This is a genomic window from Pseudomonas paraeruginosa (genome assembly GCF_003025345.2).
GTDB lineage: Bacteria > Pseudomonadota > Gammaproteobacteria > Pseudomonadales > Pseudomonadaceae > Pseudomonas > Pseudomonas paraeruginosa.
In genome coordinates this window covers 4,545,144-4,601,287 of sequence record NZ_CP020560.1, presented here as the reverse complement: position 1 = coordinate 4,601,287, position 56,144 = coordinate 4,545,144, and the positions used below count along the sequence as shown (strand labels likewise).

The window sequence follows — 56,144 nt, the reverse complement described above, 5'->3', positions numbered from 1 at the left end:
AACGACTACACCAAGTTCGTCGCCGGCACCACCGGCAAGAACGTGCACTGGGCCGGTAGCGACTCCAAGCTGAACCCCACCAGCGAAACCAGCCCCTACCTGGCCGCCCATGGCACTGCCTGGGGTCCGCTGATCCAGGTTCCCTCGGTCGCCACCTCGGTCGCCATTCCGTTCAACAAGGCAGGCAGCAACGCCGTCAACTTCGCCGACGTGAACACCCTCTGCGGCGTGTTCTCCGGCCGCCTGACCAACTGGAGCCAGATCCCCGGCTCGGGCCGCACTGGCGCCATCACCGTGGTCTACCGTTCGGAAAGCAGCGGCACCACCGAGCTGTTCACCCGCTTCCTCAACGCTTCCTGCTCCAGCGCTACCGAGGGCGGTACCTTCGCCATCACCACCAGCTTCGGCAGCAGCTTCTCCGGCGGCCTGCCGTCCGGCGCCGTCTCGGCCCAGGGCAGCCAGGCCGTGATGAACGCGCTCAACGCCGCCGAGGGCCGCATCACCTACATGAGCCCGGACTTCGCCGCGCCGACCCTGGCCGGTCTCGACGATGCCACCAAGGTCGCCCAGATTCGCGGCGTATCGCCGGCTCCGGCCAACGTCTCGGCCGCCATCGGCGCCGTCACCCCGCCGACCACCGCCCAACGCTCCAATCCGAACAACTGGGTGCCGGTCTTCGCCGCCACCGCCAGCGCGACCGATCCGAGCGTACGTCCGTACCCCACCACCGGCTACCCGATCCTCGGCTTCACCAACCTGATCTTCAGCCAGTGCTACGCGGACGCCACCCAGACCCAGCAGGTGCGCGACTTCTTCACCCGTCACTACGGCGCCAGCGTCAACAACGACGCCGCGATCACCAACCATCGCTTCGTACCGCTGCCGGCTTCCTGGAAGCTCGCGGTGCGCCAGTCGTTCCTGACTTCCACCAACAACCTGTACATCGGCCACGCCAACGTCTGCAACGGCATCGGCCGTCCGCTCTGAGACGTTCCCGCCTAAAGGCGATACCCGGGACCGGTGGTGCGCAAGCACTGCCGGTTTCTTTTTCCGGCGCATAACCGCTTCCCATGAACTTTCCGTGACAAGACTTCGGCCCACCCCGTCGCCGGCCGTCTTCCCATCAGGAGTGCGCGTTGGCGAACCGGCGCGTCGAGTTGAACAGGCCCAAGGAATCCCGCGTCATGCCGTCTCGCCCGTCCGCCCCTTCGTCATCCGTCGTTTCGCTCGATAGCGGCCTGCCGCGGCTGAAACCGCTGGCACAGGTCATCGCCCTGCTCATGGTTGCCGGTGGCGCCCAGGCTTCCCAGCCGTTCAGCGCGGCCTGGTTCGCCGCCAAGGGCGCCCAGCAGAGCGCTGGAGTCGCGCGTCCGGGCGCGCCGCTACCGGGCATGACGCCACCGCCGCTGGCCCAGCAGCAGAAGGTCAACCAGCAGTTGCAGCGTTCGTTGCAGAACCTCAACAACACCGTGGCGGCGATCGCCGCGCAGCAGGCCGCCCAGGCGGCGGGACGCCAGGCCGCGCTGGCGGCGCCGACGAATATCCCGGACGGCCTGGGCGAGGGCGGCCTGAAGGTGGACGCATCCCTGCCGTTCGAACAGGCCTGGCAGAACGCCAAGGCGCCGGTGCAGTCGCAAGATGGCGGGCGTACCACGGTGACGGTGGAGCAGACCGCCGATCGCGCGATCCTCAACTGGGAAACCTTCAACATCGGCCGGCAGACCACCCTGCGTTTCGACCAGCAGAGCAACTGGGCGGTGCTCAACCGGGTCAACGACCCGAGCGCCCGGCCGAGCCAGATCCAGGGCCGGATCGAGGCGGGCGGCACGGTGATGGTGGCCAACCGCAACGGTGTGGTGTTCAGCGGCAGCAGCCAGGTCAATGTCCGCAACCTGGTGGCCGCGGCGGCCAATATCAGCGACAGCCAGTTCCGCGAGCGCGGGCTGTACTTCGATGCCAACGGCAGTCAGCCGAGCTTCACCGACGCCGCCGGAGCGGTGCGGGTGGAGCGGGGGGCCTTGCTGCAGAGCGCCGATCCGGCCAGTTCCACCGCGGCAGGCGGCTACGTGCTGCTGCTCGGCAGCGAGGTGGAGAACGCCGGGCAGATCGTCACGCCCAAGGGCCAGGCGACCCTGGCGGCGGGCGATAGCTTCTACATTCGCCGCGGAGTCGGCACCGACGGCAACCTGCGCTCCACCACCCGCGGCAACGAAGTGGCCACCGCGCTGGTCGCCGGCAGCAGCGCCGGGCGGGTGGTCAACCAGGGCTTGGTCCAGGCCTCCACCGGCGACATCACTCTGACCGGCCGCCAGGTACGGCAGGAGGGGGTCGTCCTGTCCAGCAGTTCCACCGATGTGCGCGGTACCATCCACCTGCTCAATTCGGCCAGCGATACCAGGGGCAGCGTGGTCCTGGGCGAGGGCAGCAGCACCGCGGTGCTGGTCGACGCCAGTGGCGCCGGTGCGCTCGACAGCCAGCGCGATGCCGCCCAGCAGGCGCTGGACGGTGCCTCGCCGACCAACAACGTCACCGGTCGTTTCGACAACCTCAGCCGGGTCACCGATCGCAGCGAGCAGTCACGGATCGAGATCGTCAGCGGTGGCAACGTGGATTTCCAGAGGGGCTCGCTGACCCTGGCCAGTGGCGGCCAGGTGGCGGTCAGCGCCGCGGGCCGGAGCCTGCTGCGCGACGGCGCGCAGGTGGATGTCGCCGGCGCCGTCGGGGTGAAGGTGGCAATGGAAAGCAACAACATCCGGATCAACGTCCAGGGCAACGAACAGCGCGACGCACCGGTCAACCGCGAAGGCGGCGGGCTGGCCAGCAACGATGTCTGGGTCGACGCCCGCGAACTGGTGCTGGTCCCGGCCGGTAGCAACGGCTATGCCTCCGATCGCTGGTATACCGCCGGCGGCCTGCTGGAGCTGGGCGGCTATCTCGGTACGCGCAACCACTCGGCGGGCGAATGGATGGCCCAGGGCGGCACCCTCACCTTCACCGGCGGCGAGCTGGTCAGCCAGCCCGGCTCGGTGGCCAACCTCTCCGGCGGCACCCTCGACGTACAGGGCGGCCTCATCCGGCAAACCTGGCTGAAGGGCAGCGACGGGCGCCTTTACGAAATTTCCCGCGCCCCCGGCGACCTGCTCTACGAGGGTATCTATCGTGGCTTCGAGGACAGCAGCCCGCGCTGGGGACAGACGCGCTATTTCTACAATCCGCTGATCGCCCCGCAGAGCCGCTACGAGAACGGCTACATGGTCGGACGCGACGCCGGCCGCATGGTGGTCGGCACCGCTTCGGCGGTGCTCGAGGGCGACCTGCTCGGCAAGGTGTTCCAGGGCGAGCGCCAGGCGCGCGCGCCGCAGCCGGGGGCGGATGGCTATCGGCAGGCGCAGAACGCGGTGGCGCGTGGCGCCGAGCTGATCGTGGGTAGCTATACACCACGTTACGAAAGTGCCAGCGGCAACGTGTCGTACAACCTCGCGCCGACTCTGCAACGGGTGCGCCTGGCCGATGGCGGCGCACCCTCGGCGACGAGTCTCGGCCTGTACGCCGCGCTGGCCGACGAGCAGCGCGGCACGCTCCAACTCGACAGCGAACGCCTGTCCGGTTTCGAACTGGGGGCGGTACGGGTGGCTGCGAGCGAGCGGATCGAGGTGGGCGATGCCCTGCAAGTCGGCAACGGTGGCGAGATCACGCTCTACGCTCCCGAGGTAGAGGTGAACGCCGACCTTGTCGCGCGCGCTGGCAGCCTGCGCCTGGGCAACGTCCTGGAACAGGTGGAGATGGTGCGTGGCGAGCGCCTCGATACCTATCTCGGCCCCGCCGTCGGCCAGCGTGCCGGCGTGACCCTGGGCGATGGCGTCAGGCTGGATGCGCGTGGCCTCTGGAGCAACCTGTTGCGCGGTGGCGTGGAAGCCGAGCGAGCCTACCTCGATGGCGGAAGGGTTTCCCTGCGTAGCAGCGGTGACCTGTCGTTGGGTGTGGACAGCCGCATCGACGTGTCCTCCGGCGCCGCGCTTCTCGCCGACGGCAAGCAGGTGGGCGGCAAGGGTGGCGACCTGACGCTGTCGGCCAACACCGGCGCGGCGGCGACCGACGGCCGCCTGCAACTGGGCGGCGAACTGGCCGGCCATGGTGTCGCCGGCGCCGGCACCCTGAGCATCCAGGCGCCGCGGGTGAGCATCGGCGCGACGGCGCGGGACGACACCCTGGCGCTTGCCAGCGGGTTCTTCGACAGGGGGTTCGACAGCTATCGGGTGATCGGCGAGCAAGGCCTGGAGGTGACGGAAGGCACGCAGGTGCAGGTGCGGCGCCCGCTGTACCGTTTCCGCGACGACGCCGTGGCCATCGCCAGCGGCGCCGACCCGCTGCGCGCGCTGGAACCCTGGCTGGCGCCACTGTACGAGGAGCGGCCGGCCAGCGGCGAGCTGCTCCAGCGTCCCGGCGCCAGCCTGTTCCTGCAGGCCGGCACTCGCCAGACCGGTGCCGGGCAGGTAGCCGCCAGCGTCCTCGACATCGCCCGCGGCAGCCTGCTCGAGGTCGACCCCGGCCAGCGCATCGAGCTGCGCGGTGTCGGCCAGTTGAACATCGAAGGTCGCTTGAACGCTTGGGGCGGTTCGATCGAGCTGGGTAGCGTGGCGCTGCCCGCTCCGCAACGCGATCCGCTCGAGAGCGTCGGCCACCAGCGGGCCATCCGCGTCGGCGAGCAGGGCGTGCTCGATGTCGCCGCGCGCGCCGCGACCGCGCTGGATTTCCAGGGACGGCGCTACGGCCGGGTGGCCGAGGGCGGCAGCATCGTCATCGGCGGCACGGTCGAGCAGGCCGGCGGCAAGGCCGCCGCCGCCGAACTGTTCATCGATCTGCGTCCGGGAAGCCTGCTGGATGCGTCCGGCACCGAGGCATTGCTGGACATCCCGGGGGTCGGCCAGACCCGGGTCGCCAGCGCTGGCGGCAGTATCTCCCTGGCCTCGGCCAATGGCCTGTACCTGGACGGCGACCTGCGAGCCTTCTCCGGTGGAGAGGGTGCCGCCGCCGGCAGCCTGTCGGTGGCGCTGGCCACGCCGAACTACCTGACCAGCCTGGCGACCGACCAGGTGCTGCGCCCGCGCGAGCTGATCGTCGCCCAGCAGCGCGATACCGCCGGGGAAGAGCGCGGCTACGCTTATGGCCATGGCCGCCTGGCGGCGAGCCAGGTGCAGGACGGCGGGTTCGGCGAGCTGACCTTGTTCAGTGACGGGCTGCTGAGCTTCGCCGGCGATCTGGAGCTGTCCCTGGCGCAACGCCTGAGCCTCTACAGCGGGGCGCTGGGTCTCGGCGAAGGAGCCGCCGCCGACAGCCGGGTGAGATTGACGGCGCCGTCATTGCTGCTGGCGGGAGCGTTCGTCAACGAAGCGGCGGAGAACAATGAAACCCAGCCGCTGTCGACCAGCCTGGCCCAGGTCTCCAGGCAGCCCAGCGAGGCGCGCTTCGAGGCCAGCGCGCAGGTGCTGGATATCCGCGACAGCCTGGTGTTCGGTTCGCGCGGCGGTTTCCGCGACGCCACCGGCGGGACGCGCGTGGTCGACCGGCGCGGTTTCGACCGGGTCGAGCTTTCCAGCACAGGCGACATGCGCTTGCTGGCGGGGAACGCCGAACCCATGGAACGTATCAACACCCAGCTGCTCAGCGCTGGCGATGTGCTGATTCGCGCCGCCCAGCTCTATCCGGGCAGCGGTGCAGGCGCGCGCATTCTCGCCGGCTACGGCTATCAGGCCGATGGCGCCGCCCCGGCATTCGACCCGACGCGCAGCCTGCGCATCGAGCGCAGCGGTGCGACGACGCCGGAGCAGCCGCTTGCGGTTTTCGGCAGCCTGTCGCTGGGGGCGGCCAGTGTCATCCAGGGCGGTGTCGTGCGCGCGCCACTGGGCTACCTGGAAATCGGCCAGAGCAATGGCGGTGCCGGCACGACCAACAGGGTCGAGTTGTTGCCCGGAAGCCTGACCTCGGTCAGCGGCGCCGGTCTGGCGCTGCCCTACGGCGGTACGGTAGACGGGCAGGCCTGGCGCTACGCCGGCAAGGAAGTCGTTCTGACCGGCGTGGGCGGTAGCTCCAACGACAGGGGGGTGTTGAAAACCGGCCTCGACCTGGGCGGCCTCTCCGTGCAGGTGGCGCCCGGCGCGACGCTGGATCTTTCCGGCGGCGGCGAACTGCTCGGCGCCGGCTTCGTCTCCGGGCGCGGCGGTTCCACCGACGCGCGCTACAACCCGCTGGTACGCATCGACGAGGATGGCCGCTTCAGCCTGCCGGGGTTGGCCGACAATCCGATCTACGCCATCGTGCCCGGTGTCCAGCGCATCGCGCCGGTCGCCGCCGAACGTGGTGCCGTCGATCCGCTGGTCGGCCAGCAGATCAGCATCGGCGGCGGCGTGCCCGGCCTGCCGGCGGGAACCTATACGCTGCTGCCGTCGACCTATGCCCTGCTGCCCGGGGCGTATCGGGTCGAACTCAATGGCCAGGCCGGGCTGGGCCGCGCGTTGCCGACCCAGCTCATGCGCAGCGGCTCCTGGTCGCTGGCCGGGCAGTTGTCCCTGGCCGGGACCGGGGTACGCGACCAGTTGTACCGTCAGGTGCTGCTGACCCCGGCGGACGTGGTGCGACGCCATTCGCAGTACAACGAGACGAGCTACAGCGACTTCGCTCGGGCCGATGCCGCCCGCCGTGGTATCCCGCGGCCGATGCTGCCGGAAGATGCGCGCAGCCTGCGCCTCGACCTGCTCGCCGGGGGCGGCGCCGACGCGCTGGCGTTCGACGGCCGTGGGCTGTTCCAGGCCGCCCGCGGCGGCTATGGCGGTAGCCTGGTGGTATCGGGTAACAACCAGCGGATCGAGATCGTCGGCGGCGGCGCGCAGGCCAGCGAGGGTTTCCAGGGCGTGACGCTGCGGGCCGACGATCTCAACGCCGTCGGTGCCGCCCGCCTGGTGATCGGCTCGACGCCAACGGTTCTCTACGGGCAGGGCGGCAACTACGTCAGCTTCGATATCACCGATAGCGCACGAAGTATTGTCCTGCGCAATGGCGCCGAACTGGCCGCGCCCGAGGTGTTCCTCCTGGCCGACCGGCCGGGGGAGGCGATCAGCCTCGAGCAAGGCGCCGCCATCGTCACCCTGGGACGAGGGGCAGCGGCCTACGATGCGCGGGATGGTTTCCTGTATGCGCCGGGGGGACGTTCCATGCTCGCCCTCTCCAACGGCGTACTGAATGTATTGCCGCCGGAGGCTGGAACGCCGGATCGCGGCCCCGGCGACATCCTGCTCGGTGTTTCCGCTGCCGGCGGAGCGGCTGGCGAAACCCGGTTGTATTCCGAGGGCAGTCTGGTCGCGGCCACCGACAAGCGCTTCGTGCTCGACAGCAGCGTGCGCTACGGTACGCGTAACCTGACCCTGGCGGCGGGCGCCTTCAATGTCGGCGAGCAGGCGCTGCTGGCCGGCCTGGCGCAACGTGGCGTGCTGCCGACGGGGTTGGCGCTCGACCAGCGCCTGCTCGATCGCCTGCTGCAGGGCGATGCGTCGGAGGGGGCGCCACCCTTGGAAACCCTGGTGCTGAACGCCCGCGACGCGTTCAACTTCTATGGTGATGTCAGCCTCGACTCCTACGATCCGGCGACCGGCCGTTCCCGCCTGTCGCGCCTGGTACTGGGCACTCCGGCGATCTATGGCTATGGCGATAGCGACAGCGTCGCCTCGATCCGGACCTCCAACCTGATCTGGAACGGCGCGCAGACCCCGCCCGCCGGGGTCATCGCCGGTGGCGCCGGCAGCGGCCAGGGTACGCTGGACATCCGCAGCGAGCGTCTGGAATTCGGCTACGGCCCCTTCAGCCAGCCCAGCGCCATCGACAGCTACCGGCGCCTGGCGCTGGGCTTCGCCACGGTCAACCTGGCGGCCAGCGAGCGGATCACCGCCAACCACAAGGGCAGCCTCGCGGTCTACCAGAGCCAGGGCGAGTACCAGGCCGGCAGCGGCTATGCATACAGCGGCGGCGACCTCAACCTGATCACGCCCCTGCTCACCGGCGAGGCCGGCTCGCGCAACAGCCTGCTGGCCGGCGGCTCGTTGCGGGTCAGCGCGGGGCCGGGCAACGTGACGTCCGCTCCGCTCGAACTGGCCAATGGCGCCCTGGGCGCCGAGCTGGCCCTGGAAGGCGGGAGCCTGCTGCTGGACACTCGCGTCGGCCTGCCCAGCGGCAAGTTGAGCCTGACCGCGCGGGAGGACCTGGAACTGGGCGCCGGCGCGCAGCTCGACCTGGCGGGGCGGGCGGTCCGTTTCGATGACGTGACCCGCTACAGCTGGGGCGGTGAAGTCAACCTGCTGAGCCGTGGCGGCGATATCCGCCAGGCTGGCGCTTCGCGCATCGACCTGTCGGCGAGCAACAACCGGGCTGGCAGCCTGACGGCGGTGGCGCTGGGCAGCGAGGCTGGAGTGGTCGACCTGCAGGGGCAACTCCTGGCGGCGAGCAGCGGCGAATACGACGCCGGTGGCACCCTGGTGCCATACGCAGCCGGCAGCGTCGAGATTCGCGCCCAGCAACTGGGTGGGGAGGGTACGCCAGACAGCCGGTTCGCCGACCTCAACCAGAGGCTGAATGCCGGCCAGGTATTCGGTGCGCGCAGTTTCCAGATCAAGCAGGGCGACCTGACCATCGGCAGCGAGGTGAAGGCCGCGGCGATCGAGGTGTCGCTGGACGGTGGCCATCTGAGCGTGAACGGTGCCCTCGATGCCAGCGGCGAGCAGGTCGGTAGTATCCGCCTGGCCGGCAAGCAGGGCCTGAGCATCGGCGCTGAGGCGCTGCTCGACGCCCATGGGCGCCGGCTGCGGGTGGACAGCTACGGCAAGATCATCGATTCGCCGAACCGCGCGGTGATCGAGCTGAATGCCGGAGACGGATTGCTCAGCCTCGGCGCCGGCGCCCGTATCGACCTGCGCCATGGCACCGCAGCGGCACCGGGCGGCGCGGCCGGGCAGAACGACGGCGTCGCCCGCGGCAGCCTCGACCTGTACGCGCCACGCCTGGGCGGGGCGACGGCGGGCGACATCGCGGTCGACGCCAGCGGCCCGTTGCAGATACTCGGCGCCCGCACCATCACCCTCAACGCCGTGCAACGCTACGACGATGCGCCGAGCGCCGCGCAGCCCGCGAGCAACGGCCGAGCGTACCAGGAGATCACCCAGGCCTATCTGGATGGCAAGCACCAGCAGAACGAGCTGTTCATGCAAGCCGCCCTTGCCAATGCCGCCCTGCTCGACGGCAAGCTGGCCGGCCTGAACGATGCCGCCTACGCCGACGCGTTCCACCTCCGCCCCGGACTGGAGATCGTCAGCGCCACGGCCGACGGCGACCTGGTGGTACAGGGCGATCTGGACCTCTCGGGCTATCGCTACGCCAGCCTCAACCCGCATACGGCAAAGACCATGGTCTACGGTTCCGGAGAGGCCGGTTCGCTGGCACTCCGCGCCGGCGGCGACCTGAACATCTATGGCAGCGTCACCGACGGTTTCGCCCCTCCGCCGGAAACCGACGACGACCAGGGCTGGCGGCTGCTTTCCGGCCAGGACCGCCTGGGCGGCGACCGGGTGGTGCCGACGGCCGGCGTGCGCCTGGACGACGACAGCTTCTTCCCGGCGGGCAAGACGCTCAACTTCGAACTGCCGATCAAGGCCATGACCCTGGCCGCCGGTACCCGACTGCCAGTCGAGGCGGTGCTCAGCCAGCCGCTGTGGCTGCCGGCGGGGACCGTGCTCGAAGGGGCGATCCTGGATGCTGCCGGCAATTTGCTGCAGCCGGCCGGCAGCCTGCTTGGCGAGGCCCTGGAGCTGCCCGCCGGCACCCGCCTCGGCGCGGGCAGCCGCCTGCCGCTGGCGACGCCAGTGATGGCCATGAGCTGGCCTGGCGGCGTGCCGTTGCCCGGCCGCGCCACGCTGGCCAACGGCGAGGCCGATGGCGTGCGCCTGGCAGGCGGACTGGAATTGCGCGCCGGGGCCTTCCTCCCGGCCGGCAGCGACATCCGCCTGCCCGATGGCGCCGCCTCGGTGGATGTGCGCCCGGTCGGCGCGGTTTCGCGCAACTGGGCCATTGCGCCGATGCTGACGGCCGGTTCGCAGTCCTGGAATTTGCGCCTGGTGGCTGGCGCCGACCTGCAGGCGGCCGATCCGCGGCTGACCGATCCGCTTTCCCACGGGCAGATGCGCCTCGCCGATACGCACTATGGCATGCGGCGCATACCGGCGACGGGCGGCGGACTGGTATGGACCCAGGAGGGAGTCGATGGCTGGGGCGATCCCAGCATCAAGCCCGGCGACCCGCTGGACCCGGAAGCGCTGGGCTATCCGACGCTCTGCGATGATTTCCCGAGCTGGTGCGCGGCGAGTTCCGGCGGCATGGTATGGACCGAGGAAGGTGTGGCCGGCTGGGGCGATCCCGGCATCAAGCCGGGTGATCCGCTGGACCCGGAGGCGCTGGGCTACCCGACCCTCTGTGACGATTTCCCCACCTGGTGCGCGGCGTCCGGAGACGATTACGCCCTGGAAGCCGAACCCTACGCTTCGCGCTTCAGCGTGTTGCGCACCGGTACCGGCGATCTCGAACTGTTCTCCGCTGGCAACCTGCGCATGGACTCGCCGTTCGGGGTCTATACCGCAGGTACCGCGAGCCTCGTCGATGCCAGGTACAACCTCCCGCGCGCCAGGGATGGCGGCAGCGTTCTGCTCGATCCGGCGCTGGGCGGCTACGAGCAATGGGTGGATGGCGGCGAACAGAGCCTTTACAGCGCCTGGTATCCGACCCAGGGGGGTAACCTGACACTGGTGGTCGGCGGCGATCTGAGTGGCGACATACTGGGACGGCTGTCCGGTGCCGTGTCCAACACCGGCCAGGATTCGGCCGCTGTCGGCAACTGGCTCTGGCGCCAGGGCAGCGCGTCGACCGCCGGTACGACCGATGCCACCGCCTGGTGGGTCAACTTCGGTACCTATGCGCGCCGGCCCGGCAGTGAGGGGGCTGCCGCCGCCACCCAGCAGGTAGGCTTCACCGGCATCGGCACCCTTGGCGGTGGCGACCTGAGCCTGAGGGTCGCGGGCGATGCGGGTATCATCGAGACCCGTACGTCCAGCGTCGCGCAGGTGAGGTCGCAGCGCAGCCAGGGACTGGTGCTGGCGGTGGGCGGCAGTGGCCGGGTCGGCGAGGATGGCCGGTTGAGCCTGAGCGGCGGCGGCGACATGGACGTGCGCATCGGCGGTACGCTCAATCCGTTGACCCCTTTCGACCAGGGCAGTTCGCTGTACGGCGCGGTGATCAATCTGCGGGGCAATGCCCAGGTACGGGCGACGAGCCTGGGCGGTATCGACCTGCTCTATGGCCGTACGGATTCCCTGCAGGTTCCGGGCGAACGGCGGGCCTACGATCCTTTCGTCGCGACCCTCGGCCTGGCCAACGGCGGGCCGACGCTGGTTCCGGGCGACGCCACCTTCAGCCTGAACAGCCTGGGTGACCTGGTCCTGCAGGGGGTGGTCGATCCCGGCCGGGCTCCATTGATGAACGGCACGCCCTATACCAGCGGCGGCGTCGATGGCTACGGGCTGAGCGGTTTCTCGCTGTGGAGCGAACGCACGGCGATCGACCTGGCCTCGGCGGGAGGCAACCTGACCCCGGTTTCCCTGGGCAGGCCGGAGCAGGTCACCGACTCGGCGCTGGTCTACCCCGCCAAGCTATCCGCGGTGGCGCTTGCCGGCAGCCTCTACTACGGCAATGCGACACGGCGCGACAATACACGCAGCGACATGACCGCACTGGTCCTGGCGCCGTCGAGCCAGGGCCGTCTCGACCTGCTGGCAGGCGACTCCATCTATGCTGGCGGCTACAGCATCAGCCGCTCCGGCGCCAGTGCCGCCAGCCTGGCCACGCCGTCGAACCCGAGCTACCAGGGCTACACCGGGGGGGCGCGGCAGGCCGACAACCTTGCCAGCGACGGCAGCCGCGCGAGTTTCGAACTGTTCCCGCTGTTCGCTTTCGGCGCCAACAGCGTTTCCGGCGAATGGGGAGCGGCGCAGGAACCGTCGCGCTTCCATGCGCTCAGCGGAGACCTGGTCGGCGTCGACAGTGGACGGCTGCTGCGTTACACCGATCCGGGGGATGCGCGTTTCGGCCAGTTGCGGTACGAGGGCTACGGCGCGGTACGCATGCTCGCCGGCCGTGACATCGTCAGCAGCGGAACCGGACTGGGAATCGAGCGACGGTTCGCGAGCACGCTGGAGAACTACGCCAGCAGCGGCAATCTGTTCGTCAATACCCTGGCTAGCGACGTGTCGCTGGTGCAGGCGGGGCGCGACATCCTCTACGGCAACTTCAACGTCGCCGGGCCGGGCAGCCTGGAAATCAGCGCCGGGCGCAACCTGCTGATGGAAGACGAGGTGGCGGTCACCAGCCTGGGACCGGTCGCGCCGGGCGACGCTCGTTCCGGCGCCAGCGTCGTCCTGCAGGCGGGCGCCAGCCAGGCGGACTATTCCGGTTTCCTCCGGCGTTACCTGGAACCCGATAACCTTGCATTGGCGGCTGTGTCTCTGGCGGAACAGCCCGGCAAGGTAGTGCGGACCTACGAGAACGAGTTGGTCGAGTGGCTCGCCGGCCGCTATGGCTTCAGCGGCGACGTCCTCCAGGCGCGGGACTTCCTCGCCGGCCTGCCGGCGGAGCAGCAACGGATCTTCGCCCGCGAGCTGTACTTCGCCGAACTCAAGGCCGCTGGTCGTGAGTACAACGAGGCCGGTGGAGTGCGCCAGGGCAGCTACCTGCGCGGCCGCAACGCGATCGCCACGCTATTCCCCGGGCGCGACCCGGCGGGCAACCCGATCCGTTACGACGGCGATATCGTCATGTACGGTGGTGCCGGGGTGCACACCAACTTCGGTGGCGACATCCAGTTGCTCACTCCCGGTGGACAACAGGTGTTCGGCATCGAGGGCGAGGCGCCGCCGTCGAGCGCCGGCGTGGTGACCCAGGGCATGGGGAACATCCGCTCCTATGCCCAGGGCAGCATCCTCCTCGGCCAGAGCCGGGTGATGACCACGTTCGGCGGGGATATCCAGATCTGGTCGGCCGAGGGAGACATCAACGCCGGGCGTGGCAGCAAGACCACCGTGGTGTACACCCCGCCGCGGCGCGTCTACGACGCCTGGGGCAATGTCAGCCTGTCGCCGCAGGTGCCCAGCACCGGCGCCGGCATCGCCACCCTCAACCCGATTCCCGAGGTGGCGCCGGGCGACATCGACCTGATCGCGCCGCTCGGCACCATCGACGCCGGCGAGGCCGGCATCCGGGTTTCCGGCAACGTCAACGTGGCGGCGCTGCAGGTGATCAACGCGGCGAACATCCAGACCCAGGGCCAGTCCAGCGGCATCCCGGTGGTGGCCTCGGTGAACACCGGCGCGTTGACTTCCGCCAGCGCCGCGGCCAGTTCGGCGAGCCAGGCGGCGGAAGATGTCAGCCGCCAGCAGCAGGCCACCGCGCGGCAGCGCATGCCCTCGGTGATCACGGTGCAGGTGCTGGGCTTCGGCAACGAGCGACTGGAGCCTTCGCGCGACGGCGCCAGCCGCGCGCCGGGCTACGACCCGGACAGCGCCGTGCAGGTGCTTGGCGCCGGCGCGCTCAGCGAGCAGGCACGTCGCCAACTGACCGACGAGGAGCGCGGCAACCTGGCCTTGTAGGGCCGGGAAGGACCACCGAAGCCCTCCCCGCGGAGGGCTTCTTTTTTCGCAGGAACCGCCGCTGGGCGTGATCCTCGGGAGAACGTCCGTTCGTCCCCGCCGGTGGCTGGCGAACCAGGGGGCGCATGAAGTTTTCATGACAAAAGTTCGGTGGTGCGGCGGCCTTTCCGTCAATCAGGTGTGCATGACGAAAACGGAATTCCTCGATGACGACCAGGGATGGATACGAAGGGAAGCGAGCTGTTCCGGGTTACGCGAACCGGTTGCTGAAAAAGGGCGCGCCATTGACAACGACAAACCCTGCTCTGAAACAAGAGAAACAGTATCCGCTAACGGCCGTCGGCGGTTCTACGGCGATGGCGAAGGACGGTGAATGTTGATGGAAAGTTATTCGAAGGTCGGTATGCAGGAGCTTGACCAGCGTTTGTCGAAGATCGTCGAGGCTGCGCGCAAGAAACCGGTGTCGGTTTATCGTTATGGAGCGCCGTGGGTCTGGATAGTGTCTCAGGAAGATTGGCAGGGCGCGCTCAAGGAAGTTTCAAGTTATATACCGCCCGGACATTCCCTGGCATTGCTGAAACCGCAAATAGAAAGTCTCCTTGGCGAAGAGGCGAAAGTCCTCTCGGGAATCGCCCGCGAGAACGCCATGCAGTTGGCGCCTGAGCCGTTGATCCAGGCTCTGTTGCTGCAACTGTTGTACGCGATTCCCAGTGAACAGCAATTGTACGAACAACTCAATTACAACCTGCTGTACCGCTGGTTCGTCGGCCTCGAGATGAAGCAGAAGATCTGGAGTTTCCCGGTTTTCGTCAGCGATATAACCGTTCTGCTGAATAGCGCGGAGGCGGTGAAGATAATAGGCCGGATTATCGCCGAAGTAATTTCCGGAGACCTCATGCAGATGCCGGAGTTCTCCCTGAATTTCGCCTTGTTGCATACCTGGCAGGCGCGTCATGGCGGAGTGCGACAGCGGAATATCTAGCGCGCTGGTGAAAATAGAAAAGAACGAAATTTCATAAGGGCGGAGCACTGTTTTTCACAGGTTGTTCATGCGCCGTCGCTAGTTTGTTGCCTTTCATAGAACTGTTCGATGAACGGACTTGTTGAAGAGAACAATAAGTCCCGATGGAACTTCGGGGGACCGTGTGAAGCGTTCGCTGTTCAATTGTGCGCACCCGTTTCGCCAGCGCTGGTCGATCGGTTGCCTGGCTGTCGCATTGTCGTGCGCTTCGCTGGCCGACGAGGCGCCTCCCGCCGCGGCGGGAGGCGAGCCCCAGCGCCTGGTGGACATCAACGAGTACGTGGTGCGCGGCAACACCGTGCTGGACAACCGCGCCATCGAGGCGGCGGTGTATCCCTTCCTCGGGCCGCAGCGCAGCCTGGGCGACATCGAGGGTGCGCGCGATGCGCTGCAGGCCGCCTACCAGGAGAAGGGCTACCAGTCGGTGCATGTCGAGTTGCCGGAGCAGCAGGTGAACGGCGGGGTGGTCTACCTGCAGGTCACCGAGACCACCGTCGGTCGTGTCCGGGTGGTCGGCGCCAAGCACTATTCGCCGGTGGAGCTGCGCGAAGAAGTGCCGGCCCTGGAGGAGGGCAAGGTGCCCGATTTCGCCCAGGTCCAGCGTGAGCTGGCGCAGGTCAATCGCACCCCCGGCCGCCAGGTGCTGCCGATGGTGCGCGAGGGCCAGCGGCCCGGGACCATGGATGTCGACCTGCAGGTCGAGGACAAGAATCCCTGGCACGCCAGCATCGGCCTGAACAACGACTACAGCGCCGATACCCGCCACCTGCGCTCGGTGGTTTCGCTGGGCTACGACAACCTGTGGCAGCTCGGCCACGCGGTCTCGCTGACCTACTTCACGGCGCCGCAGGATCAGGACAACGCCAAGGTCTGGTCCGGCTCCTATACCGCGCCGCTGAGCCAGCGCTGGAGCGTGCAGCTGTCCGGCTACCAGTCCGACAGCGACGTGGCCACGGTGGGCAGCATGAACGTGGTCGGCCAGGGCCACTCCTACGGCGTGGCGGCGATCTACAGCCTGCCGGTCACCGGCCTCTGGTCGCACTCGTTCTCCTTCGGCGTCGACTTCAAGGACTTCGAGGAACAGACCCGGATCGGCGGCAACAACGACAGGGTGCCGATCAAGTACGCCCCGCTGACCCTCGGCTACAACGGTTTCCGCTACACCGAACGTTCCCAGCTGGCCCTTGGCCTGAGCCTGGTGGCCGGTACCGGCAGTCTCCTCGGCTACGGCGACGACGACGAGGAATTCGACCGCAAGCGTTATCGCGCCAAGTCCGGCTTCGGCGTGCTCAAGGGCGATCTCAACCACACCCTGACCTTCGGCGGCGACTGGCAGGTGGCGACCAAGGCGGCCTTCCAGCTCGCCTCCGGGCCGCTGATTTCCAACGAACAGTTCGCCGCCGGCGGTGCCACCAGCGTGCGTGGCTACCTGGCGGCGGAGAACACCGCCGACGACGGCTACCTGCTCTCCCAGGAATGGCGTACGCCGTCCCTCGGACGCTTCCTCGGCAAGCGCGCCGGCGGCTACGTCAACGACTGGCGCTTCTACGTGTTCGCCGAGGGCGCGCAACTGCGCCTGCAGGATGCGCTGCCCGAGCAGGACGACGACTTCAGCCTGGCCAGCGTCGGCATCGGCACCCGCGCGCAACTCGCCGACTGGCTGTCCGGCAGCCTCGACTGGGCCTTCCCGTTGCTGGAAGGGACGAACACCGACAAACACGACTCGCGCCTGCATTTCAGCGTGCAGGCGAGTTTCTGACCCCGACCCCGGAGTACCCACCCATGTATCGCTTATTGCTGACATCGCTGATCTGCCTGGGCCTGCTGGCCCCGGCCAGCGCCAGTGCCTGGTGGCAGGACGACTGGCAGTACCGCAAGCAGGTATCGGTCGATACCACCCCGCAAGGCGCGGCGATCAACGACAGTCTCGGTCGCCTGCCGCTGCTGGTGCGCCTGCATACCGGCAACTTCACCTTCGACGGGGTCAACGAGAACGGCTCGGACATCCGCTTCGTCGCCGCCGACGACAAGACCGTGCTGCACCACCAGGTGGAGAGCTTCGACCCGCTGATGGGCATGGCGCTGATCTGGGTCGACGTGCCGCGGGTGGAGGGGGGCCAGCGCCAGGATATCTGGATGTACTACGGCAACGCCAAGGCCCCGGAAAGCGGCAACGGCGCCGCGGTGTTCGACCCGGACTACACCCTGGTCTACCACTTCGACGGCGCGCCGGGCACTCCGCCACGCGACGCCACCGCCTATGCCAACAACGCGCAGAGCGCCGCCGGCAGCCCGGTGGAAGGCGTCATCGGTCGCTCCGCACAGCTGGTAGGCCAGCCGCTGCTGCTGCCGCCCAGCCCGTCGCTGGCGGTGAGCGCCGGCGGCAGCTTCAGCTTCAGCGGCTGGGTGCGTCCCGACCAACTGGCCGGCGAGCAGGTCCTGCTGGCGCGCCGCGAGGGCGGCCACTCGCTGCTGCTGGGCCTGGCCCAGGGCGCGCCCTTCGTCGAGCTGGACGGCCAGCGCAGCGCCGCCGGCCAGGCCTTGGTCCAGGGCCAGTGGCAGCACCTGGCGCTGGTCGCCGACGGCAGCCGCCTGGCGCTGTATCTCGGCGGCCGCGAAGTCGCCAGCCTGGCGGCGGCGCTGCCGGCGTTCAGCGGCGCCATCGCCATCGGCGCGGAGCCCGCGCCAGCCACTGCGGCGGTCGCCGGCGAGGGCGAGGCGGCGCCGACCCTGCAACCCTTCCAGGGCGCGATCGACGAGCTGCGCCTGTCGAAGATCGCCCGTCCGGCGGCATTGCTCCTCGCCGACGCCACCGCCCAGGGCGCCGAGTCGCGCCTGGTAGCCTACGGGGTCGACGAGAAGCAGTCCGGCTTCGGCTTCGGCAAGCTTGGCTTCCTGCTCAACGCGGTGCCGCTGGACGCCTGGGTGATCATCGCGATCCTGGCGCTGATGATGGTCCAGTCGTGGGTGATCATGTACCGCAAGAACCAGAACGTCGGCCGCGTCAGTCGCGCCAACGGGCTGTTCCGCGAGCGCTTCGCCGAGGTCGGCACACGCCTGGAACTGCTCGCCGACGACCGCGAGCTGGCCGCCCGCCTGCAACACTCCTCGCTGTGGCGCCTGTACCAGGTGGCGGTGAAGGAGATCCGCACGCGCCGCGAGCAGGGTGCCGACACTTCTTCCGTTTCCGCGGCCACCATCGAGGCGATCCGCGCCTCCATGGACGGCGTGCGCACCAAGGAGAACCAGCAGCTCGGCGCGCGCCTGTCGAGCCTGTCCAACGCCATCGCCGGCGGCCCCTACATCGGCCTGCTCGGCACCGTGCTGGGGATCATGGTGGTGTTCCTCGGCACCGCCATGGCCGGCGACGTCAACATCAACGCCATCGCCCCGGGCATGGCCGCCGCCCTGCTGGCCACGGCCATGGGCCTGTTCGTCGCGATCCCCGCGCTGTTCGGCTACAACCGCCTGGTCACGCGGAACAAGGAAGTCAGCGCGGACATGCGGGTGTTCGTCGACGAATTCGTCACCCGCCTCGCCGAGGTGCATGGCGAAAGCCAGCTCAGCGAAGTGGCCCATCGTCGCAACGGCCAGCCGTTGCCGGCCTGAGGAGAACGCCATGGCTTCCGTGAACAGCAGCCACGACGATGACGACGACGGTGCCGTCGACAGCATCAACATCACCCCGCTGGTGGATGTGCTGATGGTGGTGCTGGTGATGTTCATCCTCACCGCCACCGCCCAGGTCGCCGGGATCCAGATCAACCTGCCGAAGGCCAGTGCCACCGTGGCGCTGTCGCAGCCCAAGACCAAGGCGATCTCGGTGAACGACGCCGGCCAGGTGTTCCTCGACGCCTACCCGGTGACCCTGCCCGAGCTGGAAGACCGCCTGCGCACGGAGAAGGCCCTCAACCCCGACTTCCCGGTAGTGGTCCGCGGCGACGCCACGGTGCAGTACCAGAAGGTCATCGAGGTCCTCGACCTGCTGCGCCGCCTGGAGCTGTCCCAGGTCGGCCTGGTCACCGGCAAACCGACCTGAGGCCCGGGATGAACATGTCCGCCGATCCCAAGCACACCCCCGAGCCGAAGAACGCCGCGCCGCTGTCCACCGACGGCCGCCCGGCGAACCCGACCCTGCGCTACCTCAAGTGGGGCATCGGCGCGCTGCTGCTCGCCGGCCTCGCCTGGCTGGTCTGGGAGTGGGCCAACGACATGAGCGGCGTGCGCCGCGAGGCGCCCAAGGTGCCGGCGATCATCCCGCTGCCGCCACCGCCTCCGCCGCCGCCGGAAAAACCGCCGGAGCCGGAACAGCCAGTGGAGGAGGAAAAGATCGTCGAGCCGGAGCCGCAGCCAGAGCTGGAGGAAGTCAAGCCGCAGGAGGAAGCGCCGCCGTCGCCGGCCGACGACCTGGCCGATCCGATGCAGATGGACGGCGATGCCCAGTCCGGTTCCGACGCTTTCAACATCGGCGCCGGCAAGGGCGGCGGGATGGCCGGTTCCGGCGGCGGTCGCGCCGGCAACGCCAGCTACAGCCAGTACCTGGCCTACGCCTTCCAGCGCCTGCTGCGGGACAACCCCGAGCTGCGCAACCTGGCGTTCCGCCTGCAGGCGGAGGTCTGGCTGAGTTCCTCGGGGGACATCACCCGGGTCGAGCTGACCCGCTCCAGCGGCGACCCCGAGACCGACCAGAAGGTGCTCGCCGCCCTGCGCGGCGCCGGCCGCCTGCAGGAGCGCCCGCCGGCCTCGCTGACCCTGCCGGTGCGCATCGCCCTGCAGGGCAAGCGGCCGGGATGAGAAGACGCCAACCCAGAACGATTTCCGGCAGGCGACTGCCTTGAAGGACCTTAGGAGCCGTACACAGATGAACGCGAAAATGAACCGACCGGCGCTGGCGATGGGCGTCATGCTCGCCGCGCTGGCCGGCCAGGCGCAGGCCCAGCCGCCGGCGCCCTCGGAGAATGCCACGATCAACCTGATCCGCCTGCTGGTGCAGCAGGGCGTGCTGAAGAAGGACCAGGCCGATGCGCTGGTCAGGCAGGCCGAGGCCGAGGCGCTGCAGGCCCAGCAGGCGCGCCAGGCCGTGGCGCCCGCGGCGGCCGTCGCCGCGGTCCCCGGGGAGGTCCGCGTGCCCTATATCCCGCAGGTGGTGCGCGACCAGATCCGCGACGAGGTGAAGGCCGAGGTGATGACCCAGGCCAAGGCGGAGAACTGGGCGCAGCCCAACGCCTTCCCGGACTGGGCCTCGCGCATCAGTTTCGACGGCGACGTGCGCCTGCGCTACGAGTCGCGCTCCTTCGGCAACGGCAACAGCAACCAGATCACCGACTTCGCCGAACTCAACGACGACGGCCCGTACGACGTCAACCCGAACACCAGCTCCGGCCTGCCGCCGTTGCTCAACACCCGCGAGGACCGCGACAGCCTGCTGCGCCTGCGCGCGCGTTTCGGCCTCAAGGCGGCGCTGTCGGAAAGCTGGAGCGCCGGGATCCGCATCGGTACCGGTTCGGACAACAACCCGGTATCGACCACCCAGACCCTCGGCGGCGGTTTCGGCAAGAAGGACCTCTGGCTCGACCAGGGCTACCTGACCTGGAAGCCCAGCGAGCGCCTGAGCCTGACCGGCGGACGGATCGCCAACCCGTTCCTGTCCACCGACCTGCTGTATTCCAGCGACCTCAACTTCGACGGCGTGGCGGCGATCTTCAACCAGCCGCTGGGCCGCGATGTCTCGCTGTTCGGCACGGTCGGTGCGTTCCCCGTGGAATACAGCTCGGACACCGCCTCGTCGAACGGCTTCGACAAGGAAGACAGCGACAACAAATGGCTCTACGGCGCGCAACTGGGCGCCACCTGGAAGATCAACCCGCGGCACAGCCTTACCGGCGCGCTGGCCTACTACCGCTTCGACGACATCGAAGGGCAACGCTCCAGCCCCTGCCGGCCCTGGGCCGGGCAGCCGGAGTGCGATACCGACGGCAGCCGTCCGACCTTCATGCAGAAGGGCAACACGGTGTTCCTCCTGCGCGACATCGTGCCCAACCCGGCCGATCCGGCGAACACGCCGAACCCGCAGTACGTCGGCCTCGCCTCGGAGTTCAACCTGCTCGACCTGAACCTGGGCTGGGACGCCGAGCTGCCCAACGATTTCAAGCTGCGGGTGGCCGGCAACTACGTGCACAACCTGGGTTACGACGAGGGCGACATGCGCAAGCGCGCCGGCGGTGTGGCGCAGATCGCCAACAATCTCGGCTCCGATGGCGACATCAAGAGCGGGGCGAATGCCTGGATGCTCCAGTTCACCCTGGGCAACGCCCTGGATATGCGCGAGGCCGGCGACTGGCAGGTGTTCGCCGCCTACAAGTACATCCAGCCGGACGCCCTGCCGGATGGCTTCAACGACTCCACCTTCCATCTCGGCGGGACCAACGCCAAGGGCTACATCCTCGGCGCCAGCTACGGCTTCGACAAGCGCGTCTACGGTACCGCGCGCTGGCTCAGTTCCGACGAAGTCTACGGCGCACCGTTCTCCATCGACGTCCTGCAGCTCGAGGTCAATACGCGCTTCTGAGCGCTCCCCGAGGCAGGCCATGAAGAGGCAGACCATGAACATGCGACCTTTCTCATTGCCGATCTGGGCCCAGGCGTTGCTCGCCGGGGCCGCCTTCGCCGCCTACGCCAGCCAGGCGGCCTATGCCGACAGCCTGGAGGAACGCCTGCGCGCCCAGTTGCGCAGCACCACCCAGCAGCTGCAGGCGCTGCAGACCGAGCAGGCCCAGGCCGCCGCGGCCAAGGCTGCGCTGGAAGGCCAGCGCGACGCGGCGCTGGCCCAGGTCAGGCAACTGACCGCCGAGCTGACCCGGGCCAAGGGCCAGGCCGAGCAACTCTCGGCCCAGCAACAGGGCTTGCACGACCGGGCGCGGCAGATGGTCGAGGCGAGCAATGAGCAACTGGGCAAGTACAAGCAGGCCTACGACGAGTTGCTGGTCATGGCGCGAGCCAAGGAGGCCGAGCGGCAGAAGCTCGATGTGGCGTTCCGCGAGCATGACCGGCAGTTGCAGCAATGCACCGCGAAGAACCGGGAAATGTATGGCGTGGCCAAGGAGATCCTTGGCGCCTACGAGAACGTCAGCGTCGCCGAGGTGATGAAGATCCGCCAGCCGTTCGCCAGCGGTGCGCGGGTGAAATTCGAAGAGATGGCGCAGAAGCTCGGCGACGACCTCTACAAGACCCAGGTCGACGACCGCCAGGCGGCGCTGGCCCAGTGAACCTCCAGAGCAATCAAGGAATCCGTACATGAGCGATATCACCCTGATCGAACACCTTTCCATCGACAGCCTGACCGAAGCCCTGCAGGACGCCGGCTACCGGGTCAATCGCAGCGAACAGAACGGCGTGGTGCAACTGCTCAGCGCCAGCCAGGGGATCGGCTACGCGGTGCGCTTCGGCAATCCGGCGTCGGTGCCGGCGAGCTACCTCGACTTCACCTTCAGTTGCGCCCTGCGCGTGCAGGGCGAGTTGCCGGCCGGGCTGACCGAGCGCTGGAACCTCAGCCGGCGCTTCGGCCGCCTGTCGCAACAGGGCGAGTTCCTGGTGATGGAGATGGACGTGATCGTCGCCGGCGGCGTCAGCCCGGCCAACCTGCGCAGCCATGTCGAGCTGTGGGACCGCCTGCTGCAGGAGTTCCTCGCCTACCTGCGCGACTACAGCCGCCTGGCCGCCGAGCAACAGGGCGTGGCGCAGGAAGCCGCGCGGTCCGTCGATGGCGAGGCCTGAACCTATGCGGCCGGTTTACCGTTGCGGCGGCCTGGCGCTCGCGCTCGTCATCCTCGCCGGTTGCGGCCAGGACGGGAACGGCGGCGCGGGCCAGGCCCAGGCCGCGCTTGCCAAGCCACCTGCCAGCGGCGCCGCGGAGCCCGCGGTGGCGCGCCTCGGAGCCTTGCAGGTGGCGCCGGACGAACTGAAGGCTCTGCTGGCCGAGGTACCGGCGCAAACCCGTGCGCAACTGGGCGAGAACCGTGAGGCTCTGGAGCGCTGGATGCGTGCGCGGCTCGCCGAGAAGGCGCTCTACGAGCAGGCCAGCGCCCAGGATTGGCAACAGCGACCGGAAGTGAAGACGCTGATCGACGCGGCCACGCGGCAGATCGTCCTGCGCACCTACCTGGAGTCGGTGAGCACGGTGCCCGAGGATTATCCCAGCGATGCCGATCTGCACGACGCCTACGAGGCGAACAAGGCGCAACTGGGGGTGCCGGCGCTGTACCGGGTCAGCCAGATCTTCATCGCCACCGCCACCGCTGGAGGCCCGGCCGAGGCGCGCAAGCGCGCCCAGGAACTCTACCGGCAGGCCGCCGCCGGCGATTTCGCCGAGCTGGCGCGAAAGTATTCCGACGACCCGCAGACCGCGCGCAACGGCGGCGACATCGGTGGACTGCTGGCGCAGGCGCAGCTGCTGCCGGCGATCCGCCCGGCGCTGGAACGGCTCAAGGTGGGCGAAGTATCCGAACCGATCCAGGGCGGCAACGGCTTTCACCTGGTCAAGCTGACCGAGCGTCGCGACCCCCGCCTCGCCAGCCTCGACGAGGTCCGCGAACGCCTGCGCGCCAGCCTGCGCGCGCAACGCCAGGAGCAGATCGCCAAAGCCTACCTGGACGGTCTGGTGAACAACGCCACCCTGAGCATCGATGGCGCGCTGCTTGGCAAGACCCTGGCCGAGCTGCGTTGATGGAGCGCGCGCCGGAGACCGGTCGAGCGCCGCGCGGTAGTCGCTGGCGACACCTGCGTAGTTGGTTGTTCGGCGAACCCGAGCGGGTTCGCGACGAGCGCCAGCGGCTATGGATCGCCTATGCCGCCTGGCTCGGCGAGCAGGTACAGCAGCGTCTCGGCGAGGACGCCGAGGTCGCGCCACGGCTGCAAGCCTACCTGGAGTCGCGGCGCGCGGCGGGGCAATTGCCGAATACCGACATCGACCTGCAAGTCTGGCTCGACGCCAGCGGCTGGATCGTCGGCCTGGCCTGCCTGCGCGCCGATGCCGAACCGATCGACGCCGAACTGCGGCGGGCCCTGATGGATCGCTCGTTGCGTCTGCCGCCGCCGGACCACATGCCGCAGCCGATCGAGCTGCGGATCCGCCTCATGCCTGGACGCTAGCGAGGAAGCATGGCCCTATCGGAGTCCGCCGGGCAGCGCCCGGTACTGCTCAGGCCCGCGCAGGGACGCGACGACCGTGCCTACTGGCACGACTTGTTCGGCTCCCTGGAAGTGGTGCATTTCTTCCTGGTCACCGCCCGCTGCGGCTGCTTCATGCAGGCCGCGCGCAGCCTCGACGTCAAGCCGACGCTGTTGCGCAAGACCCTGGCCCGGCTCGAGGAGCGTCTCGGCCTGCACCTGTTCGTGCACGAGGGCAACGCCCTGTCGCTGACCCGCGAGGGCCGCCTGCTCCAGGCTGCGGGACAGCGCCTGGTCGAGGACAGCCACAGCCATGCCGATCTTCACCGGCAACAGCCGCTGGTGCGCCTGGCGGTGGCCGAGAGCGTGCTGCACGACGTGCTCAGCCGCGAGCTGTGGGGCTACCTGCGCAAGAACGCCAACCTGCGCGTGGCGCTGGCCGAATTGCGCGAAGGCTGGCCGGGCAACGCCGGCCCGGCGGAGATCGCCATCTGGATCGCCGATCCGGACCAGCCGCATCCGATACTGGAAGGCCATGACGCGGCGCCGGCGCGTATCGCCGAGCTGGAGTACCAGCCGCACATCGGCAAGCGCTATTCGCGCGAGCGCACGCGGCCGGCCAGCGAAGACGAGCTGGACGACTACCTGCTGGCGCAGCTCCACGGCCACGCCGCCAGCGCCGCCCTGGCACCCTGGAACCGGCGGGTGGCGGCACGGCAGTCGGGAGTGATCGAGGTACAGAGCCACGATCTGTTGCTACAGGCGATCCTCTGGGGCGCCTGCATCGGCCTGCTGCCGCACTACGCCGGGCGCCTGGAACGCAACCTGGCGGCGTTGCCGCAGGTGTTCGACCAGCCGATGCGGCGCGAGGTCTGGTTGAGCGTGCAGTCGGAGGCGGCGAACCGCACCGAGGTCCGTGCCTTGCTCGATCTGATCGAGCATGCCTTCGACGACCGGCGCGACTGGTTCGGACGCTGACATTGCGGGCTTGACGGCCGCCGCCATAGCCGACACCGTTTCGCCACGGAACGGCTGACGGAAGACACGCGATGACGGAGCGGCATTGGCAGGGCGAGGTCTGGCTGGCGCGGGACCATGCGTTGTTCGCCGGGATCAACGGCGACACCCGCGAGCACGCGCACTATGCCCACCAGTTGCTGCTGGCGCAGACGCCGCTGCGGGTGCGCCTCGCCGGCCAGGTACTGGAGGCCCGGCGCTTGCTGGTGCCCTCGCTGCAAGCCCATCGCGTCGAAGCGTCGCAGTCGTTGCTGGCGCTGTACGTCGAGCCGCTGGCATTCGACAGCGAAGTCCTGGGTCAGCTTCTCGAAGACGCTCCCGGCGAGCCCGAGGCGTTGCTGGGGCGGCTTGCGCGGCTGCCTCGTCGACGACTCGACCGCCGCGTCGAAAAGGCCCTGGAGGCGCTCGACGAGCAACTCGTGGCGCGGGTCGAGGCGGAAAGACTGGCGCGCTGCGCCAGTCTTTCGCTGAGCCAGCTGGAGCGGCTGTTCGCCGTCCAGGTCGGCCTGTCGGTGCGCCGCCTGGTGCTCTGGCGGCGCCTGTACCTGGCCTTCGCCCTGGCCCTGCAGGGGCGCAGCCTGACCGAGGCGGCCCATCACGCCGGCTTCGCCGATGCCGCGCATCTGTCGCGCAGCGTACGCAGCCTGCTCGGCATCCGCGCCGGCCTGTCGCTGCCGCACCTACGCCTGGCCGGTTGAACGCCCCAGTCCTTCCGGCGGCTGCGGGACGCACCTGCTGCGCGGCAGGTCGCGGAATGGCGCGAGCAACTGGCCGGTGTAGTCGCGGGGATAGTCGGGCTGGTCGCCGATGCCCATGTCGGCGCTGTCCAGGCGGTAGCCGGGACGATGGAGTGCGGTGCCGAGCAGGCGGTCCCAGACGCTGAAGAACAGCGCGAAGTTGACGTCGCCGGCGCGCCCGTAGCGGATGTGGTGCAGGCGATGCAGCGGTGCCCAGGCGAACACATGGCGCAACCCGCCGATGCGCATGTCGACGTTGCTGTGTTGCAGCAGCAACTGGATGCCGATGGCGAAGGCGAGCAGCGCGACGACCGTCTGCGGCACGCCGAGCAGCAACAGCGGCAGGGTGCCGCCGAGCGCTTCCAGGCCCAGGTGCAGGGGATGCTTCATCAGCCCGTTGAAACCGTACAGGCGCTGCACGCTATGGTGCACCGCGTGCAGCCGCCAAAGCAGCGCCGAACGGTGGCTGGCGTAGTGCACCAGGGTGATGCCGAGATCGGCGAGGACGATAGCCAGGAGCAGTTGCAGCCACAGCGGCCAGGCCTGCGGCCATACCGGCCAGAAGCCCAGGACTCCGGCCAGCAGCGGCAGGGCGAGGATGCCGAGTGCGTTCAGGCTTTCGTTGACCAATGCGTGCAGGACATCGCGCAGGCGGTCGGCGTGCGGCCGGTTCCAGCGTGGCTGGTAGGGCAGTCGTCGTTCGGCGAGAAAGGACAGGCCGAGCGCCCCCAGGAACAGGGCGACCAGCCAGGCGTGGGAAGCCTGGCGATAGCCGACCTGCCAGACCGCCAGGCCGATGAAGCCGGACCAGAAGAGGGGAGCGTAGGCGTAGCGCAGGAAGAACTGCATGGTGAGACCTCCGGATGAATGAGGTCCCCAGCGTCGCTCGCGGCAGGCCGGCGGCGCTTGAACGAACCGCGCAAGTTCTCAGTCGCGCACCACCAGCGCCTCGCTTCGCATGTTTCCGCGACCCGGCCAGGTCTCGCGGGCCAGCCAGGCCCCGCCGAGACAGACCAGGTTGGCCAGCAGCAGGTAGCCCACCGGCGACAGCGGATTGCCGGTGACGCCGATCAGCCAGGTCACCACGATCTGCGCGGTGCCGCCGAAGGCGGCGACGCCGATCGCGTAGACCAGGGAAAAACCGGTGGAGCGCAGCGCCCGCGGGAAGCTTTCCACCAGCAGTACGATCAGTGCCGCGCCGCTCATGCCATGCAGGGCCGAGAGCAGGGCGAGGACGGCGAGGAAGGTCGACGCCTCGGGATGGCGGGTCATTGCCTGTAGAGCCGGGAACAGCACCGCGAGCAACAGCAGGCGCGGCAGGATCAGCACGGCGCGGCGGCCGTAGCGGTCGCAGAGGATACCGCCGAGCAGCGCCGACAGCGCCAGGGCGGCGCCGGCCACCAGCGTCGAGAGCATCGCGATGCCCGCCGGCAGGTGCAGCTCGGTGAGGGCGAAGGTGGTCATGTAGTTGAGGAAGTACTGGGTGATGGTACTGCCGGAGAGGATCAGCAGGCCGAGCAGTAGGGCCCGCCGATGATTGCCGAACAACTCGCCGAGCAGGCTCCGGGTGCTGGCCTGGCGGCCGCGTCCGGAAAAGGTCTCGGCCAGGTTGAGGCGGATGTACAGGCCGATCGGCAGGACCAGCAGGCCGACCGCGAAGGGAATCCGCCAGCCCCACTGCTGCAGCTGCCGCTCGTCGAGCCAGAGGGTCAGCAGGTAGCCCATCAGCCCGGCGGCGACCGCCGCGATACCTTGCGCCACCACTTGCCAGCAGGCGTAGGTGCCGCGCTTGTGCGGCGGCGCCGCTTCGAGGATGTAGGTGGTCGCCGGGCCGGCTTCGCCGCCCCAGGCCAGGCCCTGCAGCAGGCGGGTCAGCACCAGCAGCAGCGGCGCAGCGAGGCCGATGCTGTCGTAGCCGGGCAGCACGGCTATGCCGCCGGTGCCCAGCGCCATCAGCAGCAGGGTCAGGAGCATCGCCGGCTTGCGCCCGGCGCGGTCGGCGTAGGCGCCGATGAGAATCGCGCCGAGGGGACGGATGACGAAGCCGACGGCGAACGCGGTGACCGACAGCAGCAGGCTGACGAAGGCACTCTCGGAAGGGAAGAAGGTCTGGCCGATCATCACCGCGAAGGTCGCGTAGACCCCGAAGTCGAAGAATTCCACGGCGTTGCCGAGCACCACGGCGAAGACGCTGCGGCGGCTGGCTGGATCGGCGGCCGCCGGGGTTGTGGTGGGGGAGTGCATGGCGAGGCCCTCTCGCAGTGACGACGAAAACACTCGGGCCTGGCGCCGAGCAGCGACCGGCAGCCGATTTCAGTCCGCCGGCGGCCGTGGCCAGGCGCGGATCGGACCGCGCCAGCCTTCGTAGGTCTTGCCGACGCGCAACAGCCAGGTATCGGCGAAGCGCGGCGCGACCAGTTGCAGGCCGATCGGCATGCCGGCGGCCGTGAAGCTGCAGTTTATCGAGAGAGCGGGTTGTTCGCCCATATTCCAGGGCACGGTGAAGACGATGTGCTCGAACGGCCGCTGCGGGTCGTTCAGCGGCGAGGCCCAGTCGGCGGGAAAGGCGCCGACCTGGTTGGTCGGCGTCAGCAGCAGGTCGATCTCGCCGAACAGGCTGGCCGCGCGCCGGCGCATCTCGAAGGTCTGGTTGAAGCCACGTACCGCGTCGACCCCGCTGATCCGCGCGCCGCCCTCGGCCCAGGCATGTATGTAGGGCAGCACCCTGGCCCGGCGGGTTTCGTCCAGACGCAGCAGTTCGCTCCACAAGCGGGCGCGCCAGAAGTCGTCGAGGCCGTCCAGCAGGGCGCGGTCCATCAGCGGCTCGACGACGCGGACCCGCGCGCCCTGTTCCTCGAACAGCCGTGCCGCGGCCTCGACCGCCGCGCGGATCTCCGCGTCCGGTTGCAGGCCGCAGCCGGGGTCGAGCTGCAGGCCGATCTCGAGACCGCGAACCGAGACCGGCTCGGCGCTCCAGTCCAGCGTTTGTGGCGGCAGGCTGGTGGCGTCGCGAGCGTCGGGCTGCGCCAGGTGGCGCATCAGCAGCAGGCAGTCGTCCATGCCACGAGTCATGGGGCCGGCGCAGCGGCCGGTGTAGTAGGGGTCGATGGGAATCCGCCCAAGGCTCGGCTTGAAGCCCACCAGACCGCACCAGCCGGCCGGCAGGCGCACCGAGCCGCCGATGTCGGTGCCCAGGTGCAGCGGCCCGTAGCCGGCTGCCGCGGCGGCAGCGGCGCCGGAGCTGGAGCCGCCGGTGTTGTTGGCCAGGTTCCAGGGGTTGCGGGTGATCCCGTGGAAACTGGAGATACCCGAGGAAAGCATGCCGAAGTCCGGTACCGTGGTCTTGGCCAGGACGATTGCCCCGGCCTCGCGCAGCCGCGCCGCCGGTGGCGCGTCGCGGGGCTCGGGCTGAGCGGCGGTGGCGGCGCTGCCCTGCGGGATCGGCTCGCCGGCGGTGGCGATCAGTTCCTTGATGGTCACCGGCAGTCCGTCCAGCGGGCCCCGCGGTTGCCCTTTGCGCCAGCGCTCGGTGGCCGCCGCGGCCTGTTCGCGGACGCGTTGCGGGTCGAAGCGGTACAGGGCGTTGAGGTGCGGTTCCCAGCGCTGGATGTGCTCCAGCAGATGCTCGTAGTACTCGCTCGGCGACAATTCCCGGCGGGCGAACAGGGCCAGCAGGCGGGCTCCCTCGATATCGTGCAGCGCGCTCATTCAGACTCCCCCGAAGACCGGCCGCGGACGAGGCGCGACCGGCGTGCCCGGAGCCGGGCACGGATTCGAAACATGACGTATCGGGGAGGTATAGCCCATCGCCGGCGATTGTTCCGCCGACGCGGCTCAGCCGTTGCGTTGCTCGATGTAGCGCAGGAAGGCCGGCATGTCGGTGCTGCAGAGGGTCCTGGCGACCCGCTTCACCTCGTCCACGGGCCAGTCCCACCAGGCCGAGGCCAGCAGGGCCTCGCGGACGTCTTCCTCGAAGCGCCAGCGGATCTGCCGGGCCGGGTTGCCGCCGACGATGGCGAACGGTGGCACGTCGCGGGTCACCACCGCGCCGGCGGCGACCACCGCGCCATGGCCGATGGTGACGCCGGAGAGGATCAGCGCGTTGGTGCAGATCCAGCAGTCGCTGCCGATGATCACGTCGCCCCGGGTGGTGGTGCTGTCGGGGATGTCGGCGACCTCGTCGATCATCTTCGGGAAGGGATAGGTGGTGAGCCAGTCGGTGTGATGCTCGCCGCCGAGAAGAATCTTCACGCCGGCTGCGATCGAGGTGTAGGCGCCGATCCGGAGGGTGGACTTGTCGCCGAACTCGGTGACTTCGGGGATCCCATAGGTGCCCACGCCGACCTCGTAGCCGGGATAGGCGAGGCGGATCTTCTCGGGCGCCTTGAAGATCTTTTCCCAGCCACGGAAGTATTTACGCTCTTTGCGTTTTTTCAGTTTTTCCAGGAATCTCATTGGTTTACCTTGCCACCCTGGCAGGCGCGGCGGGCCTCAGGTGGTCTCGTGATGGAGCAGGAAGCGCTTCAGACGGCGGAAGGTGGTGCGGTTCCACTGCCGCAGGGGCAGCGAGCGGAGCAGTTGCCAGGCATGCTTCTTGTCCGATACCACGGCGTATTTCAGGGCCTTGTTGACCAGCTCCGTGCGGCCGCGCTCGTAGGCCGGATGCGACTGGTAGGGCTCGATGGTGCGCAGGTCAGCGTCGAGCAGCACCTTGTAGCGCCGCGACAGGTTGTCGGGGTGGCGCCGGTAGCGGGTGACCAGCACCGGCAGCTTGTGGATCTGGTAGCCCTGGCTGGCGATGCGCAGGGTCATCTGGAAATCCTGGACCTTGATCTGCGGATCGTAGAAGCCGGCGGCGCGCAGGGCTTCCATGCGGTAGAGGGACACCGGGGCGCCGCAGACATAGGCGTTGCCGAGCAGGTAGTCGAAGTCCAGCTGGCGGATGCGGTTGCTGCTCTGCCGCTTGGTTTCCTGGCCTTCGCTGTCGATGTAGATGACCAGGGCGCCGACGCAGCCGACCTCGGGGTGCTGGTCGAGGTACTCGGCGCGTACGCTCAGCGAATGCGGCAGCATGATGTCGTCCAGGTCCGGAGTGGCGACGTAGTCGCCGCGGGCATGCTGCAGGCCGAGGTTCAGCGCGGCGCTGACGCCCTGGTTGCGCTGACGGTAGAGCTGGAAGCCGTAGCTGGCCTGCAGCTGTTCCAGCATGGCATAGCTGGCGTCGGTGGAACCGTCGTCGACGATGATCACTTCGAAATTCGGGTAGTCCTGCGCATAGATGCTCCGCAGGGCTTCTTCCAGGTACTTTTCCGCGTTGAAGCAGGGCGCGACGACGGAGACCAGGGGGGTGTCCGTCGTGCCTGAGGGCTTGCTGGAAGTGGCTTCTTCAATCATGTGTCGTTCTTGTCACTCGTCTTGCACGACGACCGCCCCGGGCGACGCGCCGGTCATGAAGTCCTGCGAATGTTCCAGCGGGCGGTCTTCGGGGCGCTTCCGAGAAATCAGCGGACCCTTCCAGCGGAGGCGCGCTGGCGTCGGAAAGGCTCTGGCATGCATGCCTGGATATCCGGGTATCACGACAATATACCGCCTGGAGCCTGGAGGATATGCCTGTGGAGCCGAGAAAAACCCTCCGGATCATGCTTGCGGGCATCGGGTCTCTGCTCGCAGCCGTTGCCAGTGCTGGTACGGGGCCGGGATATCCGCGGCGCAGAGCAGCGGAATCGCCGCCTCGATCTCCTCCCGCGGCCAGTTCCACCAGGCCATTGCCAGGAGGTGCCGGATATCGCTATCGAAAAAGCGTTTACGAAGCGTCCGCGCCGGGTTGCCGCCGACGATGGCATAGGGGCCACGTCGCGGGTCACCAGCGCGCGGCTGCCGATGATCGCCCCGTGGCCGACCCGCACGCCCGGCATGAACATCGCCTCGGCGCCGATCCAGACGTCGTGCCCGGTCGCCGTGTCGCCCGCCGGCAGGTGACCGTTCTCGGCGTTGGCGAAGGCCGGCTCCTCGTGCATGAAATGGAAGGGAAAGGTCGACGCCCACCCGGCGCGCTGTCCCTGGTTGCCGGCCATGATGAAGGTGGCGCCGCTGCCGATCGAACAGAAGCTGCCGATGACCAGCCTGTCCACGTCGTCGCGGTCCGGCATCAGGTAGCGCGCACAGTCGTCGAAGGAATGCCCGTGATAGTAGCTGTAGCGCCCCGCCCGAATGTTCGGATTGCTGACTTGCTCCGAGAGCAGCTTGCCCCTGAAGCTACTCGCGAAATAATTGCCCATGACCTGGCGTCCGTGTCCGTCGAAGCGCTCAAGGGTAGCCTCTGGCGAGGGGACGGGCCAGCGCGGCGTGACGGCTGGCGGACGGCGCTGGCGCTCAGGTGCCGGCGCTGAACGGCCAGGCCTGGAACGGTTCCGAGTAGTGCCTGCCGTGGCGAAAGGCGAAGGGCAACGCGTTGGCCTGCTGGTGCTGTTCCTCGGTGTCGACATTGAGGCAGAGCATCTGGATGTCCTGTGCCACCAGCAGACGATTGAGGTATTCGATGCTCTTGCGCTGGCGCAGGTTGCGGGTCAGCGGGCCGGGCGCCAGCAGGCGGGCGTCCAGCGCCAGGAAGTCGCAGAGCCCGGCATCGACCTCGGCGAAGCATTGGCGGGCGTCGGTGTCGATGCGCTGTGGATGCAGCGCGATGCGCATGCCGCTGTCGCGCAGACGGGCCAGGGTGGCGAGATATTCCGGCGAGGCGGGGCCCTGCTCGTCGATGGCCAGCAGCAGGCACAGCTCGACCTGGTGCTGCTGCAACTGCCTGGCCGAGGCCAGGAGACGCTCGCAGACTCCGGCATTGCCCAGGCTGCTGGCATGCAGGGGGATGAAGTTCCTGCCCAGCAGTTCGAGGTCGGTGTTGTGCCGGTGGACGCAGAGCAGTCGTGCCAGCAGGTGTTTCACCGCGGCTTCGGCGAGCAATGGCGGGGCGCCGGAGAGGAAGGCCGACAGGTCGACCCGTTGACGGCGTTCGCGCAGGGAGAGCTTGCTGCCGACCAACGCGCCGTTCCTCGCATAGATGCCGTGGGCGAAGAGCTCGAATCCGTCGTTCGCGTCACGGTTGCCGAGGCAAAGCCATTTCAATGGCGGGGGCGTTCTGTCTGTCGCAGTCATAGGTGATGGCTCTATGGGCAAATCTCGCCGAGGCGCACGGACAGTGCCCGTGCACAGGATTGAAGGGGTGTCTAGCGGAGACGGTTCTGCCTCCGGCGAATCAAGGTCTTTCGTCGGAAAGCCCGGTGGGCAGGCAGGGATCGGCTCGGCAATCGGCCGCGAGGGTACTTCCGTGGCCGCCGCCAGGCCTGGCGGCCAGCGGTTTTTTCTCCGGTCTGTGCAGTGGTTCCGCTGTTGCCGTTTTTTCCCGCCGCACGCGTGTTGCGCTGCGCGGCGTCGGCGTCAGCCCGCGCCGATGCTGTCGGTGCAGCCCAGGACAAGCGGTGAAGCCTGTTGCTTGCGCCAGGCGAAGTGGATGCTTCTGGAGTCCAGTCCGACGATCGTAGTGGCATGGAGGTCGCGGTGTTACGGGGGAAACCGGGCGACGAAGCCTCCCGGCGCGCAGGCGAAGAGATCGCCAGGGCGCTGGGCCCGCGTGCCGGGGCGATGAGGCACGGACACCGCGTGAACGCGTTTCTGGGGGCGGCTGGCTACGGGATCGAACTGGTCCAGGAGGATCCCTGTTCGATTGAACGCCGCGACAGGCGCCCGGTTCACCTGGTAGCGTCGAAGGCGGGATGGAAGGCGACCGTTCCCCGGGCCGCCGCTCCAGCGAAGGACTGTGCCTGGAAGAAAGCGGCGGGAACGCCAGGCAGCACCAGGCCGCTTTCCGCGCGGAAGCCGAAGCGGCTGTAGTAGGCCGGTTCACCCAGCACCACGCAACCTTCCGCGTCCAGCGAGCGCAGTTCGGCCAGCAACTGGCGGATCAGCCGCGAGCCGATGCCGCGTCCTTGCCATTCGGGCTCTACCGAGACCGGTGCGAGGCCGTACCAGCCGCCCGGTGTGCCGTCGATGGTCACCGGTGAGGCGGCGACATGGCCGAACAGTTCTCCGTTGCCCTCGGCGACCAGCGATAGTGTCAGCGAGCCGGCACGACGGAGGGCGGCGACGATGAACTGCTCGGTATGGCTGGCATGCGCAGCCCGGCGGAACGCGGCTTCGGTCAGGCGGGCGATGGCATCGATGTCGGCGGTGGTCTCCGCACGGATGGAGATGTTCATGCGTGTACTCCTCGGGCATGGCCCCGGCCTTCTCCTGGCCAGGGCGGTGGAGAAGAATGGGACTCAGCGATTGTCCGCCTGCGGGCGCACGGCTTTCAGTCCGGCCATCGAGATACGGTAGGGCCGGCCCAGGCTGGAGTGGATCAGGCGCTGGCTCTTCAGCCTGGCGAACACCGCCAGGGTACAGTCGAGCAGGAGATGGCCGTCGCGGTTGTAGCATTCGACCTGGGTGACCTTGCCCGAGGCGTCGCGGAAGAAAGCGATATGGCCACCCTGGGCCAAGGCGTGGAGGGTCCGTTGTTCCGGCTTGGAAACGTTCATGTCGGGAGAACCTGTAGTCATCGATATGGCAACGCGCCCGCACGGCGCGAACAGGCGCATGCGGACCATGGCGAAGGCAGATAACCGGCGACACCTCGTGCAAGGCGACGAAGCGGCGGTTATCGGATGACTACTATCTCCAGCATGCAAGCCTCGGAACGGGGAGGGGCAGTCACGGAGGTGACTATGGGGCGACAGTCTAGCCGAGCGGACGAGGCGACGACAAGGCAATGGCTGCGTCGTCATGCCGCTGTCCCGGGATCATCGATTTGTGAGGGCGTTCGTCCTCTCCCGCGGTGACTCGCGGTTCCATTGCCAACCAGGCCGGGAGGCTGCCATGCGCCGCAGCATGCTGGCGCTGCTCCCTCTCCAGGCCTGTCGCCGCCGCGACGAGAGACGGCCCGCATCTGGTCGAGGCGGGGGGGTGACCGGCAGGTTTTGGCTAAACCCGGGCAACCGCGGCGGCGGATCGTCAACCGAGCCGCGTTGTGCAACAACGGTGTGCCCAGATTCAGTGCCGCCGCAGCGAGTTCCGGATGGATGGACACGGTAGCGGGCCGATCGGCAGCCGTGTGTCACCGAAGGCACATTGGTTGAAATCGGTATCGAACGGAAATGAGGAGGTTTTTCGGAGAGTTTTTCCTACAGAAATTTACTAGAAACTTGTCGCGGTAAATCGTGAATTAGCGCTGAGCGGAGGGACCTGTCGGGTGTGGGGCCGGTCGGTACTTTTCGTCATGTAGGAATTGCCTGATATCGGGCTTTAGGGGTGAACGTTGCGGGCTACCCTGTTCGCATACCTGAAAAGTTGTCGGCGTAATCTCTGCGCTTTTCAGGCGAGGTTTCGTCGTGTTGAAGTTGTTGGTCGTGGTTGCTTTCCTTTTCATCGGCGGAGGTATGGCCATGGGAGCGCCCGAGGAGGCGCAAGAGGTCAGCGAAGTCCCGGTCCATCGGATCGATGAGCTGACTCTGATGTACCTGACCCACGAGGTCTACCTGGATCCCTACGTTTCCTGCCGGCCGAAGGTTCTGGGCAAACGCTCGTACGTCGCCTGCTGGAACGAAACCTACTCGGGCCGCTCCCCTCTGAATTTCTGGGAATACGCCGAAGGCGACTTCCTGGCCCTCAACGCCCCCGCGCGGGCACTGGCGCAGGGGCGGTTCGCCAGTGAGAAGCATATCGGCGAAGTGCCGTTGCCGCTGCCCCTGGATATCGACCTGGACCAGCTGGAGCGGGTGTATTTGCTGATGATGTAGGCTGTCCGTTGTCGGTCTATGCCCGCCTTGCCAGGTGGCATGAGACGCCACTGCCATTGCGAGCGCGTCATGGCAGCTTCTCGGACATGGAGGACATGTGCTACCGGAGCGCTTCCTGAATCGACGTCCTTTTATCGAGCTTTCAGGGATCCGGTGCCGTGATAGGTGCGGCTGATAAATATTCTGATACGACATGGCAGCGCGCATCTTGGCAAATGCTCATGATCGTTGAGGACACCTCATGCGAATCTGTCCAAGAGAGTATTGTCCGAGGTGAGTTAGGCTGAATCCGTCCATGTCCTTGGTTCAGCCTCTGATCAAACGTCCGCCTGGGGGAACGTGTCTGCGTAGTTCGCGGCAATCGCCAGGAGGAGGTTGTTGCCCCGCTGGCCTGTCGGGGTACCAGATCCGGCATTCTCCGGGTGGCGGTAGATGCCCGTCAGGCACGTATCCGCGATCATGGTCACGGTCATGATGACGCCGACGTTCAGGGTCGTAGTCGCCGTAATCGTCATATCCGTATGCCGCACAACCTGCGCTCAACAGTATCGGAAGAACGACGAAGAGATTTCGGCTGGCTCGAAACACTTCTGCCTTATTCATGGTAGGCCTTCTCCCGTTCGCGGTAGTACTCCGCTCGACGCTTCGCGTCTTCTCGTTCCATTTCCTCGTAGTGCTTGCGGCTTTCGCGTTCTTGCTCTTCGTGGAATTTGCGATGTTCCTTGCGGGCTTCCATGCGGTCCTTGCTTCGCTCTTTCTGGTATTCCCAGTAGCGTTTTTCTGCCTCTCTGTATTCTTCGTAACCATTATCCGCCTGGACACTCGCCGTCATCAGGCAGAAGAGAGAGAAGGCAAGGGGATAGGCTTTGTTCATGAGGCTGTGTGCTCCGCGGTGACTTACATGAAGTCGGTGCTTCGTTTAGACCGTATGCGGAAACAGAGTTGCCGAAGAAGGGTAAAAATCTTGGCTTGCCACCTTTTCAGCCCCAAAAACAACAAAACCCCCGAAAACGCGGCGTTTTCAGGGGCTTAGCTATGGAATCTGGAGCGGGCGAAGGGAATCGAACCCTTGAAATCATCATCTCAGCGCATCGCAACTTGTTGCGGTGCAGCTGACCTGCGGATTCCTAGTTTGGATTCATGCCTTTGAGTGTCACTGCTTTCGACACTTCGTCGACAGGTTTTGGAGCAAATTTGCTTTTGTAACTCATGAACTTTCAACTCCAGATTGTTCTGGAAAAGTTTTTTTCCATATCTGCCATTGTTCTCTTACCGCATCCTCAATCGAGTCTAGTTGCCCTGAGTTATTTTCTATAAATTGCTCTTTAAATTTGCTAGCCTGTAGCATTAGCGATGCATCAGAAAGTTTTCCGTGCTCGATTTTTGCTATTTGATCCCAGATTTTTGCGCTAAGTTCAAGGTCTTTTTCTTGCTGTATTGCGGCAAAATCGAGTATGTGAGCCAAAGAGAATTCCTTGGCTGAGTTTTTCGCAATTGATAAGAAGTCAATAAGGACAATTGGGTTCATTACGAAATAGCCATTTAATCCTTCTGGATTTAGGCTAAGATGAATTTTGTCCCATGTGCATAGTATTTTTGCAATGTCAGAAGGTACGTATGCGCCAGAGAGATAGCTGATGACGACTGCATCATGTCGAACTAGAACGTCTGGTTTTCTTAGATTTTTTTCTTTCAGAATTTCTTTGATTTCTAATATTGCTCTATCAACGCCAGTTGGGTTGAGTGTTTCAACTGTAAACCCATACTTTGGTAAGATTCTAGAAATCTCGCCAGTTGCCCTGTCTCTTGCTTTGTAGAATTGTGTATCTGACATTGATGTGCTGATTGTGTCAGCACTAATTCCAAAAATTCTTACGTAGTCGCTGAAGCTTAAGTTTTTTCCGTTTTCAGTTTTTATGTATTGGCAATAGTGACTGACAAATGCATTTCCTGAATAGGACATGTCAATACCTTGCTCAAGGATCGATTTGTAATCTCTACATGCCTCGATGAGGTGTGCGCTAATTTCTTCAGCGTAAGTTGCTGGTATAATTGATGTAAATGAGTGTTCTGAAACTAACTCATATAATGCCGCTCCGGACCGGCTGTTTCTGTCGCGAACAGCTGAGTATAGTATTCCGCAGATTAGTGGTATTACGACAGAGGAGTCAAAGTATATATTGATGCTTTTGTCGGCGCCGAGTGCGTTTATTAATCGGGTAGAGTCTGAGTTTAGAATGCAATCGTAAAGTTTTGCAGAGGATACTAGTTTGGCAAATTCCGAGTCTGCGATAATTCTGGATATTTCTTGGAATGCCTGCTCGGTTGCCTCCTCGCCTTCTTTGGATTTCAAAATTTCCCTGATGGCAATATAGGATGCGTTAGTTCCATTCGTGTTATCGCTTAGGGAAAAGTTCTTCTCAATTAGGCTGCAGGAGAGAGTTAGGTAGTTATCGAGAAGAAGCGAGATGTTATTATCGTCCTTCAGTATATTCTTTTCAGATAGTGTTTGTTTGATTCTTTCAAAAAGTATGCCTGCTTCGTATTCTGCAGAATCTTTAAGTCCCTTGTAGGCGGCCATTTCGGAAGAGCTTAGATACAAGGTTTTACTTCTGGAATTTATTTCTTTTGATTGTAGTAGTCGATCTATGTGGGAATTTACCAAGGCCCGTTGTGCATTGGACATTTGGTAGGTGCCTATCACCTCGTCGATAAGCTCTTCACGATTCAATCCGCCTTCGTTTCGGGCGAGAACAGATTTTACAATTGAGTCATATAGTCTGGCTCTAAAATCCTTTACGTCATTGTCGAAAACTAAGAGTGATGCAACTGCTTCATTTTTTGCGCTAAAATATTTTTTCGGTAGATTGGTTGGCGTTACGTCAATTCCCAAATGTTTCAGTAGGGTATTCACTTCGTTGTGTTGGGTGAATGCGGTTGCTATTGCCTGGGAATCATATTTTAAGACTGTTACGCCTGTCTCCTTAAATATTTCCTTCCGGGTAGATTCAAAACTACCTTCAGGTATTCTTCTGCTGGAAACAAAATACATCAGGTTAACATTGAATTTTGCTTTGCACTTTCTTGCGTCTGTTAGGACTTTTCCCTGCCAATTTGACTCAACAGATAGTTGGATTCCTATCTCGACACCCTTTGCTTGGTCGCCATAGATTGCAAAATCCTTTCCCCCATCATATGGTCCGTCACAGAAATATGCTTTGTTTATCCCTACTAGTGGAAGGAAGTCGACTACTAATGATCTAAGGTCTGAAATACTTGCTGCCTGCACAACTCTGACTAGTGAATCTAGGTTCACACTATTTCTCCTTGTCTCTGATCATCGTTTGCCTTCGATCCTTTGGGCGTACCAACGCAATGCTACTTCTTTAGTAATTGCTATCCCGCGTTTTGATTGGGCAAGTTTCGATTGGCTTCGTCGTAGTCGGGGCTAGTTTGGCCGACTTCTGGTGCGATGGAACCGCTTGCAATCCATAACGCGTAATTAGGGAAAATTTTTACTAGGACGTCGATTTCTTCCGTGCTCACGCGAATCGCGCCTTTGCTGACGCTTTTCCATCTCTCGTAATCGCCCCCGTGAAGGCTGACCTTTTTGGGGCCGATTTTCTTGATTAATAGTCTTGCTCTATCGGCTGACGTGTTCATATAGAAAATTATTCCGGGGAAATAGTTGCCCTGTTGCGGTTTTGGGGAAATAATTTCTCCAGGGCAATTATTTCTCTACCTGCATATGGCTAATGCCACGAATAGTGACGGAATGAGCATGGAACTGGAAGAGCTTAACCCCGGCGCCCTGATAGGGCCGCAACAGGATGTGGAGTCCATCGAACGGTGGGCGGAACGCAACGGCATTAGCTATGGCACCGCCCGCGCTTGGGTTTACCGGGGCGTGCTGCCGTCCGTGAAGCTCGGAAAGCTGCGCATGGTGAATAGCGCGCTGCTGCGCAACTGGCTGTTGGAACAGGAGTGGACAGCATGAAAGGAGGAGTGATGGACGCCTTTCAATTCTGCTTCGCGGGCATCGTCGGCAGCGTCTCCGGCAGGGTCGTGACCTGGGGCGGCCTGACTGTCGATATCGACCAGATCGAGAATGCTTGGCTTCGTCGGGCCATTGAAGACTATCGCTGTGGTCGTAGGGGGCAGAAATGAGCCATGGCCGCCAGTCCCTACTACCTGCGCCAAACCCACGCCCCGGACTGCGCCTGCTCTGTGTGCTGGTCCGCAAGGCAGGCCATCCCATTGCACAGCCCGTCGCGGTGTCCGGACTGCCGGCCCCCTGGGCTGCCCTATCGGGAAGATGGCCGTTGGCTCTGCCGTCCCCGTTCCTTCTGCGCGAAACACGACCCGTCCCGGCGTCCGCCGAAGTACTGGCACGTTGTGTACGACAGCGGGAAACCCACGCCCTTTGTGCCCGTGCGCGAAGCATTCCAACTGGAGGGCTGACCCATGCTCGCTGACACCCTGAAAGCGCTGCTCCTGCTCTGCTTGATCCAAGCCGCCCGCACCGTGGCCGATCCGGTCAAGGGCCGCGCTCCCGGCTCGTCGGAACAGCCTCACCGTTCCGGCGAACGGAAGCACGGGCGGAGCGCACCCTTGAACGCCTCCCCCTGAAACAGCCTCTGCTTGGGAGTGTGGGGCAGCTCCTCCGCCCCGCGCTCCCGAGCCCTCGGCGGCAAGAGCGGGATGACAAGGGCGGAGCCCTTGGTGTTGCTCTGCGGGTTCCAAGGGGAAGCGTTCCCCTTGGCCGTCGGAGACGATTTTGCGATAGGGATCGTTACCCGAATGGGCCAAGACGAACACCCCTGGTTGGCTTGGTTCGCTAGCGAATAGAGCCCGGCCCGAAGGGATCGCCCAACACATCACTTTCACCCAACACCGCTGAATGAAGGCGAAACAGCCGAATTTGCAGCAGCGGGACAACTCACGCCGAAAAAGGCGAATTGAAGGAGAAACACCGATGAACATGTTTGCAACCCAAGGCGGCGTCGTCGAACTGTGGGTCACCAAGACCGACACCTATACCTCGACCAAGACCGGGGAAATCTACGCCTCGGTCCAATCCATCGCCCCGATCCCGGAAGGCGCCCGTGGCAACGCCAAGGGCTTCGAGATCAGCGAATACAACATCGAGCCGACCCTGCTGGACGCCATCGTCTTCGAAGGCCAGCCGGTGCTCTGCAAGTTCGCCAGCGTGGTCCGCCCGACCCAAGACCGTTTCGGCCGGATCACCAATACCCAGGTCCTCGTGGATCTGCTGGCCGTGGGCGGCAAGCCGATGGCGCCGACCGCCCAAGCCCCGGCCCGCCCGCAAGCACAAGCCCAAGCCCCGCGCCCGGCCCAGCAGCCGCAGGGCCAGGACAAACAAGACAAGTCCCCGGACGCCAAGGCGTAAGCCGTAGGAGGCCGCGATGCTCCGCTATCTCTCGCTGTTCGCGGTAGGTCTGGCCACCGGCTACGCCTGGGGCTGGATCGACGGCCTAGCGGCCTCCCTGGCTGTTTGAGGACTGATCGCTATGTCAGGCGTTGTCGCTGTGCAGGTGTGTACCGCATGGACCTCGACCCCCGAGGGCTTCATGGCGTGTCGCGAACTCGCATGGCAACAGGCCTACCTGATTCCGCCCGAGGCCGCTGGATACGTGGACATCCTGGTCAACGGTGGTTTCTCCCCGGAAGCCTTCGGCATCGGTGCCGCTGGCGTCCTGGGATCGTTCGTGACGGGGCTTTTGATTGGCTGGGTCGCGTCACTTCTTCGTAAAGCCAAGTAGAGAGGAAACACCATGAAAGCAATGAAGCAACGCATCGCCAAGTTCAGCCCGGTCGCCTCGTTCCGCAACCTGTGCATCGCCGGTTCCGTCACTGCCGCGACTTCGCTGCCGGCCTTCGCCGGGGTGATCGACACCAGCGCGGTGGAGTCGGCGATCACCGATGGCCAGGGCGATATGAAGGCCATTGGCGGCTACATCGTCGGCGCCCTGGTGATCCTGGCCGTCGCCGGCCTGATCTACAGCATGTTGCGCAAGGCGTAACGGGTGCTCTGGTCGGTGTGGTTGGGGGCGTTCTTCGCCGGCGCCTTCATCACCGGGTACCGGACCGGCGAATTCTTCTAACCGGACAGACCGAGGCGGAAGCCCCCTCCGGAGTTTCCGGCAGGGGGCTTTTTCATGGGTGACTGGATGAGTAACAACGCACGTTCCGGCCTTGGCCGACTTCTTTCGCTGCTGGGTCTGCTGGTCTCGCTGCTGTGGCATTCCTTGGCGAACGCGGACTTCTACCAATGGCAGATTTCCATCCCCGGAGAGCCCACGGCCTTCTTTCCATCCTATACGGCGGCGTGCCAGTACTACTTCGATAACACGTCGGCCAACTGGCTAAAGAAAATCAACAAACTGAGCTACAAGGAAGTTCAGTGCAGTGTTTCGGGTACTGGCGGAATCACTTGGCAGACGTCGACTACCATCTTGACTGGCGATAGCTGTCCTCCAGAGCAAGAGCTCGATCCGGCCGATGGCGCCTGCAAGCCGCCGCCCGAAGAGTGCAAGGAAGGCGAACTGTTCCCGGCCAAGGGCCCGGACTCGCCTGTTGTCACCTCGGGCGGGCGGAACTATGTCGGCGACGGCGGCGCACCGAGCGCCTGTTATCAGAGCTGCGAGTACGGCGGCAACCCCAGCCCGGCCAGTTGCTATCTGGTCAAAGGCTCCACCACGACCGGCTTCTGCAATTACATCCTCAAGGGCACCGGACAGAATTGCGGTGCCGATTCCTACACCTTCGCGCAGACCGGCGATTCGCTGAACCCACCCGACACCCCGAACACCGATCCTTCCGACCCGAACGACCCCGGCTGTCCGCCCGGCTGGTCGTGGTCGGGGACTACCTGCGTCAAGACCCCGACCGATCCCACGGATCCAACCGACCCAACCACGCCGGGCGGTGATGGCGACGGTGGCGGCGATGGCAATGGCGGTGGAAACAACAACGGCGGCGGCAATGACGGTGGCACCGGCAATGGCGGCGACGGCAGCGGGGGAGGGGACGGCAACGGCGGGGGCGATGGTAGCGGCGACGGTGACGGCAGCGGCACGGGCGGCGATGGCAACGGCACCTGCGACCCGGCGAAAGAGAACTGCTCCACCGGCCCCGAAGGCCCCGGCGGCGAACTCAAGGAACCCACGCCCGGCACCTGGGATGACGCCATCGCCACCTGGGAAAAGAAGGTCGAGGACGCCAAGCAAGAACTCAAGACCAAGGTGAAGGCCAACGTCGACCAGATGAAGGGCGCCTTCGACCTCAACCTGGCGGAAGGCGGCGGGCAACTGCCATGCGAACCCATGACCATTTGGGGCAAGTCCTACTCCCTCTGTATCTCCGACTACGCCGGCCAACTCTCCAGCCTGCGCGTGGCGCTGCTGCTAATGGCCGCGCTGATCGCCGCCCTCATTCTGCTGAAGGACTGACCCTATGGAATGGCTCTCCGGTTTTCTCGATCAGATCATCGCCTTCTTCCAGTGGATCTGGGATTTCTTCGCCCAAGGCATCTATGACTTCGTGCGCGACGGACTGGTGGTCGCCACCAAGGCGTCGATGTACGCCGCGCTCCAGACCCTGATCCTGCTGATCGATGTCAGCTACACCGCCGCCCGCGAACTGATCGACAGCCTTGGCGTGCCGCAGATGATCCGCAGCATGTATGCCGCGCTGCCGGGGCCGATTGCGGCGGGGCTGGCCTTCTTCGGCGTGCCGCAGGCGTTGAACATCATCATGGTCGCGGCGGCGACGCGCTTCTGCATGCGCTTCGTGCCGTTCATTGGGAGGTGATCCGTGTCGATCAAGATCCATCACGGCCCCAATGGCTCCTACAAGACCTCCGGCGCGATCCAGGATGACGCCGTGCCCGCGCTGAAAGACGGGCGGGTGATCATCACCAACGTGCGCGGCTTCACCCTGGAGCGGGCCTATCAGGTCTTCCCGGACCTGCCCAACACGGCGGAAATCATCAACCTCGATCTGGAGTCGCTGGAAGACCTCGAAAAGATGCGCACGTGGTTTCAGTGGGCGCCCCGCGGGGCCTTCCTGATCTTCGACGAAACCCAACTGCTGTTTCCCAAGTCCTGGCGGGAAAAAGACCTCGAGCGTTTCGACTACCCCGGTGGACCGGAAGCGGCCCACGCGGCCGACCGTCCCATGGGTTGGCTCGACGCCTGGACCCGGCACCGGCATTTCAACTGGGACATTGTCCTCACCACGCCGAACATCTCCTACATCCGCGACGATATCCGCATGACCTGCGAGATGGCCTACAAGCATTCCAACCTCGCGGTGATCGGCATTCCCGGCCGCTACAAGGAGGCCCAGCATGACGCCCAACTCAACCGTCCGCCCGCCGATGGCACCATCATCGAATACAAGCGGATCCGAAAGCAGACCTTCGCCCTCTACCAGTCCACGGCCACCGGCAAGACCCAAGACACCAAGGCGGGCAAGAGCCTCTTCCGGTCGCCTAAGCTGGTTCTTCTACTGGCATTGCTGGCCGGCACTATTGGCTTTGTCTGGTATATGGGGCCTCTGCGCACGATTGGCGGTCCGGCTGCTGCGACACCTGCCGACGCTCCTGGCGACCCTGCTCAAGCCCCTGCTGCGCCCGCTGCTGTGGCTGCTCCAGCGCGTCCTGCTGCGAATAGCCTTCTTCCTCCTGGGCTTGTACCTGATGGGCCTGCTGCTGCGCCTGTTGATCTGAACGCCCATCCCTTCGCCGATCGGCGGATTTCCATCCTCGCCCACGCCTACCGCAAGTCGCGGGGCGATATCTACCTGTTCGCTCTGGAAGATCCCACGGGCCGACGCCTGGAACTCACCAGTTGGCAACTGATCGGCTCCGGCTACCGGGTGACGCCCAAGGGCGAGTGCGTCGTAGAGCTTCGCTATGAGGAGTGGAAACAGACCGTCACCTGTACCGGGAGGCAGCCCGGCGCGGTGGCCAGCATCGCTCCGGCAGCGCCTGTTGCCGCCTCCGCAGACGCACTGGCCAGGGGCCAGTCGCCGCTGACCATCGTCCCCGATTCCGAATATGCCTCGCGGCCCTGGAGGCACAAATGATCGATTGGGAATTCCTCGTCCCGGTGGCGATGGGCTGGGCGCTGCATCACTGGTGGACGGTGATGACGGCGCTAGCGGCGGTAGGGGTGCCGCCATGAGGGGCGGGCCGCGCCGCCGGCCGGGAGCGCAAGGCATGAGCGATAGGCCGAAGGCGCGGCCGACGCCCCTGTAACACGTCAGATAAGCCACCTATTGCGGTTTCAATTCGTACCAATTTGGATCGTTAAAGATGAAGAAAATCAGCCATCAAATTCGCGTCAGTATCGAGTCGGACGGTCAGGTCTTGGAAAGCCCGAAAGGGCGGTTGTTCTTCGACGACACCACGGCTCAATTCACCGACCTGTCAGGCGTGCGCATCCTGCGTTGCGGCGTGGACACGGTGCGGCAGTTGTACAACGGCAAGTTGCGCCCGGAAGTCATGGCGCTGTTTGACCTCTCGGTGGATGTGGTCGAGTTCGCCGGCTACGAGTGGTCCAAGGGCCGCATCGGTCGCGACTCCGGCTATCAGTACCGCCTGCAGAACGCTGAAATGGGTCTGATCCTGCTAATCAAGAATCACAACATCAAGGTCGACACCATTGGCTCGCACCTCAAGATCGAGGTATCGCCTCACGCCCTCGATGGCGCCGATCCGCGCATCCTCCAGGGCGTGCTGGATGACTTGGCCGCTGCCGTGCTGAGTCACTGCGAAACCAACCAAGCCGCTGTGCATATCGCCCTGGACGTGCAGGGCTGGAAACCGCCTCGCGATCTGGTGGACCGCATGCATTGCCGCTCGCGCCGGGTACGGCAAATCAGCGGGATCGAGCGTATCGAGTTCGACGGCAACGCCTCGGTCTACGGGCGTGGCGAGACCTTCATGTTCGGCTCGGCCAACGGCCTGCAACTGTCGATCTATAACAAGACCCTCCAGGCTCGGGCCACCGACAAGCTCGACTATTGGGAAAGCGTGTGGGCAACCCTGAACGGGGATCCGTTCGGCGATGGCGACCCGGCCTATAACCCCCTGGAAACGGTGTGGCGGCTCGAATTCCGTTTCCACCACTCCATCGTCCAGCAATTCTCCGAAGGCTCGCGTATGGCCTCGGGGGAGGTCATTGGCTGCCGCACCTACGAGGGCCTCTGCCCGCACCTGCAAGGGCTGTGGAACTACGCCTGCGAAAGCTTCAAGCTGCTGAGCCGGACGGCGGTCTACGATCCGTTCTGGAGCCTGATCAGCCAGGACGCCCGTGTACAGGTCGAGTGCGATCCGCTGATCGAGCGCACCGAGTACCGGCGCTATTACAAGACCGCCAAGGGCTTCAGCGGGCGTAACTGCGAGATGTTCCTTGGCCAGTTCGTGAGCCTGATCGCGCGGGAGCGTGTCCCGGCAAAAAAGGCTATTGAGTCCGCCCGCAAATTGGAGTTCTGGCACGTTATCGAAGACCACTATCTCGCCAAGGGTTGGACTCGTCGCGATCTGGAAAGGCATATACACAAGCTGATGTGTGATCGGTATCTGCGGCGGGGGTATGCCGTCTAATGTCGATCACCAAGCTCCCCGATGGCCGTTGGTTCGTCGATGTAGAACCGATCAAGGGCAAGCGCTTTCGCAAGCGGTTCAAGACCAAGATGGAAGCGCAGCAATTCGAGGCCACTGCGCGTCAGAAGTGTGCGGAGAACCCCAGCTGGACGCTCAAGCCGAAGGACCGTCGGCGTCTCTCCGAGTTGGTCGAACTCTGGTATGAACTGCACGGCCAGACCCTGAGCAACGGGCATCGTTGCGTGGCGATTCTGCGGTTGGTGGCAAAGGACCTGGGCGACCCGGTCGCTGTCTCCCTGGAGCCTGCGAAAGTGGCTCGGTTGCGTAGCCGGCAGATAGCCAATGGCATGTCGGGCAAGACCGCGAACAACCGTCTTGGCTACCTCAAGTCCATGTACAACGAATTGCGCCAACTCGGCGTCATTGACTATGAGAATCCGGTAGGGCGCATGCGGCCGCTCAAGCTTCAGGAAAGACCGCTGTCGTACCTGACCAAGCATCAGGTGTCCGAACTGCTTACGGCCCTGGATGCGCGCACCACGTCGCCACATCCGAAGATGGTCGCTCGTATCTGCCTCGCGACAGGGGCTCGATGGGGTGAGGCTCAGGCGCTGACGCCGGAACGTCTGAAAGGTAATACGGTGATCTTTGCCAACACTAAGTCCAAGCGTGTGCGCTCGGTGCCGATCTCGGAAGAATTGGGCGCCGACCTTCGCCGGCATTGGCAGACCCACGGGCCGTTCACGAACTGCCTTGGCGTGTTCCGCCTGGTGCTGCTGTCGACCTCGATCAAGCTGCCGAAGGGGCAGGCCAGCCACGTACTGCGCCACACGTTCGCCAGTCACTTCATCATGAACGGCGGGCACATCGTGACCCTACAGCACATCCTGGGGCACGCCTCGTTGTCGATGACGATGCGATATGCGCACCTCTCCCAAGACCACCTATCTGAGGCTGTTCGATTCAACCCGCTCATAGGTTGAAGGCTGCGGGGGTCGACAGAGGGAAAGAAAAATAGACTTGAGGTGGTTCAAATTCGGTCTGAATTCGGATTATGATGTTGGAGCCGACGGTAGACAGACTGCCGACGCGCGAATCCCACTCGTCGCCTGGATATGGAGCGTGGTGGAGTTCGAACACCGTAGAACCTGAGTTCCAGGCCTTAAGTGTTCCCACAGCAATGGAGGTACCGGCTCATGCGAGTCGAGACAATTAGTTATTTGAAACGTCATGCGGCTGACCTGGATTTATCCGAGCCAATGGTCGTCACGCAGAACGGTGTTCCTGCCTATGTGGTTGAGTCATATGCTGAGCGGAAGCAGCGCGATGAAGCAATTGCGCTGGTGAAGTTGCTTGCGATTGGCTCCCGCCAGTACGCAGAAGGCAAGCATCGCTCTGTTGATGATTTGAAAGCTCGCCTTTCCAGGAGGTTCGCTCAGCCAGAATAAGGAGGTTTAATGTCCCCGGTCGTCATTCGTTTTACTGATACCGCAGAGCAAAGCATCGAAGACCAAGTCCACCACTTGGCTCCATTCCAAGGTGAACAGGCTGCACTCCAGTCAGTACTGAGCCTTTTGGATGAGATTGAAGAGAAGATTTCACTTGCACCTAAAGGTTACCCAGTCAGCCAGCAGGCGAGTCTTCTGGGGGTGCTGAGCTATCGCGAGCTTAATACCGGCCCCTATCGTGTTTTTTACGAATTCCACGAAGAGCAAGGCGAGGTGGCAGTGATCTTGGTTTTGCGACAGAAGCAGAGCGTTGAGCAGCAATTGATCCGCTACTGCTTGGTGGGGCCAATCGAGTGATGGCTTTCTACTCCTGAGCATGTAGCGCTGAATGCGCCTCGACACTTCTTCGACACCTTTCCTTCCCCCAAAAAGCAAAGCCCCCGAAACGCTAGGCATTTCAGGGGCTTGGCAGGGTGATCTGGAGCGGGCGAAGGGAATCGAACCCTCGTCATGAGCTTGGGAAGCTCAGGTAATGCCATTATACGACGCCCGCTCGGACGGCTTTTGCGGCCAGGGCGCCTTTTTACCAGATGCGTGGCGGCAGGTGAAGCCCGGGGCGGTTTTTTTGTTGATGTGGCTGGTTTTTTCCGCCCGGGGAGCGGGGCTCCCCGGGCGGTGGTCAACTGGCGAGGGCGGCAAGGGGGACGCTGGCGCCGTTGGGCAGGGGGCGGTAGATCGGGTTGAGCGGCTTTGCGTGTTGTGGACGAAGGAAGGCCAGCAGGGCGTCCTGGGTCTGTTGCCAGGCGGCCTTGTGCTCGACGTCGATGAAATGGCCGGCGTTGCGGATGGTGTGGAATTCCGCGGCGCGGATCAGCTGGCCGAACTGGCGGGCCTCGTGGGGAGTGGTGTAGATGTCCAGCTCGCCGTTCATGAACAGCACCGGGATCTCGATGCCGGCGAAGCTTTCGGTGTAGCTGCCGGCATTCAGGCGCAGCACTTCGCGGATGTGGAAGTGCATCTGCCGGTACTCGTGCTCGTCGAGGCCGCTGACGTGGCGGAAGTTGTAGCGCTTGAACAACTGAGGCAGGTAGCGCCCGATGGTCTCGTTGACCAGGTTGCCGACCTGGGTTCGATCACAGGCGGCGAGGTAGTCGAGGCCGCGGTGCAGGTAGTCGAGCATGGCCGGGTTGAGCAGCGGCGAGAACGAGTTCACCACCGCCTTGCGCACCCGTCCCGGACGCTGTGCGAGGGCGAGCAGGGTGGCGACGCCGCCCCAGGAAAAGGACATCACCACCTCCGCGCGGAAATGCTCGAGCAGTTCCAGCAGGATCCCGGCCTCGCATTCCTTGCTGATCGGCGCCCGGTTGTCGTTGTGCGGCTTGGACTGCCCTGCATAGGGCTGGTCGTAGAGCACCACGTTGAAGTGTGGCTGCAGGTACTTCACGGTCTGGGCGAAGGACGCGGTGGTCGACAGCGAGCCGTTGACCAGGACGATGGTCTGCTGCGCCGCGGGATTGCCGTAGAACTCGGTGTGGACGCGGTGTTGCCCGTGAATCTCGACGATGGCGGTTTCCGGCCTCATGTCGCTTCCTCCTGGAATCGTTCGATGGGAACGCGGCGACCTGCTTGTCGCGGCGAAGTCAAATTGCTCATGGGCAGATGAAAGCGCCTCCCAATGACAGTTGGATGTCATTCGGAGTAACTTAACAAACTCTTAATTTTCAACGACTTACTGGCCAAAAGGAGATCGTCCAAAAACCCTTTCAGGTCATGGGGATACGGCTGTTCGGCCGGGCAGGAAAGGCCTGCGCCGAAGCGCGGGCAGACACGCGGGCTTTCTTGGAAGTCGTTCGTGACTGGTCGGTCACAACGTGGTCGTCAGTTAAGCAGCAGGCGTACGGCACCGCAAGCCTGTTTCGCTTTTGAAAGGGGGTGGAGGGGAGGGAATCCGACGAGTTGCCACGCGGATGCCCCTGCGCTGCGTTTTCGAGGAGCGGGGCGTTCCCGCCCCGGCGGGCTACTTGAGCAGGCTGGCGATCACTTCCGGCGTGCGGGCCGCGCGAGCCACGGCGCAGCTCTGCGGGGTCAGGAAACGCGAGGTTTCCAGCCATTTCGGCTGCGGGTAATAGGCGAACAGGTAGCTGCCGCGCTTGAGAGTGTTGATCAGCCGCGCGGCTACGGCCGGGCGTACCGCAGGGCAGCCCTGGCTGCGGCCGAGGCGACCGAGTCCGGGGACCACTCTGGGATCGGCGTAGGCGGCGGAATGCATGACGATGGCGCGCTCTTCGCTCTTGTCGTTGAAGCCCGGCTCCAGGCCCACCAGGCGTAGCGACTGGCCATGCTTGCCGGTATAGAGCTGGCCGGTCTGGAACAGGCCGATGGAGGACTGGTAGCTGTTCGGCCGGTTGGAAAAGGAGGTGGCGAGGTCGTCGCCGCTGTTCTTGCCGTGGGTCACCCACTCTTCGAAGAGCAGCTTGCGGGCCTTCAGATCGAATACCCAGAGGCGCTTGTCGCGCGATGGCCGCGAGTAGTCGATCACCGTCAGCAGGCCGTTGTCGCCGCCCTGGCTGGCGCTCGCGCAGGCATAGGCGGTGAGGGCCAGTTCGAGGGTTGGCAGGCTGGCCCGGGGGGCGAGTTTCTGAAGGTCCTTGGCGGAAGGAAGGGGCTGGGCGAACACCGGCAGGCTGGCCAGTGCGCAAAGGGTGGCGCCCGCCAGGCTCAGCCTGCGCAGGGCGGCACGGAGGAAGGTTGGCATACGAGCAGTATTCCCATCGGTTCAGTGTGGTTTTTACCGGATGAGAGGCATTGTGCTCGATTTTTGAACAACTTGCCGACTACTTTTTAAGCGATTTCGTCGGATTGTTCGGGGTTTCCGTGGCGATCACCGTGAAATCGGAGTCGCTGTGGGTGTCCCGGGTCGAGGCCCAGTCGGTGATCACCAGGGTACTGCCGACATCCATGGCGCCGAGCATCTCGCGGACGAAGGCCGGATCCATGCGTATCTTGCCCAGTTGTTCGGAGGGCGTCAGGCCATGCCCCGGATTGCTCACCTGGACCACCGACCAGCGCAGGTTCGGCGAGGTTTCCTCGATTTCCGCCCGGGTCGGTTTTTCCAGCAGCGAGAACACCGCCATGCCGCTTTGCGGGCGTGCCGGCAGTTGTACCGGCGCGGTGCCGATGCGCTGGCCGCCGCGGTACACGTAGGCGCGCTGGTCGGCGCGGCTGATCAGTACCGACAGCGGGCCGCGCTCGGCGCCGGGGTCGTTCCAGGCGATCTCGCCAGGCTCCACCGGCAGTGTCACCGGACGGCCGTCGGCCACGGTCGGCGCCAGCAGGCCGGGGTGGTCGACCTCCTTCGGTGCGCTGCTGGCATCGGAGATGATCACCGTGGTCGAGCTGAAGCCGGTGATGCCGTAGAGCTTCTTGGCAAATGCCATGGGCAGGCGGATGCAGCCGTGGGAAGCGGGGTAGCCGGGCAGGTTGCCGGCGTGCAGGGCGATGCCGTCCCAGGTCAGGCGCTGCATGTAGGGCATGGGCGCGCTGTTGTAGAGATCGGACTTGTGGTCGACGCTTTTCTGCAGGATCGAGAATACCCCGGTAGGAGTCTCCCGGCCCTTCTTCCCCGAACTCAAGGTGCTGACGCCGATGGCGATGCCGTTGCGATAGATGTAGGCCTTCTGTTCGGTGAGGCTGACCACGATGGTCACCGGGCCTTGTGGCGATACCTCCGGATACCAGAGGTATTCGCCGGGCTTCATACTCTTCAACCGGGCCTTGATGTCCGCCGGCGGCAGCGGCGCGTTCGGCGGGCTGGCGGGGGCCGCCTGGACGGCCGCGACGGCGAAGGCCAGCAGCAGTACGGCAAGGGGTCTCTTCATCGGCGCTTTCTCTTGCTCCATGCGGGAAAGACTGTCGATCCGACAGATGCCTTTCAGCTTAGCGTCGGTCGCGACGGTCGGCCAAACCGCGGGGGCCGGCCTCTTTCGGTGGACACTGGGGCCGGCGGCGGGGTTTCACACCGAACAGATTTCTTCAGCATTCAGTGGCCGCCATGCCCCCGGTGGTAGCGTCGGGTCGAGCTGGATGTCACCCATGCGCTCGCGGTGCAGGCGCAGTACCCTGTTGTCGAAGTGGCCGAACATCCGCTTGACCTGGTGGTAGCGACCTTCGTGCAGGGTCAGGCGGGCGCTGCGCGGGCCGAGCGGTTCGAGCTGTGCGGGGAGGGTGACGAGGTCCTCGAAGCGAAAATGGATGCCGGCGGCGAAGGCGTCCACGTAGCGCTGTTCGATCGGCTCCTCGGTCTCCACGTAGTAGACCTTGTCGCGCCGGCTGCCGGGAAGGGTCAGACGGCGCGACCACCGGCCGTCGTTGGTCAGCAGCATCAGCCCGGTGGTGTTGTAGTCGAGGCGGCCGCCGATATGCAGGTCGTCGCGGTGATCTGGCGGCAGCAGCTCGAGCACGGTTGGATGCTCTGGGTCGCGGGTGGCGCTGACGCAGCCCATTGGCTTGTGCAGCATGTAGTAGCGCGCCGGCTTGCCGGCCTGGAGCAGCCGTTCGTCCAGTTCCACCCGGCTGAATACCCGCACCTCGTGGGTGCCGTCGCGCACCACCTGGCCGTCCACGCGCAGGCGCCCACCGGCGATCAGCCTTTGCGCGTCGCGGCGGCTGAGTTCGGGCAGGTTGGCGAGGAAGCGGTCCAGGCGCATCAGTGGTCGGCGTCGGGCGGTAGCAGTTGCGCGCAGCGCGGACAGAGGCAGGCGCGGCGGCGCAGCTCGGCTGGAATCCGCTCCAGCGCGGTCGCATCGATTTCCGTGGTAAAGCACCAGCAAGCCTGGGTGGCGCTGGCGGGGTCGGCCAGGGTGCAGCGGTTGGATTGCTGGCACAGCGGGCAGCGGCCGGGATCGATTTCGCTGTTCATGACGCGGTGGTTGGCGGGCGGGAACGCTCAGGGTGCAGCGCCCGGCGCGCGGATGCAAGCGCCGCGCGCCGGGCGGGGCGTTTCAGCGGCGGACGGCGTTGGTGATCCAGGGCTCCAGGCGCTGGCCGAAGCTGAGATGCAGTTCCAGCGGCGCTAGCCGGTAGCCTTGCTCGTCGACCTTGGCGAACACTGCGTGCCATTGACGTGGCACGTTGATCGCGGCGAGGTCGGTACGGCTGACGTAGCCGCCGACCAGCGTCCTGCCTCCGTCGACCGCGGACCAAGGGCGTACCCGGCCTTTGACGATGGCGTAGCGCTGGCGCTCCGGGTAGCGCTGGCGCAGAACGGCCAGGTCGAGGCCGGCGTCGACGATGAACAGTCGGCTGGCCTCTTCCTGCTCATGCTTCAATTGGTGGCGAGCGGCCTCCATGTGGCTGGACAGCATTTCATCCTTGGGCAGGGCCTTGCTGCGGGCGCGGGCTTCGGCCAGGCGCTCCTCGGCCAGGCGTACTTCGCGACGATAGGCCGGGCCGTCGAGCTCAAGGACCAGCAGCACCTGTTTTTCCTGCTGGCGACGGTAGCGCCGCACGTTTTCCTCGTCGAGCGAATCCGGGACGCTGAAACCGAGGGCGCGCATCTGCTCAGGTGGCAGCGGGGGAACGAGGTCATTGGGCGGATCGCTGTTCGGCGAGCGGAGCTCCAGGCGTAGTTCGACGCCACTGTTCTCTTCGCTCCAGAAGTCGTAGGACCAGTTGCGCTGGAGTTCGCGCTGGCTGAGCACCAGCTTGCTTTCGGCCTCGCCGGAACGGTTCCAGGCGACGCCGCCGAGGGCGGCCAGGTTCGCTGCCAGCAGCAGGAGGCTGCCGGCGACCAGGGCGTTGCGACGGCTTCGGTTCATGCGTCGTCCCTCTTCACGATACCCAGGGGCGCGCGCAAGCGGCGCAGGACCAACAGGATCAGCAGGGCGCTGAGGCCGACCACCAGGAAGAACAGGTACTTCGGCATCGCTTCCCACCACCAGTCGAAGAATTTGGTGTAGAGGAAGATGACGAAGAAGGTGACCCCGGTGTTGCTCACGTCGGCCCAGTTGCGTCGTGCGCCGAGCCAGATCACCAGGGCGGCGGCGACGAAGCCGGTGACCTGGTAGAGGCCCTCGATCAGCGCTGTCGGCAGCGCCAGGTAGCTGGCCGCCCCCCAGTTGGCCAGCACCAGCATCGGCAGGAACAGGCCGAGCAGGGCGAACACCCGGTAGGTCACGGCGAAGCCGCTGAAGTTGCGTTGCTCGAAGCACAGCGGCACGGCGAAGATCAGCGCGGCGGCGGGGAAGAAGTTCTCCGGTCGCTCGCCTACGCTCAGCCAGTAGCCGCCGCCCCAGGTGCCGACGCGCGCGGCGATGAAGCCCATCACGCAGAGGATCGCCGCCGCCAGCAGCAGCCGGGCGTTGCACAGGTAGGCCAGGAGCAGGGCATAGAGCGCCCAGGGCACCAGGGCCAGGTCGGTCGGGGTGACGTTGAATATCTGCCCGAGCATGGTCAGGTCGAGGACGAAGCAGGCGAACGCGACCATCGCCGCCAGCTTGCTGAAGTAGCCCGAGGCGTCCTTGGCCTGGACCCAGAGCGTGGCGAAGAACGCGGCGAAGGCGCAGCCGCCCAGGATCGCCACCTGGGCGACGGTGGGGAACAGGCCCCAGAAGCGATAGAACAGCAGGAACACGCTGGCGGCGAAGGCCAGCGCGCCGAAGAACGAGGCCACCCGCATGCCCAGCGAAAGTTGCTGGCTGCGCAGGTCGTGGTCGATGTCGAAACGGTCGCGGTAGCCGTCCAGCAGGGCCAGGTGGTAGTCGGCGAGTTGCCGGGCCTGGGTCGGTTCGAGGCGGAACGCCTGCTCCTGGTCGAGGCGTTGCAGCTCGCGCTGGAACACCAGGATGTCGTTGGCGCGCTGCTGGGCCTGGGCGCGGTCGAGGGGTTGCATGCATGCTCCTTGAGCGTTGCCGGCGGGCCGGCAGTCCTTGATCTGCGCACTCTACCGAGAAAGATTGGTGGCGGTCACGTCCTGTGGGTAGCCGTGTCGTTGGTCGGATTCAGGGAATTTCCGCTTTTCCTTCCAGTCTTTATTGCAGCCGGATTGCATCCGCCGCAACCGGCTTCCCGCTCCATCGGGATCTTGTCCAGGCGTGGTTCGGCTGCGTTCTGCGATGAAGGAGAATGCTGATGGTCGTGCGAATGATCGGGCTGCTGCTGGCGGCCTACCTGATAAGCGGATGCAGCGTCCGTGTGCCGGGCGCCTATGTCGAGCTGGATCCGTTCGACGTCGGCTACTACGGCTACGATCGCGGCGGTCCGCCCCATTGTCCCCCGGGCCATGCCAAGAAAGGCTGGTGCTGAGCCCACTCCCTTCCCGAGTCTTCACGTCGTATGCGTGCCTCGCAGCGTTGTCGGTCATCCGGCCGGCTGGCGGCGGGGCCGCAGGAGGCTGCCATGTGGCGCACATTCCTGAGAGTTCCGCTTCTCCTGTTTCTCGCCAGCCTGGGTGGCTGCGCGGTTTATGACTACGACTACGATGACCGCGACTGGCGCCACTATCGCGGCCAGCCCTACGGCTACGCCTACGAAGTGCCGCGCTATCGCGTGTATGACGATGGTTGGCGCAGTGAAAGGCGCTACCACTCGACGCGCTACTACGACCGCCGCTACTACCCGGCGCCACGGAGCTACGATGGCCATCGCGACTACCGGCGCGAGCAGTATCGCTACCAGGAGCGCCGCTACCACGAGTCGCGCCCGGCGCACCGCGGCGAGCGGCATCCGGGCAACTGGCAGCGCGGTGGCCAGCCGCAATGGCGCGGACACTCGCCGCAACGCTGGCAGCAACACGGTCGGCAGGACCGCCCGGGGCGCCAGGACCACCACGGCGGCGCGGCCCGCTGGCGCAACTGAACGATGGAAGGCACGGCGGCGCCTGCCAGCTCCGCCGTGCTTTCCAGTCGAAAGTGCGGACCCCCTTGGCGCATTTGCTCGGCACACTCTGCCGATACCGAAACGAGGAGGTTCCCATGAGTCATTTCCTGTCGTTCGCCAAGGGCGCCCTGGCGATGTTCTGGCTCGTCGCGCTGGTCAACCTGGCCTATCCGCTGGGTGAACTGCACCGCCCGATCCTGCTGTCGTCCGGCGTACTGGTGCTGGTCCATGCCGCCGAGATCCTGTTGCTCAACGGGCGCCTCGAGGCGCGCCCGGCACCTTGGCTGGAGCGCCTGCAGGTGCTGCTGTTCGGCGTCCTGCACCTGCGCAGCCGCGGCTGATTTACACAGGCTTTACCCTCGCCGCGGGCACCGCCCGCGCGTCGCGCAGTCCGATGTGCAGGCTCCGGAAGGCAATCCTCCCGCATCCGCAGGAGAGGCCGGGGCCGCACAGGAGGCGCCATGCGTCGTTTGCTTTCCTCCCTGCTGATCCTCGTCCTGCCGTTGTCGGCCTGTGTGCTCTACGACCGCGACGACCACCGGCATCGCCCCGATTACCGCTACGAGCGCTACCACGACCGCGCCCATGACAACCGCGGACGCGACTGGAACCGTTCCTGGCAGAATCGCCGCGACGACGGTCGCTGGCGCTGACCTCAGGCGTCGGCGAAGCGCCGCTCCTGTTCCAGCAC

General features: G+C 65.4%; 51 protein-coding genes, 1 tRNA gene and 1 pseudogene (2 of these 53 cut by a window edge). 32 read left to right on the top strand and 21 right to left on the bottom strand.

Annotated features, from left to right (window positions below; translation table 11 throughout):
* The 14 genes from B7D75_RS21835 to B7D75_RS21770 all read left to right on the top strand — a co-directional run.
* Positions 1-987 carry the 3' portion of a substrate-binding domain-containing protein gene (locus B7D75_RS21835; RefSeq protein ID WP_107114421.1) on the top strand. 192 nt of this gene lie to the left of the window's left edge, so only the last 987 of its 1,179 coding nucleotides appear in the window; its start codon lies beyond the left edge, outside the window; it ends in the stop codon at positions 985-987.
* A gap of 197 nt (positions 988-1,184) precedes the next feature.
* Entirely contained in the window at positions 1,185-13,730 is a 12,546-nt protein-coding gene (locus B7D75_RS21830) for a filamentous hemagglutinin family protein (protein WP_107114420.1), read from the top strand.
* Between the two features lie 379 nt (positions 13,731-14,109).
* On the top strand, positions 14,110-14,712 hold the full coding sequence (locus B7D75_RS21825) for a transposase (RefSeq protein WP_034079200.1): 603 nt from the start codon (positions 14,110-14,112) through the stop codon (positions 14,710-14,712).
* A 163-nt stretch (positions 14,713-14,875) separates the two neighbouring features.
* Entirely contained in the window at positions 14,876-16,510 is a 1,635-nt protein-coding gene (locus tag B7D75_RS21820) for a ShlB/FhaC/HecB family hemolysin secretion/activation protein (protein ID WP_053814478.1), read from the top strand.
* A 23-nt stretch (positions 16,511-16,533) separates the two neighbouring features.
* Entirely contained in the window at positions 16,534-18,360 is a 1,827-nt protein-coding gene (locus B7D75_RS21815) for a DUF2341 domain-containing protein (protein ID WP_012077079.1), read from the top strand.
* Positions 18,361-18,370: 10 nt separating this feature from the next.
* Positions 18,371-18,790 carry an ExbD/TolR family protein gene (locus B7D75_RS21810; protein ID WP_003085366.1) on the top strand — a complete coding sequence of 140 codons (420 nt, stop codon included), beginning with the start codon at positions 18,371-18,373 and terminating at the stop codon, positions 18,788-18,790.
* 8 nt (positions 18,791-18,798) lie between these two features.
* Positions 18,799-19,545, top strand: coding sequence for an energy transducer TonB (locus B7D75_RS21805; protein WP_107114419.1), 747 nt, complete (start codon positions 18,799-18,801; stop codon positions 19,543-19,545).
* A 67-nt stretch (positions 19,546-19,612) separates the two neighbouring features.
* A complete protein-coding gene (locus tag B7D75_RS21800; RefSeq protein ID WP_012077077.1) occupies positions 19,613-21,319 on the top strand; it encodes a putative porin in 1,707 nt (568 codons plus the stop codon).
* Between the two features lie 34 nt (positions 21,320-21,353).
* The gene (locus B7D75_RS21795) at positions 21,354-22,016 is read left to right on the top strand and encodes a hypothetical protein (protein WP_034079204.1); all 663 of its coding nucleotides are present in this window, start codon (positions 21,354-21,356) and stop codon (positions 22,014-22,016) included.
* 28 nt (positions 22,017-22,044) lie between these two features.
* Positions 22,045-22,524 carry a YbjN domain-containing protein gene (locus B7D75_RS21790; RefSeq protein ID WP_012077075.1) on the top strand — a complete coding sequence of 160 codons (480 nt, stop codon included), beginning with the start codon at positions 22,045-22,047 and terminating at the stop codon, positions 22,522-22,524.
* A gap of 4 nt (positions 22,525-22,528) precedes the next feature.
* The gene (locus B7D75_RS21785; RefSeq protein WP_079383441.1) at positions 22,529-23,473 is read left to right on the top strand and encodes a peptidylprolyl isomerase; all 945 of its coding nucleotides are present in this window, start codon (positions 22,529-22,531) and stop codon (positions 23,471-23,473) included.
* On the top strand, positions 23,473-23,898 hold the full coding sequence (locus B7D75_RS21780) for a hypothetical protein (RefSeq protein ID WP_012077073.1): 426 nt from the start codon (positions 23,473-23,475) through the stop codon (positions 23,896-23,898). The genes B7D75_RS21785 and B7D75_RS21780 overlap by 1 nt, the downstream gene beginning before the upstream one ends.
* A gap of 9 nt (positions 23,899-23,907) precedes the next feature.
* Positions 23,908-24,894: a LysR family transcriptional regulator gene (locus tag B7D75_RS21775; protein WP_003157526.1), complete on the top strand. Its 987-nt coding sequence runs from the start codon at positions 23,908-23,910 to the stop codon at positions 24,892-24,894.
* A gap of 71 nt (positions 24,895-24,965) precedes the next feature.
* A complete protein-coding gene (locus tag B7D75_RS21770; protein ID WP_034079128.1) occupies positions 24,966-25,631 on the top strand; it encodes a helix-turn-helix transcriptional regulator in 666 nt (221 codons plus the stop codon).
* Here the strand turns inward: B7D75_RS21770 and B7D75_RS21765 are convergent.
* From B7D75_RS21765 to B7D75_RS21725, 9 genes and pseudogenes are all read right to left on the bottom strand, one after another.
* Positions 25,614-26,519 carry a sterol desaturase family protein gene (locus tag B7D75_RS21765; protein WP_034079130.1) on the bottom strand — a complete coding sequence of 302 codons (906 nt, stop codon included), beginning with the start codon at positions 26,517-26,519 and terminating at the stop codon, positions 25,614-25,616. The genes B7D75_RS21770 and B7D75_RS21765 overlap by 18 nt on opposite strands.
* A 78-nt stretch (positions 26,520-26,597) precedes the next feature.
* Positions 26,598-27,914, bottom strand: a complete 1,317-nt coding sequence (locus B7D75_RS21760; RefSeq protein WP_107114418.1) for an MFS transporter — start codon at positions 27,912-27,914, stop codon at positions 26,598-26,600.
* A 69-nt stretch (positions 27,915-27,983) separates the two neighbouring features.
* Complete coding sequence (locus tag B7D75_RS21755) at positions 27,984-29,378, bottom strand: amidase (RefSeq protein WP_107114417.1); 1,395 nt, start codon at positions 29,376-29,378, stop codon at positions 27,984-27,986.
* 126 nt (positions 29,379-29,504) lie between these two features.
* Positions 29,505-30,125 carry a CatB-related O-acetyltransferase gene (locus tag B7D75_RS21750; RefSeq protein WP_003148467.1) on the bottom strand — a complete coding sequence of 207 codons (621 nt, stop codon included), beginning with the start codon at positions 30,123-30,125 and terminating at the stop codon, positions 29,505-29,507.
* A 36-nt stretch (positions 30,126-30,161) separates the two neighbouring features.
* Complete coding sequence (locus B7D75_RS21745; protein WP_053817687.1) at positions 30,162-31,064, bottom strand: glycosyltransferase family 2 protein; 903 nt, start codon at positions 31,062-31,064, stop codon at positions 30,162-30,164.
* 243 nt (positions 31,065-31,307) lie between these two features.
* Positions 31,308-31,948: pseudogene (gene catB / locus B7D75_RS21740) on the bottom strand (type B chloramphenicol O-acetyltransferase).
* Between the two features lie 94 nt (positions 31,949-32,042).
* Positions 32,043-32,819, bottom strand: a complete 777-nt coding sequence (toxR, locus tag B7D75_RS21735; RefSeq protein ID WP_033996868.1) for a toxA transcriptional regulator ToxR — start codon at positions 32,817-32,819, stop codon at positions 32,043-32,045.
* A gap of 593 nt (positions 32,820-33,412) precedes the next feature.
* Positions 33,413-33,919, bottom strand: a complete 507-nt coding sequence (locus tag B7D75_RS21730; RefSeq protein WP_034079143.1) for a GNAT family N-acetyltransferase — start codon at positions 33,917-33,919, stop codon at positions 33,413-33,415.
* A 63-nt stretch (positions 33,920-33,982) separates the two neighbouring features.
* Positions 33,983-34,240: a YjhX family toxin gene (locus B7D75_RS21725; RefSeq protein WP_034079146.1), complete on the bottom strand. Its 258-nt coding sequence runs from the start codon at positions 34,238-34,240 to the stop codon at positions 33,983-33,985.
* 849 nt (positions 34,241-35,089) lie between these two features.
* On the opposite strand from B7D75_RS21725, the gene B7D75_RS21720 reads away from it, so the two are divergent.
* Entirely contained in the window at positions 35,090-35,497 is a 408-nt protein-coding gene (locus B7D75_RS21720) for a hypothetical protein (protein WP_034079147.1), read from the top strand.
* Positions 35,498-36,092: 595 nt separating this feature from the next.
* Here B7D75_RS21720 and B7D75_RS21710 read toward each other — a convergent pair.
* The 3 genes from B7D75_RS21710 to B7D75_RS21705 form a co-directional block, all read right to left on the bottom strand.
* Positions 36,093-36,371, bottom strand: coding sequence for a hypothetical protein (locus tag B7D75_RS21710; RefSeq protein ID WP_043101353.1), 279 nt, complete (start codon positions 36,369-36,371; stop codon positions 36,093-36,095).
* Between the two features lie 333 nt (positions 36,372-36,704).
* On the bottom strand, positions 36,705-38,813 hold the full coding sequence (locus B7D75_RS29430) for a hypothetical protein (protein ID WP_128653043.1): 2,109 nt from the start codon (positions 38,811-38,813) through the stop codon (positions 36,705-36,707).
* An 80-nt stretch (positions 38,814-38,893) separates the two neighbouring features.
* A complete protein-coding gene (locus tag B7D75_RS21705) occupies positions 38,894-39,160 on the bottom strand; it encodes a hypothetical protein (protein WP_049870862.1) in 267 nt (88 codons plus the stop codon).
* Positions 39,161-39,278: 118 nt separating this feature from the next.
* Between B7D75_RS21705 and B7D75_RS21700 the strand changes: the two genes are divergently transcribed.
* The 13 genes from B7D75_RS21700 to B7D75_RS21635 all read left to right on the top strand — a co-directional run bounded on the left by B7D75_RS21700 (position 39,279) and on the right by B7D75_RS21635 (position 47,935).
* Complete coding sequence (locus B7D75_RS21700; RefSeq protein WP_023086597.1) at positions 39,279-39,494, top strand: hypothetical protein; 216 nt, start codon at positions 39,279-39,281, stop codon at positions 39,492-39,494.
* Between the two features lie 11 nt (positions 39,495-39,505).
* Positions 39,506-39,664, top strand: coding sequence for a hypothetical protein (locus B7D75_RS29425; RefSeq protein WP_019486373.1), 159 nt, complete (start codon positions 39,506-39,508; stop codon positions 39,662-39,664).
* 3 nt (positions 39,665-39,667) lie between these two features.
* Complete coding sequence (pflM, locus tag B7D75_RS21695) at positions 39,668-39,958, top strand: lysogeny maintenance protein PflM (protein WP_107114416.1); 291 nt, start codon at positions 39,668-39,670, stop codon at positions 39,956-39,958.
* 514 nt (positions 39,959-40,472) lie between these two features.
* Positions 40,473-40,907 carry a hypothetical protein gene (locus tag B7D75_RS21685; protein ID WP_003140508.1) on the top strand — a complete coding sequence of 145 codons (435 nt, stop codon included), beginning with the start codon at positions 40,473-40,475 and terminating at the stop codon, positions 40,905-40,907.
* A gap of 121 nt (positions 40,908-41,028) precedes the next feature.
* Positions 41,029-41,280, top strand: a complete 252-nt coding sequence (locus B7D75_RS21675) for a hypothetical protein (RefSeq protein ID WP_003115979.1) — start codon at positions 41,029-41,031, stop codon at positions 41,278-41,280.
* 12 nt (positions 41,281-41,292) lie between these two features.
* A complete protein-coding gene (locus tag B7D75_RS21670; protein ID WP_003125072.1) occupies positions 41,293-41,541 on the top strand; it encodes a major capsid protein in 249 nt (82 codons plus the stop codon).
* Between the two features lie 135 nt (positions 41,542-41,676).
* Entirely contained in the window at positions 41,677-42,969 is a 1,293-nt protein-coding gene (locus B7D75_RS21665) for an attachment protein (RefSeq protein ID WP_407692169.1), read from the top strand.
* A gap of 4 nt (positions 42,970-42,973) precedes the next feature.
* Entirely contained in the window at positions 42,974-43,330 is a 357-nt protein-coding gene (locus B7D75_RS21660; RefSeq protein ID WP_003114150.1) for a DUF2523 family protein, read from the top strand.
* A gap of 3 nt (positions 43,331-43,333) precedes the next feature.
* Complete coding sequence (locus B7D75_RS21655; protein WP_107114414.1) at positions 43,334-44,608, top strand: zonular occludens toxin domain-containing protein; 1,275 nt, start codon at positions 43,334-43,336, stop codon at positions 44,606-44,608.
* A gap of 229 nt (positions 44,609-44,837) precedes the next feature.
* Positions 44,838-46,130, top strand: a complete 1,293-nt coding sequence (locus tag B7D75_RS21650; protein WP_015503465.1) for a hypothetical protein — start codon at positions 44,838-44,840, stop codon at positions 46,128-46,130.
* A complete protein-coding gene (locus B7D75_RS21645; protein ID WP_058174561.1) occupies positions 46,130-47,113 on the top strand; it encodes a phage integrase in 984 nt (327 codons plus the stop codon). The genes B7D75_RS21650 and B7D75_RS21645 overlap by 1 nt, the downstream gene beginning before the upstream one ends.
* 213 nt (positions 47,114-47,326) lie before the next feature.
* Positions 47,327-47,578 (top strand): type II toxin-antitoxin system Phd/YefM family antitoxin, encoded by a 252-nt coding sequence (locus tag B7D75_RS21640; protein ID WP_003114155.1) that lies wholly within the window; start codon positions 47,327-47,329, stop codon positions 47,576-47,578.
* 9 nt (positions 47,579-47,587) lie between these two features.
* Positions 47,588-47,935 (top strand): type II toxin-antitoxin system RelE/ParE family toxin, encoded by a 348-nt coding sequence (locus tag B7D75_RS21635; protein ID WP_003114156.1) that lies wholly within the window; start codon positions 47,588-47,590, stop codon positions 47,933-47,935.
* Between the two features lie 122 nt (positions 47,936-48,057).
* On the opposite strand, the gene B7D75_RS21630 is transcribed toward B7D75_RS21635, so the two are convergent.
* The 8 genes from B7D75_RS21630 to B7D75_RS21595 all read right to left on the bottom strand — a co-directional run bounded on the left by B7D75_RS21630 (position 48,058) and on the right by B7D75_RS21595 (position 54,467).
* A tRNA-Gly gene (locus B7D75_RS21630) sits at positions 48,058-48,131 on the bottom strand.
* 126 nt (positions 48,132-48,257) lie between these two features.
* Positions 48,258-49,160, bottom strand: coding sequence for an alpha/beta fold hydrolase (locus tag B7D75_RS21625; protein WP_012077064.1), 903 nt, complete (start codon positions 49,158-49,160; stop codon positions 48,258-48,260).
* A gap of 435 nt (positions 49,161-49,595) precedes the next feature.
* The gene (locus B7D75_RS21620; protein WP_003151258.1) at positions 49,596-50,333 is read right to left on the bottom strand and encodes a murein L,D-transpeptidase catalytic domain family protein; all 738 of its coding nucleotides are present in this window, start codon (positions 50,331-50,333) and stop codon (positions 49,596-49,598) included.
* A 79-nt stretch (positions 50,334-50,412) separates the two neighbouring features.
* Positions 50,413-51,456, bottom strand: coding sequence for a L,D-transpeptidase (locus B7D75_RS21615; RefSeq protein WP_003151256.1), 1,044 nt, complete (start codon positions 51,454-51,456; stop codon positions 50,413-50,415).
* A 135-nt stretch (positions 51,457-51,591) separates the two neighbouring features.
* On the bottom strand, positions 51,592-52,284 hold the full coding sequence (locus B7D75_RS21610; protein WP_107114413.1) for a pseudouridine synthase: 693 nt from the start codon (positions 52,282-52,284) through the stop codon (positions 51,592-51,594).
* A complete protein-coding gene (locus B7D75_RS21605) occupies positions 52,284-52,496 on the bottom strand; it encodes a cysteine-rich CWC family protein (RefSeq protein WP_012077061.1) in 213 nt (70 codons plus the stop codon). Before B7D75_RS21605 ends, B7D75_RS21610 begins: the two co-directional genes overlap by 1 nt.
* Before the next feature lie 82 nt (positions 52,497-52,578).
* On the bottom strand, positions 52,579-53,394 hold the full coding sequence (locus B7D75_RS21600; protein WP_058129073.1) for a DUF4824 family protein: 816 nt from the start codon (positions 53,392-53,394) through the stop codon (positions 52,579-52,581).
* Positions 53,391-54,467: a DUF2157 domain-containing protein gene (locus tag B7D75_RS21595; protein WP_058129074.1), complete on the bottom strand. Its 1,077-nt coding sequence runs from the start codon at positions 54,465-54,467 to the stop codon at positions 53,391-53,393. Before B7D75_RS21595 ends, B7D75_RS21600 begins: the two co-directional genes overlap by 4 nt.
* A 233-nt stretch (positions 54,468-54,700) precedes the next feature.
* Here B7D75_RS21595 and B7D75_RS21590 point away from each other — a divergent pair, with 233 nt between their 5' ends.
* The 4 genes from B7D75_RS21590 (at position 54,701) to B7D75_RS21575 (ending at position 56,106) form a co-directional block, all read left to right on the top strand.
* Positions 54,701-54,880, top strand: coding sequence for a hypothetical protein (locus B7D75_RS21590; RefSeq protein WP_003151251.1), 180 nt, complete (start codon positions 54,701-54,703; stop codon positions 54,878-54,880).
* Positions 54,881-54,973: 93 nt separating this feature from the next.
* Positions 54,974-55,432: a hypothetical protein gene (locus B7D75_RS21585; protein ID WP_107114412.1), complete on the top strand. Its 459-nt coding sequence runs from the start codon at positions 54,974-54,976 to the stop codon at positions 55,430-55,432.
* Positions 55,433-55,548: 116 nt separating this feature from the next.
* Complete coding sequence (locus B7D75_RS21580; RefSeq protein ID WP_003151246.1) at positions 55,549-55,794, top strand: DUF1145 domain-containing protein; 246 nt, start codon at positions 55,549-55,551, stop codon at positions 55,792-55,794.
* A 120-nt stretch (positions 55,795-55,914) separates the two neighbouring features.
* Positions 55,915-56,106 carry a hypothetical protein gene (locus B7D75_RS21575; protein WP_012077055.1) on the top strand — a complete coding sequence of 64 codons (192 nt, stop codon included), beginning with the start codon at positions 55,915-55,917 and terminating at the stop codon, positions 56,104-56,106.
* Positions 56,107-56,108: 2 nt separating this feature from the next.
* Here B7D75_RS21575 and B7D75_RS21570 read toward each other — a convergent pair whose 3' ends face one another.
* On the bottom strand, positions 56,109-56,144 hold the 3' portion of the coding sequence (locus B7D75_RS21570) for a LysR family transcriptional regulator (protein ID WP_107114411.1). 879 nt of this gene lie beyond the right edge of the window; the window shows 36 of its 915 coding nt (coding positions 880-915); its start codon lies beyond the right edge, outside the window — the gene reads right to left on this strand; it ends in the stop codon at positions 56,109-56,111.

What these genes read in the sequence shown, in the direction of transcription:
- B7D75_RS21590 (WP_003151251.1), top strand. Translation starts at nt 54,701, where the DNA reads ATGCTGATGGTCGTGCGAATGATCGGGCTGCTGCTGGCGGCCTACCTG.
- B7D75_RS21575 (WP_012077055.1), top strand. Translation starts at nt 55,915, where the DNA reads ATGCGTCGTTTGCTTTCCTCCCTGCTGATCCTCGTCCTGCCGTTGTCG.
- B7D75_RS21815 (WP_012077079.1), top strand. Translation starts at nt 16,534, where the DNA reads ATGTATCGCTTATTGCTGACATCGCTGATCTGCCTGGGCCTGCTGGCC.
- B7D75_RS21745 (WP_053817687.1), bottom strand. Translation starts at nt 31,064, where the DNA reads ATGATTGAAGAAGCCACTTCCAGCAAGCCCTCAGGCACGACGGACACC.
- B7D75_RS21750 (WP_003148467.1), bottom strand. Translation starts at nt 30,125, where the DNA reads ATGAGATTCCTGGAAAAACTGAAAAAACGCAAAGAGCGTAAATACTTC.
- B7D75_RS21775 (WP_003157526.1), top strand. Translation starts at nt 23,908, where the DNA reads ATGGCCCTATCGGAGTCCGCCGGGCAGCGCCCGGTACTGCTCAGGCCC.
- B7D75_RS21795 (WP_034079204.1), top strand. Translation starts at nt 21,354, where the DNA reads ATGAACATGCGACCTTTCTCATTGCCGATCTGGGCCCAGGCGTTGCTC.
- B7D75_RS21625 (WP_012077064.1), bottom strand. Translation starts at nt 49,160, where the DNA reads ATGAGGCCGGAAACCGCCATCGTCGAGATTCACGGGCAACACCGCGTC.
- B7D75_RS21710 (WP_043101353.1), bottom strand. Translation starts at nt 36,371, where the DNA reads ATGAACAAAGCCTATCCCCTTGCCTTCTCTCTCTTCTGCCTGATGACG.
- B7D75_RS21685 (WP_003140508.1), top strand. Translation starts at nt 40,473, where the DNA reads ATGAACATGTTTGCAACCCAAGGCGGCGTCGTCGAACTGTGGGTCACC.
- B7D75_RS21675 (WP_003115979.1), top strand. Translation starts at nt 41,029, where the DNA reads ATGTCAGGCGTTGTCGCTGTGCAGGTGTGTACCGCATGGACCTCGACC.
- B7D75_RS21730 (WP_034079143.1), bottom strand. Translation starts at nt 33,919, where the DNA reads ATGAACATCTCCATCCGTGCGGAGACCACCGCCGACATCGATGCCATC.
- B7D75_RS21765 (WP_034079130.1), bottom strand. Translation starts at nt 26,519, where the DNA reads ATGCAGTTCTTCCTGCGCTACGCCTACGCTCCCCTCTTCTGGTCCGGC.
- B7D75_RS21640 (WP_003114155.1), top strand. Translation starts at nt 47,327, where the DNA reads ATGCGAGTCGAGACAATTAGTTATTTGAAACGTCATGCGGCTGACCTG.
- B7D75_RS21660 (WP_003114150.1), top strand. Translation starts at nt 42,974, where the DNA reads ATGGAATGGCTCTCCGGTTTTCTCGATCAGATCATCGCCTTCTTCCAG.
- B7D75_RS21810 (WP_003085366.1), top strand. Translation starts at nt 18,371, where the DNA reads ATGGCTTCCGTGAACAGCAGCCACGACGATGACGACGACGGTGCCGTC.
- B7D75_RS21700 (WP_023086597.1), top strand. Translation starts at nt 39,279, where the DNA reads ATGGAACTGGAAGAGCTTAACCCCGGCGCCCTGATAGGGCCGCAACAG.
- B7D75_RS21830 (WP_107114420.1), top strand. Translation starts at nt 1,185, where the DNA reads ATGCCGTCTCGCCCGTCCGCCCCTTCGTCATCCGTCGTTTCGCTCGAT.
- B7D75_RS21615 (WP_003151256.1), bottom strand. Translation starts at nt 51,456, where the DNA reads ATGAAGAGACCCCTTGCCGTACTGCTGCTGGCCTTCGCCGTCGCGGCC.
- B7D75_RS21805 (WP_107114419.1), top strand. Translation starts at nt 18,799, where the DNA reads ATGAACATGTCCGCCGATCCCAAGCACACCCCCGAGCCGAAGAACGCC.
- B7D75_RS21725 (WP_034079146.1), bottom strand. Translation starts at nt 34,240, where the DNA reads ATGAACGTTTCCAAGCCGGAACAACGGACCCTCCACGCCTTGGCCCAG.
- B7D75_RS21605 (WP_012077061.1), bottom strand. Translation starts at nt 52,496, where the DNA reads ATGAACAGCGAAATCGATCCCGGCCGCTGCCCGCTGTGCCAGCAATCC.
- B7D75_RS21705 (WP_049870862.1), bottom strand. Translation starts at nt 39,160, where the DNA reads ATGAACACGTCAGCCGATAGAGCAAGACTATTAATCAAGAAAATCGGC.
- B7D75_RS21650 (WP_015503465.1), top strand. Translation starts at nt 44,838, where the DNA reads ATGAAGAAAATCAGCCATCAAATTCGCGTCAGTATCGAGTCGGACGGT.
- B7D75_RS21755 (WP_107114417.1), bottom strand. Translation starts at nt 29,378, where the DNA reads ATGAGCGCGCTGCACGATATCGAGGGAGCCCGCCTGCTGGCCCTGTTC.
- B7D75_RS21600 (WP_058129073.1), bottom strand. Translation starts at nt 53,394, where the DNA reads ATGAACCGAAGCCGTCGCAACGCCCTGGTCGCCGGCAGCCTCCTGCTG.
- B7D75_RS21785 (WP_079383441.1), top strand. Translation starts at nt 22,529, where the DNA reads ATGCGGCCGGTTTACCGTTGCGGCGGCCTGGCGCTCGCGCTCGTCATC.
- B7D75_RS21595 (WP_058129074.1), bottom strand. Translation starts at nt 54,467, where the DNA reads ATGCAACCCCTCGACCGCGCCCAGGCCCAGCAGCGCGCCAACGACATC.
- B7D75_RS21580 (WP_003151246.1), top strand. Translation starts at nt 55,549, where the DNA reads ATGAGTCATTTCCTGTCGTTCGCCAAGGGCGCCCTGGCGATGTTCTGG.
- pflM (WP_107114416.1), top strand. Translation starts at nt 39,668, where the DNA reads ATGGCCGCCAGTCCCTACTACCTGCGCCAAACCCACGCCCCGGACTGC.
- B7D75_RS21645 (WP_058174561.1), top strand. Translation starts at nt 46,130, where the DNA reads ATGTCGATCACCAAGCTCCCCGATGGCCGTTGGTTCGTCGATGTAGAA.
- B7D75_RS21610 (WP_107114413.1), bottom strand. Translation starts at nt 52,284, where the DNA reads ATGCGCCTGGACCGCTTCCTCGCCAACCTGCCCGAACTCAGCCGCCGC.
- toxR (WP_033996868.1), bottom strand. Translation starts at nt 32,819, where the DNA reads ATGACTGCGACAGACAGAACGCCCCCGCCATTGAAATGGCTTTGCCTC.
- B7D75_RS21670 (WP_003125072.1), top strand. Translation starts at nt 41,293, where the DNA reads ATGAAAGCAATGAAGCAACGCATCGCCAAGTTCAGCCCGGTCGCCTCG.
- B7D75_RS21620 (WP_003151258.1), bottom strand. Translation starts at nt 50,333, where the DNA reads ATGCCAACCTTCCTCCGTGCCGCCCTGCGCAGGCTGAGCCTGGCGGGC.
- B7D75_RS29425 (WP_019486373.1), top strand. Translation starts at nt 39,506, where the DNA reads ATGGACGCCTTTCAATTCTGCTTCGCGGGCATCGTCGGCAGCGTCTCC.
- B7D75_RS21665 (WP_407692169.1), top strand. Translation starts at nt 41,677, where the DNA reads ATGGGTGACTGGATGAGTAACAACGCACGTTCCGGCCTTGGCCGACTT.
- B7D75_RS21780 (WP_012077073.1), top strand. Translation starts at nt 23,473, where the DNA reads ATGGAGCGCGCGCCGGAGACCGGTCGAGCGCCGCGCGGTAGTCGCTGG.
- B7D75_RS21760 (WP_107114418.1), bottom strand. Translation starts at nt 27,914, where the DNA reads ATGCACTCCCCCACCACAACCCCGGCGGCCGCCGATCCAGCCAGCCGC.
- B7D75_RS21825 (WP_034079200.1), top strand. Translation starts at nt 14,110, where the DNA reads ATGGAAAGTTATTCGAAGGTCGGTATGCAGGAGCTTGACCAGCGTTTG.
- B7D75_RS21790 (WP_012077075.1), top strand. Translation starts at nt 22,045, where the DNA reads ATGAGCGATATCACCCTGATCGAACACCTTTCCATCGACAGCCTGACC.
- B7D75_RS21635 (WP_003114156.1), top strand. Translation starts at nt 47,588, where the DNA reads ATGTCCCCGGTCGTCATTCGTTTTACTGATACCGCAGAGCAAAGCATC.
- B7D75_RS21770 (WP_034079128.1), top strand. Translation starts at nt 24,966, where the DNA reads ATGACGGAGCGGCATTGGCAGGGCGAGGTCTGGCTGGCGCGGGACCAT.
- B7D75_RS21800 (WP_012077077.1), top strand. Translation starts at nt 19,613, where the DNA reads ATGAACGCGAAAATGAACCGACCGGCGCTGGCGATGGGCGTCATGCTC.
- B7D75_RS21585 (WP_107114412.1), top strand. Translation starts at nt 54,974, where the DNA reads ATGTGGCGCACATTCCTGAGAGTTCCGCTTCTCCTGTTTCTCGCCAGC.